The sequence below is a fragment of the Pseudomonas sp. SWI36 genome, from assembly GCF_002948105.1.
Taxonomy (GTDB): domain Bacteria; phylum Pseudomonadota; class Gammaproteobacteria; order Pseudomonadales; family Pseudomonadaceae; genus Aquipseudomonas; species Aquipseudomonas alloputida.
On the sequence record NZ_CP026675.1, the window covers coordinates 620,233 to 675,347 of the forward strand.

Consider the following 55,115-nt stretch of genomic DNA (forward strand, 5'->3'; position numbering starts at 1 on the left):
AAGTGCGCGAATGGCTGCTCAACAGCATTCCGGTCAGCCTGCGCCATGCCATGGGGGCCGGCGTCGGATTGTTTCTCGGGCTGATCGGCCTGAAGACTGCAGGCATCATCGTCGACAGCCCCGCCACCCTGATCAAGCTGGGCTCGCTGCATGAGCCGGGGCCGCTGCTGGCGGCCGTGTGCTTCCTGCTGATCGCCATCCTCAGCTACAAGCGGGTATTCGGCGCGATCCTGATCAGCATCATTGGCGTCACCCTGGCCGGCTGGGGCCTGGGCCTGGTCAAATTTGGCGGGGTGATGTCGATGCCGCCGAGCCTGGCGCCCACCTGGATGGCCATGGACGTGGCTGGCGTGTTCAACGTCAGCATGATCAGCGTGGTGCTGGCGTTCCTCTTCGTGCACATGTTCGACACTGCCGGCACCCTGATGGGCGTCGCGCAACGGGCCAACCTGGTGGCGCCGGACGGGCGGATCGAGAACCTGTCGAAGGCGTTGAAGGCTGACAGTGCCTCGAGTGTGTTCGGCGCGGTGGTCGGTGTACCGCCGGTGACCAGCTATGTGGAGAGTGCTGCGGGGGTTGCCGCAGGTGGCCGAACTGGCCTGACGGCTGTGGTGGTAGGCCTGCTGTTCATCGCCGCGATGTTCTTCGCGCCGCTGGCCGGGATGATTCCGGCCTATGCGACAGCAGGTGCACTGATCTATGTTGCAATGCTGATGATGGGCAGCATGGCGCATATCCATTGGGATGAGGCCACCGACAGCATTCCGGCGATCGTCACGGTGATCATGATGCCGCTGACGTTCTCGGTCGCCGATGGTATTGCCCTGGGCTTCATCAGCTATGTGGCATTGAAGGCGGGTACCGGCAAATACAAGGAAATCTCGGCCAGCCTGTGGGTGCTGTGCGCGATCTTCATTGCCAAGTTCGTGTTCCTCTGACCGAGGGCGCTTCTACCCCGGGGGTGGACAGTTGGATACAGCCAGTCGTAGGAGCGGGTTCACCCGCGAAGAGGCCGGCCCTGCTGGCCAATCTCCACCCGCCGTTCACCGTTGCTGCCGCCACCGTATTCGCGGGTAAACCCGCTCCTACAACGGTGGTGGACAGTTGGACACAGCCCGCCGTAGGAGCGGGTTCACCCGCGAAGAGGCCGGCCCTGCTGGCCAATCTCTATCCGCCGTTTACCGTTTCTGCCGCTACAGTATTCGCGGGTAAACCCGCTCCTACAACGGTGGTGGACAGTTGGATACAGCCCGCTGTAGGAGCGGGTTCACCCGCGAAGAGGCCGGCCCTGCTGGCCAATCCCCACCCGCCGTTCACCGTTGCTGCCGCCACCGTATTCGCGGGTAAACCCGCTCCTACAACGGTGGTGGACAGTTGGATACAGCCCGCCGTAGGAGCGGGTTTACCCGCGAAGAGGCCGGCCCTGCTGGCCAATCTCCACCCGCCGTTCACCGTTGCTGCCGCCACCGTATTCGCGGGTAAACCCGCTCCTACAACGGTGGTGGACAGTTGGATACAGCCCGCCGTAGGAGCGGGTTCACCCGCGAAGAGGCCGGCCCTGCTGGCCAATCCCCACCCGCCGTTCACCGTTGCTGCCGCCACCGTATTCGCGGGTAAACCCGCTCCTACAACGGTGGTGGACAGTTGGATACAGCCCGCTGTAGGAGCGGGTTCACCCGCGAAGAGGCCGGCCCTGCTGGCCAATCCCCACCCGCCGTTCACCGTTGCTGCCGCCACCGTATTCGCGGGTAAACCCGCTCCTACAACGGTGTGAACAGTTGGATACAGCCCGCCGTAGGAGCGGGTTCACCCGCGAAGAGGCCGGCCCTGCTGGCCAATCCCCACCCGCCGTTCACCGTTGCTGCCGCCACCGTATTCGCGGGTAAACCCGCTCCTACCACGGTGGTGGACAGTTGGACACAGCCCGCCGTAGGAGCGGGTTCACCCGCGAAGAGGCCGGCACAGGCCACACAAAAACAGCAGACGAAAAAAAGCCCGCCAGTGTGAGAGCGGGCCAAAGGACCTACGAAGATTCTTCTAGCGACCAACTAGCTTCCACGATAGGTCGAATAGCTGTACGGCGAAATCAGCAGCGGCACGTGGTAGTGCTCCTGTGACTCGTCGATGCCAAAGCGCAGCACGACAACATCCAGAAACGCCTGGGCCGGCAATTGCACGCCACGGGCGCGGTAGTAATCCCCAGCGCTGAACTGCAACTGGTAAACGCCAGTGCGGTAATCGTCCCCCTGCAGCAGCGGCGCGTCGACGCGGCCATCGCTGTTGGTCAGGGCGGTGTTCACCAGCTCCAGTTGCTGGCCTTCGACGCGGTACAGCTCGACCTTGATCGAGCTACCCGGGCAGCCATGCGCGGCATCCAGTACGTGTGTGGTCAAACGTCCCATTGCGTGTCGCCTCTTGTTCAATCTGTGGGCAAAAAATACTCAGCCATCGCACCAGCTTAGCGCCTGCGGCAGGCGGTAATGACGTTATTAAGACATTCCATCCAAGGATTGTACACAATTTTTTGATCCCCTCTGTCACACCCTCCATTTGCAGCCCATAAACGACCCATCGGTCGCAAATACACGCACCATAACGATGCCAACCTCATTAGCTGACCAAACAGGCAGGTTTCTTGCACTGTATTTCCAGGTCGCTGCGAGGCGACAAAAGGGAAGAAATGCGGAAAAACAGGCTTACAAAAGATTTCAGAAGTTGTATACAATCAGCCCATCCGGTGGTGCGACATACCGACGCGGCCCGCCCACCCCCCGCACTAACGCACAAGAAGGAAGACTGCAGTGAGCGCTGATTACCCTCGCGACCTGATCGGTTACGGCAACAACCCTCCTCACCCGCAATGGCCGGGCAACGCCCGCATCGCGCTGTCTTTCGTCCTCAATTACGAGGAAGGTGGCGAACGCAACATCCTGCACGGTGACAAGGAATCCGAAGCCTTCCTGTCCGAGATGGTCGCTGCCCAACCCCTGCAGGGCCAGCGCAACATGAGCATGGAGTCGCTGTATGAATACGGCAGCCGTGCCGGTGTATGGCGCCTGCTGAAGCTGTTCAAGGACAGCGGCGTGCCACTCACCATCTTCGCCGTGGCCATGGCCGCCCAGCGCCACCCCGATGTGATCCGCGCCATGGTCGAAGCCGGCCACGAGATCTGCAGCCATGGCTATCGCTGGATCGACTACCAGAACATGGACGAGGCCCAGGAGCGCGAGCACATGCTCGAAGCCATCCGTATCCTCACCGAACTCACCGGCGAGCGTCCGCTGGGCTGGTACACCGGCCGTACCGGCCCGAACACCCGCCGCCTGGTGATGGAGGAAGGTGGTTTCCTCTATGACAGCGACACCTACGACGATGACCTGCCCTACTGGGAGCCGAACAACCCCACCGGCAAACCGCACCTGGTGATCCCCTACACCCTGGACACCAACGACATGCGCTTCACCCAGGTACAGGGCTTCAACTGCGGCGAGCAGTTCTTCCAGTACCTGAAAGACGCCTTTGATGTGCTGTACGCCGAAGGCGCCGAAGCACCGAAAATGCTTTCCATCGGCCTGCACTGCCGCCTGGTCGGCCGCCCGGCACGCCTGGCTGCACTGAAGCGCTTCGTCGATTACGCAAAAAGTCATGACCAGGTCTGGTTCGCCCGTCGCGTGGATATCGCCCGCCACTGGCACGCCACCCACCCGTACAAGAATGAGAACGCCTGATGACCGCCTTCAATACCCTCAAACCATCCACCCTGGACCGTGACGCCTTCGTCAAGGCCTTCGCCGACATCTACGAGCACTCGCCGTGGGTTGCCGAAAAAGCCTACGACCTGGGCCAACTGGGCGAGCTGGACGAGATCGAGGCGCTGCACCAGCGCATGAGCGACATCCTGCTCAGCGCCAACCACGCCGACCAGCTGGCGCTGATCAACGCTCACCCGGACCTGGCCGGCAAGGCCGCCATCCAGGGCGAGCTGACCGAATCGAGCACCAACGAACAGGCCGGCGCCGGCATTCACCAGTGCACCGCCGAGGAGTTCGCCCGTTTCACCGAGCTGAACGATGCCTATAAAGCCAAGTTTCAGTTCCCGTTCATCATGGCGGTGAAGGGCAGCAACCGGCACCAGATTCTCGCCGCCTTTGAAAAGCGCATCCACAACGATGCCGATGCCGAATTCAAGGAAGCCCTGGCGCAGATCAACCTGATCGCCCTGTTCCGCCTGCTGCAGCTGTAAGCAACAGCCGAACCTTATTCAGAAAACGAACAATAGAAGAGATAACCGCATGCGCACCCTGATGATCGAGCCCTTGACCAAAGAAGCCTTCGCCCAGTTCGGAGACGTGATCGAAACCGACGGCAGCGACCACTTCATGATCAACAACGGCTCGACCATGCGCTTTCACAAGCTCGCCACGGTCGAAACCGCCGAGCCTGAAGACAAGGCGATCATCAGCATCTTCCGCGCCGACGCGCAGGACATGCCGCTGACCGTGCGCATGCTGGAACGCCATCCGCTGGGCAGCCAGGCTTTTATCCCGCTGCTCGGCAACCCCTTTCTGATCGTGGTCGCGCCCGTTGGCGATGCACCTGTATCAGGCTTGGTCCGAGCCTTCCGCAGTAATGGCAGGCAGGGCGTTAATTACCATCGCGGCGTCTGGCACCACCCGGTGCTGACGATCGAAAAGCGGGATGATTTCCTGGTGGTTGATCGCAGTGGTTCTGGCAACAACTGCGATGAGCATTACTTCACCGAGGAACAGATGCTGATCCTCAATCCCCACCAATAAGAAAAGGTCAGTCATCTTCTCGGTGACTGGCAGAGGTACATACTGTGGAAGCACACCTTCACGAATGGCTGAACCTGAGCATTCGCTGGGTTCACATGATCACCGGCGTTGCCTGGATCGGTGCATCGTTCTACTTCGTCTGGCTGGAGAACCACCTGAACCGAAGCAACCCGCGCGATGGGTTGTCGGGTGATCTCTGGGCGATTCACGGCGGTGGTATCTACCACCTGGAGAAATACAAGCTCGCCCCCCCGAAAATGCCCGAGAACCTGCACTGGTTCAAATGGGAAGCCTACTTCACCTGGATGTCCGGTATCGCCCTGCTGTGCGTGGTGTTCTACTGGAACCCGACCCTGTACCTGCTGGCACCTGGCAGCACCCTGAGCGGTGCCGAAGGCGTGGCCATCGGTATCGGTTCGCTGATCGCGGGATGGTTCATCTACGACTTCCTGTGCGACTCGCCCCTGGGCAAGAAGCCAGCGCTGCTCGGTGCTGTGCTGTTCGTGCTGATCATCGCTGCCTGCTGGGGCTTCAGCCTGGTGTTCAGCGGCCGTGGTGCCTACCTGCACACCGGCGCGATCATCGGCACCATCATGGTCGGTAACGTGTTCCGCATCATCATGCCGGCCCAACGCCAGCTGGTGGCGGCGATCGAGAACAACCAGACGCCCGACCCGGTACTGCCGGCCAAGGGCCTGCTGCGCTCGCGTCACAACAACTACTTCACCCTGCCGGTGCTGTTCATCATGATCAGCAACCATTTCCCGAGCACCTACGGTAGCCAGTACAACTGGCTGATCCTGGCCGGTATCGCAGTAGCCGCGGTTCTGATCCGCCACTACTTCAACACCCGCCACGACAGCAACAAGTACGCCTGGACCCTGCCCGTCGGCGCTCTGGCGATGATCTGCCTGGCTTACGTTACCGGCCCGAAACCGATGGCCGTAAGCCCTGAGCAAGCCGCAGCGAAGATCGAGTACCAACCGCTGCCGGCAACTGCGGTAGGCGGCAAGACGGCTGCCGAGCAGCGTGCCGAGGACGCCGCCAAGGCTGCCGAAGCACCCGCCGCACCTGCGCAAGCACCGGCCCAGGCCGCTGCCCAGGCCGGAGGTGGCGAATTCGACAAGATCCACAATGTCATCCAGGAACGCTGCACTGTGTGCCACTCGTCCAAGCCGACCAGCCCACTGTTCAGCACCGCCCCTGCCGGCGTGATGTTCGACACTCCGCAGCAGATCCAGGCCCAGGCCGCGCGCATTCAGGCGCAAGCGGTTGCCAGCCAGATCATGCCGCTGGGCAACATCACCCAGATGACCACCGAAGAGCGCAAGCTCGTCGGCGAATGGATCGCCAAAGGCGCCCAGGTCAACTGACAGCACCTCGCCAGGCAACCCGCCCCCAGGGGAATCACCTTTCCCTGTAGGAGCGGGCTTGCCCGCGAAGAGGCCGATAGCCCCAGCCTCAAGCTCCATGTGTTACGCAACAAGCAAGCATCGAGCGCGCAGGCATGAAGCCTGCCGCTTGGATCCGAGAATAAAAACAAAACTCGAGGTGCTGCATGTCCGAGTCACGCAAGGCGTATATCCCCATTGCGCCGCCGCGCGAACCCTTGCCCCTGTTCCAACTGATCCTGGTTGGCCTGCAACACGTTCTGCTGATGTACGGTGGCGCGATCGCCGTACCGTTGATCATCGGCCAGGCCGCCGGGTTGTCCCGTGAAGAAGTCGCTTTCCTGATCAACGCCGACCTGCTGGTCGCTGGCGTCGCTACCATCATCCAGTCGTTCGGTATCGGCCCGGTGGGCATCCGCATGCCGGTGATGATGGGTGCCAGTTTCGCTGCCGTCGGTAGCATGGTGGCCATGGCCGGCATGCCCGGCGTAGGCCTGCAGGGGATCTTCGGCGCGACCATCGCTGCCGGGTTCTTCGGAATGCTGATCGCGCCGTTCATGTCCAAGGTTGTCCGCTTCTTCCCACCGCTGGTCACCGGTACGGTGATCACCTCGATTGGCCTGTCGCTGTTCCCGGTGGCTGTCAACTGGGCCGGTGGCGGCCATGAAGCAGAAACGTTCGGCTCGCCGATCTACCTGCTGGTGGCCGGCCTGGTACTGGCCGTGATCCTGCTGATCAACCGCTTCATGCGCGGTTTCTGGGTAAACGTGTCGGTACTGGTGGGCATGGGCCTTGGCTACATCCTGGCCGGCTCCATCGGCATGGTCGACCTGTCGGGCCTGAATGAAGCACCGTGGTTGCAGGTGGTCACCCCACTGCACTTCGGCATGCCGACCTTCAGCCTGGCGCCGATCCTGTCCATGTGCCTGGTAGTGGTGATTATCTTCGTCGAGTCCACCGGCATGTTCCTGGCCTTGGGCAAGGTGACTGATCGTGAAGTAACCCCTGGCATGCTGCGTCGCGGCCTGCTGTGCGATGCCGGTGCGTCGTTCATTGCGGGCTTCTTCAACACCTTCACCCACTCCTCGTTCGCCCAGAACATCGGCCTGGTGCAAATGACCGGGGTGCGCTGCCGCTACGTCACCATCGTGGCCGGTGCACTGCTGATCCTGCTCAGCCTGCTGCCCAAGGCGGCCTTCCTGATTGCCTCGATCCCGCCCGCAGTACTGGGCGGCGCGTCCATCGCCATGTTCGGCATGGTCACTGCCACCGGGATCAAGATTCTTCAGGAGGCGGACATCGGCGACCGCCGCAACCAGCTGTTGGTTGCCGTGAGCGTCGGCTTCGGGTTGATCCCCGTGGTGCGTCCGGAGTTCTTTGCCCAGATGCCACAGTGGATGGAGCCCATCACCCACAGCGGTATCGCCATGGCCACGGTCTGTGCCCTGGTGTTGAACGTACTGTTCAACATCCTTGGCGGTGCCGACCGCGCAATGCACAACGACGTCTGTCACCAGCATTGAGCCAAGGGGGGCGGTGCATGGCTGCCCCTCGTTCACCTCTGCAGTAACCGCTACGCCGTCGACCCGCCGGAATGGGTCGCCCGGGGCGCCTGCGCGCCAAAAAAACGCCAACAAAAACAATAAGTCCGGGAATCACAACATGAAGCGCATCACCACGTCCCTGTTGTTGGGCAGCAGCCTGCTGGCCACCCTACCCTCGCACGCAGGCGAATGGCTGCAATGGCACGGCGAAAGCCTGACCTACCTGTACGGCAAGGACTTCAAGGTAAACCCTGATATCCAGCAGACCATCACCTTCGAGCACGCCAACAAATGGAAGTACGGCGACACCTTCATGTTCGTCGACAAGATCTTCTACAACGGCAAGGCCGACCCCGGCAAAGGTGTGACCACCTACTACGGCGAGTTCAGCCCACGCCTGTCATTGGGCAAGATCTTCGACCGCAAGCTTGCCTTCGGTCCGATCAAGGACGTGCTGCTGGCCATGACCTACGAGCGCGGTGAAGGCGACAACGAGGCCTACCTGATCGGCCCAGGCTTCGACTTGAACATCCCCGGCTTCAACTATTTCACCCTCAATTTCTACGTGCGTAACACCGAAGGCAGCCGCCCCGGTGACAACGTCTGGCAGATTACCCCCGGCTGGTCGTACACCCTCCCCGTAGGCCGGTCAGACATTCTGATCGACGGTTACATGGACTGGGTTACCGACAACGACCAGACCCGTCGTGGCACCTATCACGCCAACCTGCACTTCAACCCGCAGGTCAAATACGACCTGGGCAAGGCGCTGAACCTGGGCGCCAAGCAGCTCTACGTCGGCTTTGAATACAGCTACTGGAAAGACAAGTACGGCATTGACAGCCGCGGCAACCTGGACAGCAACCAGAGCGTCGCCAGTGCGCTGATCAAGGTGCACTTCTAGGAAGTTGACCAAACGCACAAGTTTGAATCACCCCGCTCCAGGACGGAGCACTTGAGGCGCGGCGCGCAAGCCAGTAATCTGCGCGCCCCCTCGATCAGGGCAGAACGGATTCTGCCTGCGTTTACTGACCGCTCAGTCAATGAATTCGGGCGGTTGGCCAACGTGTTGCCAGCCTGAAATACCCTTTTCATCCGTTCAGAACGAAGTCGAGCAGGAAGGTTTTGCCAACCCGGAAAAGTTGGCCCAACCCTTGCCAAACAGCTGTGGCCTATCGAAAAAAGCTGACTCAAAAGACAAAAAAAGCGCCGACACCGAGCGCTGACAACAGATCAATCAAGGGAGCGACACTCGCAATGCGTACTATCAAGAGCCTGATCCTCGCCGGCGGCCTGCTGGCCTGCGGCACCACCTTCGGCGGCGACCTGCTGCAATGGCAGAACAACAGCCTGACCTACCTATGGGGCAAGAACTTCAAGGTCAACCCGGCGATTCAGCAAACCGTCACCTTCGAGCACGCCGATGGCTGGAAGTACGGCGACAACTTCATTTTCGTCGACAAGATCTTCTACCAGGGCCAGAAAGACGCCGGCAACGGCCCGAACACCTACTACGGTGAGATCAGCCCACGCCTGTCGTTCGGCAAGATTTTCGACCAGAAGATCGAGTTTGGCCCGGTCAAGGACGTGCTGCTGGCGATGACCTACGAGTTTGGCGAGGGTGACACCGAGTCTTACCTGATCGGCCCGGGCTTCGACCTGGCCATCCCGGGCTTCGACTACTTCCAGCTGAACTTCTACAACCGCACCACCGACGGCAGCCGCGCCGGCGACAACGTGTGGCAGATCACCCCGGTGTGGTCGTACACCATTCCGGTCGGAGATTCCGACGTGCTGATCGACGGCTTCATGGACTGGGTGGTGGACAACGACGAGAACCGCCGCGGCACCTACCAGGCCAACCTGCACTTCAACCCGCAGATCAAGTACGACCTGGGCAAGGCATTGCACCTGGGTGAGAAACAGCTGTACGTGGGTGTGGAGTATGACTACTGGAAGAACAAGTACGGCATCAAGGACAGCGATGCCTTCACTACCGACCAGAACACCATGAGCTTCCTGGTCAAGGTTCACTTCTGAACTGAGTTAGCGGGGCCGCTTTGCGGCCCATTCGCGGGTAAACCCGCTCCTACAGGGGCCGCGCCGGGTGCAAGGCAAACGCGGTACCTGGGGGGCGGGTTCACGCGCGAACCGGGGCAAAGCCCCGGCCAGGCGCCTCAATTGGCAGGTCTGAGCGCCCGCCACAACTTCCCCGCAGCACTGACCACCGCCAGCACCATGGCACCGGCCACAACCCCGACCCCAGCGTTGAGCAACGCCCCGGTAAGCGCCCCGCCACGCCCTTCGCTGAACGCCTCGATGGCATGATGCAGCGGCTCGATGCCATGCACCAGGATCCCACCGCCGACCCAGTCCAAAGGCATGTGGACGTGGACACAATTTAATCCTTAAAAATCAACGACTTAGTTAAAGGCATGTTTGTCCATATGGACAGATGAAAAGTGGACATTCCGAGCACAGAAGCGCGGCATCCGCGCAATTTTCCGCCCGCATTGGCCCCCTTCATTAGGACGAAATTCACCTCCAGGGAGGGCTTGAGTGTCAGGGAGTCCGCCAATACTTTTCGTTAGCGTGCACATCTAATCACTGTAGAAGCCAAACATCCCAGCGCAGACTTGACTAGCCTGCTGACAGTTTTCGAACCCAGGTGAAACCGCTGACCGCGACTGCTGTTATAAAGCCGGTCAAGGCCCCTACCACACCAAACAATCCGACTTTGACAACCGCTCCCCAACCACCACTTTCTGAGACCACTACTTCGACGGCATGCTCAAGCGGAAGTATGCCCTCAGCAACGAATGTCCCGCCGACCAAGAACATTGCAATCGTTCCGATCCAGGATAGGGCTTTCATCAGAAAGGGTGCCGCCGACACCAACACCTGGCCGAACTTTCTGACCGCCCTGCCCCATACCCCCTGAGCCTTTGACTTAACGAGAGCGAACCCAGCGTCATCGAGACGAACAATGCCAGCTACCAGACCATAGACTCCAACAGTCATCGCCAGCGCAATCACAACTAGCGTCAAGATCTGTTGATATAACGGGGCTTCAGCCACGACGTTCAGAGTGATTACGATGATCTCTGCGCTCAAAATAAAGTCGGTCTTAATAGCACCCTTGATCTTGCGCTTTTCATATTCAGCAAGCTCTTCGGGGCTTTTAGGGATTGCTTTCTTTCCATGATCTTCCGAACCATGCCTTTCGCGAGAAAATTTGTCTTTGATCGCCTCGTAGCCTTCGTAGCATAGGTATATGCCGCCCGCCATGAGGAGCCACTTCACTGCTGCTGGCAGCACAGCGCTTAGAATCAGAGCGCAAGGCACTAAGATCGCCTTATTTTTTAGCGACCCTTTAAATACCGCCCAAACCACAGGAAGTTCGCGATCTGCTTTCATTCCAGTAACTTGCTCAGCATTTACTGCTAAGTCATCACTCAGTACGCTGGCGGACTTTTTAGCTGCCACCTTACTCATCAAAGAGATGTCATCTAGCAGTGCCGCGATATCATCCAACAAAGCAAAAAAGCTGCTGCCAGCCATACTATTTTATCCTTAATAAATTACGACGAACTCATTATCCTGAGGCACCTTATTCCCAAGCGTGGCCACAGGCTTTGCACCATAGGTGACAAGATGTCATAGAGACCCGCAGTTAGCAAAACAGTTCTGCCACCTCCTTGAGCTCACGAGTTCTATCGCTGCGTGTCGCACCATCAGCTCTGCGACCGAAACCCTAGCTGAGCGGATGATCAGGTGGTAGCCTGCGCGCAGCATGCCTATGACGGACGCATCCATGTTTTTAAAATTAATAGCTGGCTGGCTTTTCCCTGACAAAAGATCCCAACGAGAGAAGGATCAGGAGCGAGAGTTCATTGAAGCAGTCAATAGCCTCAAGACCTTGTCGGTGAACGAACACGGCGGAATGTCCATCGACCCTGAGGAAGTTCGCGACGTCGTCATCGCCGCTCGCGAAAACTATAGGCATCTACTCAACACTCCGCACCGAGAGAACAGCACTCCCCCAGAGGTTGAAAAAGATAACATTAGTGCTCTGCAGCAAAGCCATACCCATAACCATTCAGATAGCTATGACTTCATCCAACAGTTTACTTGGCGCCGCCTACCAAGCGGCTCATCAGTGCAGTATGTATGCCTACAATCACTCACTACCGGAAAATATGCCGTGGCATGCGCCCACCTTTTCAGTGGTGATTTCGAGAATCTGCCACCCTGGCTGAGTGTCAACGTAGGTAAGTACGTTGCCAGCGTACTGAAGGATTCTAATCTTCAATGGCATGGAAGCATTAAGGATGCGATCGATGCTTGGGACAGTGACCTATGACGTAGTTCTGTGGGCATTTAATAACCGCATTTCGGTATCCCACTCGTTTAGAAACTTGTTCCAGTCCTCTGCGTAGAACCCCTCTACAAAACGTGTAGACCCAATGCTTGCTTGTATAAAACGTTCTCGCCAAGGCTCTGGAATTTCATACTCCCGAACGATTTCTTTTCCGGAAGAGTGATGGCTGATGGGAACGCGGCAGCGCACCTCTTCCAAAGTCAGCGGAGTGGCCTGCTCGTAGTCGCCTCTTTCCTCGATAGAAAGGTTATCGAGGATCGCCAGTAAAGTAACTGCCTCAGGACTGCCAAGCTCAAGGGAGGCCAGTCTCCAAAGCGCCTTGCGCCTTGATATTTCTCGATAGCGTAGTTTTTCTTGATCCATCTTACTGACCTCCGGACTCCTGGCAAAACGATAGCTCGGGTCATTGCGTGCCGCTTACGCGGACGGCTGTCATAAACCAAGCCCCGCGTCGCGGGTCTCGGCCCTGCGGGTTTCCATCCTCACGCCTGGCGCGCTCCGCTTGCAAGAAAATTTGTGGCGACCATTATTCAAAGCTCGGCGCTAGAAAACACCTTGGTAACTGCGAGGCCCATCACTGAGTAGCGCAATGACTCAGAGCCTTACCGAACTTAAAGGTATGCCATTGGCATACCCTTTATATGTGCTGGACAACCTCCGCTTTCATCATGCTAGGATTATCCCATCGGTCAGCCTGGATCGAGCGGTCGGCACGCATAGGTAATTCACAGGTCAATCACCTGCATTGCGCAGTTCATCTGACATAAGTCATTGCGGACAGCCGACACCGTTTCGAACCATGGAGGATGACCATGCAAATTTCCCTGTTTGCTGCTGATTTTGAGTCTGGAAAAGGTATTTTACGCTTAGCCAGATGCCTACAACGCGACTGGCCAGGCCAGAAAAAACTCAAGCTGTCCGCTGCCCAACACTTGATGAGCCAGTGCCTTGGCTACGTAGACCTTCATGACGCCCGCAAGAGCATCGATAAAGATGAGCTTCAATTTGCATCACTAGAGGAAGTCAAAGCGCAAAGCCTTCGCGTCATTAATGCTATGCTCAACAACACATGCCCCGGTCAGAATATCGACTATGCGGCACTGAATGATCAGATCGAAAAATGGCCCTTTAAGCATCTTGCAATTTACAAGATACTTGACGCACCACCTCTCGCCGAAGTAAGCAAAAAAACCATTCAAAGTAAGGCTCTTGAGCTCACGGCCCTATATATGAATCACTACGACAGTGTTATATCTCGAGTCCAGAAAGGATTAGGACATATCCCAGTTGAGACAACAAAGTATTACATGAAGCACGCTATTGGGCATTGCCGGAACGACCTTAGCCCTGATCGAGTCGAAATCCCTATCGAAATCGGTGAGTGTCTGACCTGTGGGCATAGCACCATCAGCACACCTAAGAAGCCGTAGCATTTCAGGCAAGTATGCGCGCTCCGCTCAGCCTCGAGGCAACCCGCCCGCCGAGCAGCAGCGCGCCCAAATGATCAGGGGCAAACGGCCTCTTCCCTTCTGTTGCAGGGAGTGAACATGACCATAGAGGATGTGAAGCAGCTCCTGCCCCTTGTCATCACCGCAGTAGAGCGTGCTGGGATTCTGTTAGCGCAGGAATATGTCCGACCGGACGGTCGACGCGGCTCAGGGAGCAAAGCAGATGTCGATGCCGAAATAGAACAGGTGCTGCGCTCGGAGCTTTTGAACATCCTACTTTGCGACTTTTGGGGCGAGGAAACTGGCCATGTGCTCTCCGGTCATCGCTTTTGCTGGGTCGTCGATCCCAATGATGGAACCAGTGATTTCCTGAGAGGGCTGAAGGGATCAGCGCTGTCGGTTGGCTTACTAGAGGCGAATGTGCCGGTACTCGGAGTAGTGCACGCTCCAGTCACTCCGAAGGGAATATTGGATTGCATCGCTTGGGCGAGGGGTATGGATCATTTGCTGCGAAATGGATTACCTGTGCGCGTGGATCTTTCCAATCAACAGCTTTCCAAATCGAGCCGGGTGATGGTCAGTTCCTCAGCCGGCAGAAAACCTCAAACCAATGCAGCCTTATGTGCTCCTGGTGGTTTTCATCCGATGCCCTCCATTGCCTACAGACTGGCCAGAGTGGCAGCTGGGGACGGGGTCTGCGGAGTATCGCTTTATCCCGTTTCAGCTCACGACGTCGTAGCCGGTCATGCGCTGCTGATTGGTGCCAATGGTGTGCTCGTTGATGAGCATGGGGCTCAGATCAGCTACATGGACGAAGCAGAAATGCATCGAGTATCTAACCGGTGTTTTGGTGGAGCGCCTAGTGCTTGCGCTGAGCTTGCGGAGAGAGATTGGGAGAGAGTCTTCGCGGATGATTCTGGCTGATCATCAATTCCATTTCGTGGCGTGTCCCGGGGGAGCGGCTGTCGTAAACCGAGCCCCTTCAGGTCTCGGCCCGCTGAGCTTCCATCCTCACGCCTTCGCCATCCTGGCTGCGCGCTCCGCTTGCTTCTTGCCCGACATTACGGCCCCCGATAAGAATTGTCCTTCGTGCGAGCTTTGAACATGACCCAAAACATAATGTCCGTGCCCGTGCTTGATATCGAACAATTCAGGGCTCGGTATCCACGACTATTTTCTGATCCTGGTGTGGATGACATCTACTGCAGCCCCGGATGGCGCGAGATCCTCTATGCCCTGTGCCACACGCTCCAAGCCCATCTGAATCGGCATCCAGAGGTGCCGCAGGTCGTGGTGGCCCAGGTGAAATCGAAGTTAGGTGAGCTGCATTTTTTCTACGACGGTGGCGACGCTTACTGCCAAGGTGCCGTGGCTGTAGCTGAGGAGCTGTCACTGAAGACGTGCGAGCAGTGTGGCGCGCCGGGGCAGCAAGTGAGCGGACGCTGGGTTCACACGCTCTGCCCACGACATGCTGGCAGCGGAAATCCAGGAGCTGCGTAGATGGTGACCGTCATCCCGATGAGCCAAGCCCGCAGGCGCCTGAGGCGAATCGTTGCACTTGTTGCCAAAGGCCACGTGTTTGTTGTGACCAAGAACGGCAAACCATTAGCGACGATAGAGGCGCCTGAGGAGTCAGAACAGCAAGCGGTGAAATCGGGACACTCGGACAGCTCGAAGCACCATGAGTAGGCATTTCCATGGTAGGAGTACATTTGTACTCCGCGCTAGGAACTCATACCTAGCAGGGCGGCGCACAGGAATACCTGCGAGCGAGTAGCACATTCAGCTCTTCGACTCCGCTTCGAATGAACGAAGGCTTCTGGGAAGGATGAACATGCAGATCAAAAAACCACAGCACCTCCAGGCACTCCGCGAGCTGCTGGCAGGCACCCGATATCTCCTTTGCGTAGATCTCGAAGCCACGTGCGACGAGTACCCTACAGGCCTGACCGATGAGCTAAAGCCGGAACACAAGCTTGCTGTAAGTCGTCACGAGATGGAGACAATCGAAGTCGGAGCTGTGGTTCTAGATCTGCATCGGGATTGCAAGATCGTCAGCGAGTACACCAGCTTCGTGCGCCCAGTGCTGAATCCGATTCTTACCGACTTTTGCAAGAGACTGACCACGATTGATCAAGCCGACGTCGACGGCGCAGATTCATACGACAAGGTTCGCCAGAAGCTGGAGGACTACCTGAGTCCGTTTAAGACCGAAGGGCTGATTTGGTGCTCCTGGGGTGATTACGATGCCAAGCAGTTGGCAATGGATGCAGTACGGAATCGCTGCGAACCGATGCTGGCCGACCTTAGCCACACCAATGCTAAGAAATGGCACTGGAAAATACTAAGCTGCCGTGCATTGGCTCTCCGGCCTGCAGTTGAGGGCTGGGGCATTGAATGGTCTGGTCAGTACCATAGAGGGATCGACGACGCTCGAAACTTAGGGGCGCTAATGGGTGAGATCCTGCGTGCACAAGGTAAAATACCCGAGTCTTCCAGGCCGGCTCAGGAGCGTCTGTAGCGTATGCCTCATCTGCTGAAACTGCCTCAAAATCGGGCAGGCCGAGACTTCGTCGTTGGTGATATCCATTTCAAAACACGAGAGCTCCATAGAGGTCTCAAGGCGCTCGGCTTCGACCAATCCGTCGACCGGCTGATAGCAGTTGGAGATCTCATCGACCGTGGCCCAGGCATGCGCGACGGACTGAAGCTATTGGGCGAACCGTGGTTCTTCACGGTGAAGGGTAATCACGAGCAGATGCTCATCGACGCCTATCGAGCTAACCCACACCTCCCCTATTCCGCTCATGGAGCGCGCTGGTGGCTCACGATTGATGACGAGTCCAAGCCCATAATCATCGACAAGCTGGATAGCCTGCCCATGGCTATCGAGGTGGAGACAGCTCAGGGAGTGGTCGGTGTAGTACATGCGGATGTGCCGGTGGGATTGGCCTGGAGTGATTTCACCCAGAGTCTCGATAACCCCCAGCTTCAGGATGTCGCTTTGTGGGGTCGTGAGCGGATCAAGAAGCATCATCGAGGTGGCGTGCCAGGCGCATGGCGTGTCTGTGTCGGGCACACATGGATTCCGAATGCCCTACGTCTGGGCAATGTCCTTGCCTTGGACGTAACCGGCGGTGGTGAGGGTTCTTTGGCAATCTATTCGGTGCAGGCAGACACCATCTATGTCGATGGCGAGCCGGCCAATCTCGACCAGGCTGCTCGCCTCGGTGAACAGCTAAACGAACTCGAGCAGTCCCTGGCCTCACTCAAAACCTTGGTGCATGCGAACAAGCTTATTGAGTCGCAGATAGCCAGCCGCGAAGCCGAAGGCAAGGTGAAGCTGATCAGTTCAGCCTGGCTGAACATGGCTGACGAGATCTCAGCTACTCAGCAGTTGATGAATGCGCTACATGGACTCAGCCTTCTATCCAACGAGTACCGCTCTGCCAAGCTAGAGGAGCTGCAGGCCCGATACGCTGGCACACCCACAGGCGAGCTGCTCCGTCGTCTGTTTGGCACCGAGAACTAGCTGATTTCGTCGCCGGGTTAAATCCGCAAAAAAATCCGAGAAAATCGGACGTGCTTCCCTCTGAAGCCCGGGAATCGCAAAGGCTGTGAGACTTTAGAAAATCCGCAAAAAGGTGACCCTTGCCCTGAGTTTCGCCCCACTGCCCACCGAACCTCACACACCTGCACCGGCTAATGACCTTTCTCAGCGGGGCCACCCAATGCCTGAAGCTGGTAATCAGTAACCGCTTGAAACCGGTGCTCAGCCATCAGCCTGAGACGCTCCAGCTCTGGCCCTGATATCCCTTCCGATTGTGCTTGGTGGTATCGCTTCAGAGCTTCAACCGCATCCGAGTACATGGGATGATCCGGAGGAAGCAATTTGCTCAGGTCTCTGTCCACTGCCCCACCTCAAGCTCAATGATCGATACGGTGCTCTAATTGCCCAGATGCAAGGAAGCAGGCTAATGATAGAACCCCATGACAAGGACGATAGGTGATGAAACGTGTAAGGCTGATTCGGCACGGCCAGAGTGCTGCAAACGCAGGCCAGGCCAGTCGAGATCATGCAAGCATTCCACTCACCCCTTTGGGTCTGGAACAAGCTCGGATGATCGCCGGATCATTTTCCGTGGCACCCGACCTGATCGTCGCATCTCCCTTCGCACGAGCGCAGGCCACCGCTCAGGCAACTGCCGCGACCTTCCCCGGGACACCGTTTGAGACATGGGCTATCGAAGAGTTTACGTACCTTGCACCCGAGCGCTGTGTCGATACGACTGTGGCCCAGAGGAAGGGCTGGGTCGATGCATACTGGCTGAAGTCCGATCCCGCCTATCGCGACGGCGCCGGCGCGGAGTCATTCCACGATTTCGTTGCTCGAGCACAAGCATTTTTGGATCGGCTTGAGCAGCATCCAGCCGGTGATATCGCCGTGTTTGCCCATGGGCAATATTTGAACGCAGTCGCGTGGCTGTTGGAGAGGAAGCCTCGGATTCTGGATGGCCAGGCGATGGCTGATTGGCGTGCCTACGAGATCGAAAACCACATCCAGAATGCTGGAGGCTTCTCTATATCACGATGCACTGGCGATGCAGTATGGGCGCTCGGCACACGCGATCACTGAAGCACTAGGTTGGCTTTCATTTCGCTCACGTTGGAATTGGCAGACTGGAGTCGATGACGACGACTTGACGCTTTTCGGCACCCTGGTCATCAGGCTCCCCATGGAACCAGCTCAATGACTCATAGCCCATGATCCGCCCTTCGCGCACGACGTCTGGGTAACACGCAACGGCGTCTTCCAACGCTGAGCAGTCAGATCGTGGAATCAGAACTGGTAGGTCAGGATCGTACTTTCGAAGCTCTTCGATCAACTCGCCCACGTTCACATTCTTGTCCTCGAATAGCGGCCCCGGGAAGGCCAATGGCGACGTCAATCAAGGTATACGCAAGGAAGTCCACTTTATCCAGCCGTGGTAGGCTTGATGCTCACTACGTAGCCTCCTACCGAGATAGCCAATCCGCCGAGACTGAAGCATGACGCTCAAAGCCTCCTTCGCCAGCGTGCTTCGTGCACTGCGTAGCAAGCGCAACATCACCCAGAGAGATTTCGCTGACACTACCAGCCGTACCTACCTTTCCAAGCTGGAGCTAGGTAAGTCGAGCATTACCCTGGACAAACTCGAGCAGGTGAGTGAGCGCCTTGGACTTAGCCCATTGACACTCATGACTCTCACATTGAGTGAAGATACCGGTGAGCCGGCAAACGACTTGATCTCGAAGCTGAGCGCAGAGCTTGCAGACCTGCATCGAGATGGAGGTCTAACAGGCCTGAAACTTACGGTGAATGTCGCACGGGAAGCCGCTACTCCAGCGGCTCACCGGAGGCCCCGAGCCTCCAGAGGAGCTGTATTGCCAACATCGTTGCAAACCGAGTTGGCATTCATAGACTGAGCAGCGGCTTCGTCGGCTTCTACAGGATGCTGCTCAGCATCTCTTCCAGGCTCTCGCCCTGGCCGCTCTCAAAGTGGCCGGCCTCACCGAACAGCACCTGGATGTTGGCCAGGGCGAAAAACTCGGCAGCAGCGAAGTCAGATGCAGTGCTTGTTGGAAGCACCAAGATGAGCTTGGTGTTGGCATCACCGAAGCGATGCTTGTAGTACGCAAGCTGACCAAATGCGGTGTAAAGCTGGGCCGACATCGAGGCGCTGGTCTTGACCTCAAAAATCACCTTGGCCTTGTCAGTAGCTTTCTCCACTAGCGCCAAATCGACCTGATGCTTACCAACCTTGAGCTCCGGATGCCCCTCAACAAGCTCATCGAGCTTACGATGGAGAGCGTTGCAAAGCGGGCCATGAAGATACTGGTACTCGCAGGTGTCCTGGCTTCGGGTATAGGACTTAGTGCCTTCAAATTCTTCCTGACCCCGCCACTTAGCACCCGATTCATCTTCGTCGTCAAGGGCTTCACCTGAGCCCTCGGCACCATCCCCTAGTTCCGCTTTTCTCTGTTCTTTGAGTCGTTTTACCTTGAACAGGAACTCGGCGATGTCATTCGCGATGCTGGTTGAGTTCGTTGAAGACACAGCAATCACATCTGCCGTCTTACCGTCGTCGTCTACCTCCATTAGCCAGTCGTGAAAGTGCTCAAAAGCGTACTGGCGAGGTACCCGGCCACGGAACGCTGTGAAGGTGCCCCGATGACAGATGAGGGTTTCACCCTGTGGAGCAGCTACCAACAACCCCGAAACACCACGGTTGAGGCCGTCAGGAATGTTGATCTCAGCATCTGGTGACAGCGTGCCGCCGTCGTAACCCAGCTTGAACAGGTGTGCTTGTCGACCATGCCAAGGCGGAGGCACAGCAAATAGCATCTCCCCCAGATCGGTCTCCAAGGCATAAGTGCGGCACGGTGCTTTATCTCCACTCGGAAATGCCCACTCTTCTATCCCACGTGACTCAGCCTGATCGATCAGAGACTTTTGAAGAGAGCGGATGCCTTTACGAAGCCGGGCGTTCGCTGTAATGACCTGCACCACCTTACACCTCATTGATTACCTAAGAAGCCGCCGAGATATTCAGAAGACTGAATGTGTAGTGGTCAACTGATACCGGACACTGCGTTAAGTTTTTCCTCGGCAACCGCAGGCGGTAACCCGTCATTGAACTGATGCGGCCGTTTCCAGTTGTACCGCTGCATCAGGAATCTACCGATATCCTGCCGGGCAAGCGATGCGCTCATGTAGCCCACCGACGGTATCCATTCTGTTTTCAAGCTACGAAACAAGCGCTCCATCGGGGCGTTGTCATGACAATTACCCCGTCGACTCATGCTCTGCTTGAATCGATAGCGCCACAAACGCTGACGGAAGCTGCGGCTACCGTATTGGCTGCCCTGATCGCTGTGGAATAAAACATTCTGCGGGCGGCCCCGCTGCTCATAGGCCGTGTCCAGCGCTTTGATCACCAGGTCGGCATCAGGCTTGGAGGAGAAAGCCCAACCCACCACTCGGCGTGCATACAGGTCGATCACTGCCGCCAGGTAGTGCCAGCGACCTTGGGCCCAGACGTACGTAATATCGCCGCACCAGACTTCGTTCGGCGCTGAAACGTTGAACTCCCGATCCAGCACATTGGGGATGTCGGGACGTTCCACCGTCGCCTTTTTATAGGCATGTGAGCCGGGCTGCTTACTGATCAATTTCAGCTCACCCATCAGCTTGCGTACCTTGAACCGCCCGATGTTTATGCCGTCCTCACGCATCATGAACATGATGCTCCGACTGCCAGCTGCGCTACGGCTCTGGGTGAATAGCTCATTTACCCGAGCACGCAAAACGAGCCGTTCAACATCCGGCGCTCGTCGCTTGCGGCAGTGCGCGTAATAGCAAGACCGGGTAACTTCAAAGACCGAGCACAACAGTTCAACCGGTTCTTCTGAACGGAGTTGATCGATTAACGCGAGCGCTCGTGCTCCTCGGCCATCAAGAGCGCGGTAGCCTTTTTTAGGATCGATTTCTCCCGCTCCAGCCGATTGATCCGCGCTTCCAGCTCCTGGATTTTCTGCTGCTCAGGCGTCAACGCTTTGCTGGTCGGTGTGACGCCGCCACGCTCCTGCTGAAGTTGGGCGACCCACCGCCGCAAGGCTGACTCAACCGGCCCAAGCGAACGAGCGGCCTCAATGTGGCTGTAGCCCTGATCGAGCACCAAGCTGGCGGCTTCGCGCTTGAATTCGGGTGTAAAGGTACGGCGTTGTTTGGTCATCAGACACCTCTCTATGGCGAGCATTTTCGCCTAAATGGGTGTCCGGTTTCATTAGACCACTACAATGGCAGCGAAGCTCGAAATGGTAGCACCTTGACATCTAGACGCCTCCCGGAAGTCACTGGTAGTCTGGAATTACGGTGAAACCTGCATCGTGCGGTCGGCTCGCGAAGGCAATACCACAGGCATCAACACCCTCCCCCCTCTTGCACGCATTTCGACAATTGTCAGCGAGCAGCCGACATCCTGACGATATTGGAGAGATGCCATGCGCGTTCCCGTTTATCCTGAAGATTTGCTCCGCACCGGCGGTTTCAAAAGACTGGCCAAGACTCTGCAAAAAAAGTGGTGCGGTTCGAAGCATCTGACGCTCTCGCTTGCTCAAGAGCTGATGGCACAAGGACTTGGATACCAAGATCTTCATGATCTCCAGAGAAGCTCGAAGGAGTGCCGAGCGGACGACCCATGCCCGCTAATTGCTGATATCCAGCGTAACGTCATTTCGGTTTTGGAGGGTGTAGCCAGAGCGGAACAGAGGGATGTGGTAGGGCAGATTGAGCTGGAGCTTATGCTACGCTCCCTGCCGTTTTCTGCCCTAACAGCGTTGAAGCGCACTCAAAGCGCCTCAGTGCAAACAACTCACCTTGCTGCCGCCCGCTCATGGCTTGCTTCTCACCGAGAGGGAATGCAGAGAGCAGCCGATCTAAACAGCAGGTCAGAAGGCCCTGGCCTCACGCTGGATCAACTTGAATCAATCGTCGATGCCGTCTCAGACTCTGAGAGTTTGAGGGATCAAGCGTTGCTGGGCTGCGTCCTGTCAGGTTTGCGGTTAGCTGAGCTTCAGTCTGCCAAAGTCAATGAGTTGCGCGTGGATAACGGGGTCTTGTTCAACCGTCGCCCCCATAGACGAGCGTTGCACCTCGCTGATGCCACGGCCATTCAACAGTACATTAAATTCTCAGGACTTAAGGGTGACGACTACCTGTTTCCAAATCCTGGCAATCACAGATCACCCATGACCTCCTGGAGCTTCGACAAGACTCTGTCGTCGTGGGCGATCAAGGCAGGCCTAGCGCCCTCCCTCGTAAAAGTCACGCAAATCCGTCACCTAGTAGCAACGTTGATTGAGGCGCAGATTCCCCAAATAGCTGAAAGGTTGGGGACTTCAAGCACCGATTTTGTACGCGTTTTGATGAGCTCGCATTGGAAAGGACTTTTGCCTAACCGTCCATGTAAAAGTATGCGATCTACGTAAGGGCCGAGTAAATCAGACACTCTCAGCCTCAGTCCTTCGGCACACCATGGTATCGAGTACAAATGTACTCCAGCAGAATTGAGTTCTTGGCCTCTCTGCCATGAGGGCCAGTGGCCCCACCGTGAAGTCCAGTTAACCTCAAGCCCAAAGGGCCGGCTCAGTCCACACGGCTAGTGAACAGTAACCAGGTGTATGGAATTTCTGTACGCCACCTGAGACCTGATCAAACCCTCTCAAAATCCGAAAAAAAATCCGAAAAATTCTGAGAAGAAATGGCCTGCACCCCAGGCACAGCAGAGCTTCTAGGGCCTCTTTAAATCGGCGAACGGGCAGAACGCAATGTGAGCCACTCAGACCGTAGCCCCTCCACGGTAGGGTAAAGTATCGGGTCTTCCGGGCTCACAGTGGAGCGTCTGTTGCAAATGCCACACCTACTAAAAATTCCCCGCAACCAGGCTGGCCGCGACTTTGTGGTAGGTGATATTCACTTCAAAACGAGAGAGCTCCACAAGGGGCTTCTGGCGCTCGACTTCGATAAATCTGTAGACCGGCTGATCGCAGTGGGAGATCTCATCGACCGAGGCTCGGGCATGCTCGAAGGGCTCAAGCTTTTGGGCGAACCGTGGTTTTTCACCGTGAAGCGCAACCAACGAGCAGATGCTCATCGACGCTTACCGCGCCAATCCACACCTCCCTTATTCATTATAAGCAACTAGGCCATCCCTGGCAGCTGCCACTGTCAGCACACCAGCTTCTTTCTCACCGTCCGAGTAAAATCAGTGTGTGCCTCGTAGCAAGCCGTACCACCCTCATTCAGCTTTTTGATGTCTTTCTCTACTTTCTCCGGAAAGTTCCACTCGTTTTTGCAATATTCTGGAATACAAGTATAACTATCCACTTGAGCCCCAGGCCCTGCGAGGCTGTTTAGGTCGCGGAGAAATTGAGCACACGTACTCAGCAGTACCAATCGCTTGGCCTCAAGCTCTTCGTCATGAAACTCTCTATCAACATCATAACCATTATGGACAAATCGTTCAATTTCAGCCGTATCCTCATCTCTAAAACTGAATTCAAAGTTATGAAATTTCAAAAATGAAACCGACCGACCAGATGGTGGAAATTCCTTCATCACCATATTGAATAGAGCCTCATCAACCTTGGCATGCTTAGCAAAAATTTTATCTTGCCTTGCGTTTTCCTTTTCACTTAACCAATACGAGGCATAGCGAATTGCTACGTTGTGGATCAGGGCAGCTAAAATCAGCACAACCCCCATCCAATAGTCGGCCTTATCATCGCCAAATTTAGCAAGCGAAAGAACCTGGCCAACATTTAAAATAGCACTCTCCACAAGCCAGTCGAGAAGCAGAGTTTTTAGAGGGGTCGCCGCAAGCAATACAGCACCGCCAGCTCCTGCCACCCACCAAGTCAGCTTATTATTGAAGTCAGGGAAAAGCCACTTTCGGCCCAGAGCCACAAAAAAGCCCTTGACCTCTTGTCCTGTAAACATAACACATCCTTCGCATTAATTGAAAACGCTGCGTTAAATACGCAAACCAGTACGATACTCACTAGCTTTCAGTCAAATAAACCCTTGCGAGCCACGGACTGAATTTACTTGCGAGCGATATATATTACTAGCTCTTGCTGACTTGCTGACTTGCTGACTTGCTGACTTGCTGACTTGCTATTCGACCGAAGTCTAGAGGCATTCATTACATTGATTGGGCTATCGCCAGGACGCTAAACCCAACACAAAGGATTTTACAGAACTTAAAGCACATTATCATCAATTTTCACCACCTGAGGCATTCAAATGAAGCGAGGACGGCTAATCCACGCTGGATAAGCCACTCGAGACCACGCAAGCATAGCTTTGCCCCCTGCAGGAGCTGAGCAAGGGCAGTTCAAAGTCATTTTTCGAGGCCATTAATCGTCACATCACCTCATGGTCGGACACAGGCCATAGCACTCGCGCCCCTTAGAGCCTTCCCTCTTCCTACTTTCGAAAGCATTCGGGGAAGACACATTGCGATGGGCTAAGCTGTAATCCTTTAGGATTTAGGTCTCAGCATGGAATGTCACGTTCGCCCCGCTACGAGCAGCGATGCAGCAGCCATTAGCCGTGTAGTTCTAGCCGCCTTGCGTGAGTCAAATTCACAGGACTACTCGCCCGATGTGATCGCTCAGGTTGAGCAAAGCTTTTGTCCTGAAGCCATCACCACACAACTTGCCAAGCGGAGGGTTTTCGTAGCCTTGCTGGGCGAAAACATTATCGGCACTGCCGGTCTCGACGGGGACGTGGTCAGAGGTGTTTTCGTTGACCCGGCTCACCAGAAAGGCGGTATCGGCAGACATTTGATGAGTGTCATTCATGCAACCGCTACCCGCGCAGGATTTGGAACTCTACGTGTGCCATCGTCGATTACAGCTGAAGAGTTTTATGCCTCGTTGGGGTATCAGAAAATCCGCGACGAGTTTCATGGGGCTGAGCGCACCATCGTTAGGGAAAACGGCTCTGGGGTTAGTCCAGACCATATATCCACCTATGCGGCAACAAATCAGTGATCTATCTCGTCCAGTGTGTCAGTAACCCCATGGCGAGCTCTGTCCACAGCCTTCCATGACTGTCCCTATGCAATGCGCCCGCCCTATCTCTAGGGGCGGGCACATTCCGCATTAGGTGTCCGCCGATGCCTTTTCCTCTGCATCGCTAACGCCTGCCGGTACCGCTGGATCAATCGGCGCCGGGGCCTTTGAGGCAGGTGCGTCAGGGTAGAAAGCCTCGAACTTGTCATATGGGAAAAGTGATCGAATCTTGTACACCGCATTGGTGAGGAACTGCGTCCTCTCTACATCGGCGTAGTCACCGCTGTACCTGCCAGAGAAGAAGTTGACTTCCCAGTGTCCGCTCTTGGGCTTGATTTCTCCCGCAATCCGGGCTGCCTGCATACCAGTCATGCTGGGATGGCCTAGCTCCTCAGGCGCCGGAATATCTTCAGCGAGGAAGAGCACACCATCTTTCCCAATGGCCCAGATAAGCTTGCTCTTAGAGTCAGGGTCGTTGGCAGCCGCATCAGCTACTCTTTGGTAGGCCTCATGAACCTCAACCAAACGGATCTGCTGAGGATCCCAGAACTTTTTCGCGGTCGGGTTGGTACCCTTCCCGTTACGCGCAACCTCGTTTTCCTTAATGTGGTTGGGCGCACGCAACGTGCCATACATGCTGTTGAGATGACTTTCGTAGTCATCTCGGCGCTGCTTGACGGCTCTGGTGAATGCTGGAAAGAAGTGCTGGTCATCCAGACCGGCGACTTGGCTCTCCTGGCCAATGAATCCGGCCAACATCGCATCGGCAAAAATCGGGTCAAGAATGTAAATGCCCGAAACCGCGTTGCCCAATGGGATATCGGTGGCATCCAAAAACACACGGAAGGCCGGTTCTGAATTCCAGTAGACGTCAATTTGCCACTGCAGGCGCGCCAGGTTGCCAGTCAGGAAACTGAGTTTCTCCTTCCGCCAGCGAATCATCCGCTCTTCATCGAGGGTGTAGGTACCTAGGACGTCACCGATATTTCGATTTGTGCGGTGCTGGCGAACATCGTCCCGGGCTCGAGCAATCGACGCTAGCTTTACCTCGTAACCAACTGCAGGAACGTCGATGCCGAGCATAGGGCAGATTTCATCCTCCAAGTATCCAACAACTTGGTCACGGATCCGCTCTGCTGTGCCGTGAGCGAATTTGAAATCGATGCGGGTTTTTCTATCTGCCGGAATGATAGAGATGTCTGGAACGATGATCTCATGTGGCTTTACCCATGTGGTTGCATCAGCCTCACGGATGGACATCGCTAGCCCCCAGCGACCTTTTGCGGTGTCAGGAGTAGCGGCTCCGAGACAGTCTTCAACCATGACGATTTCTGCCCGTGCGTAGGGGCCAAGGCGGTCATCATGGACGTATACCCACTTCGCACCATCTCGGAAGTCGTAACCCAGAGCAGTGATTGCATGCCCTGCTTTGACATGCTCTCCAGACTCATTGGGCTCAACGCCGTATACGGTACCCGTCAAAATGACAGGCAGGTCGCTATCGATATGAGCAATGAGGTAGTCCCGGAAGGACTCCTGATTTGATTGCTCAAGGTTAGTGTTGTGATAGCGCAGCCCCTCAACATCCAGCGTTCGCTGAATTTGCTTGTTGGTCAGCTCTTTATTTGGGAAGCCGTTACTCGAGCCATCCACAAAATTCAAAGCAGCAGTGGTGATCTCGCTGCAGGACTTGATGTCCTTGACCCCTCGGCCTGGCAAGCTATGCAGCGCTGTCCAAATGGCAGTGGTGGCACAAGCAGCTACCACCTTGTCCTGCTCCTGGAAGGCAATCGAATTGATCGTAAGCTTGATGCCGAAGAGGTTCACATCGTAGGGCTTATCGATTTTTTTCTTGCCATCACCTCGGTCACCGCTCACACGCAGGCAGGTTTTACCCACGAATGTCCGAGTGAGCGGCTTGATCACCATGAAGCCGAGGTAGTGAGACTGCAGTTGCTCTACAGTCTTCACCGCGTTCTCATCGTCGTCATCGGCCAGCACCACACCTGCATCACCAGCAAGCAAGGCATCAAGCCGCTTATGAGTCAGATCGCAGTTGAAGAAGTGAAGCCGAGCGCATTTGTAGCCGTCGTTGCCGAAACGCCCCAGATAAAAGCGGGAGTAGTCCTCAAGGAAATCTCGGTCGATGTACTCATGCTCGAGTAGAATGCTCCCTACCGTCTTCCTGTCCTTCGGAATCTCGGGCATGAAGGATTTCAGGTAGTTGTAGATGTACGTGATCTGAGGTTTGTCGAAAATGTCAGCATGATCGTAGCCATAAGGCTCATGAATCAAAGCTGCCAGCGTCGCTTCCTCGAAGCTGGTGATGAGATATGGAGTCATTATGATCGCGCAAAAAAAAGCAGCCCATCAGGCTGCTTTCGTATAAAGAGATTTGTTAGAGGCTGCAGGTCTTGGCCAGCAGTGTCGCGGTGACTTCTTGCTTAGCGAATTCACGTGCCAGACGATTGTTGGTGTCGGCCATGCGATCACGAGCCGCCTTAAGGCTGGCTTCATGAGAACCCTTCCGGTTACGGGCCTCTTCGATCATACGCTCCAGAGTCATAGCTCCATCCTCTAAGAATATTGGTTCCACGGTGCATCAACGAATCCAAATGCGCGACCACTGACTCCACTGGACAGCAACGTGGTACCGACGCGCTTGCGGCGGCGGCGCGGATTATCGAATCCGGTCGCCAAGCTCCACAAGCAGTACCTATCGTTAGCCGACAAGCGGCATCACGACTGTAGTTCAGACCGAGCAAAAGCTCCAAGGTTCACGAACAAACAGCCTCAGGATCTGCCAAACGGTAGCGCCGTCACAGCTCTGCTCTTCCCAAGCAAGGCTGGACGCATCTCTCCCGGCTAGGAGGCGCTGAAACGCCAAAACCTCCATCACAGAGGTGCCCTAGCTAGGCAAGAATCATTGGATAAATCGAGTATGGCACAAGGCAATCATACACTTAAAGTGTAATTTGCCATTATTTTCGCACCATTATGGTGCAGAAAATGATGACACTCTGCCTGCGCGAGCTACGAGCCAGCGTGGAGGCGACCCAGCTGGAGGGAGAGAAAAGAGTGGGGAGTTTTGTTAAAGGGCCCCTCCTCCAGTACGGGCCCGTTCTTTTATAGATACGTCTCTGGTCGTCGCCAGGGATCAGAACCCGAGCCATTTTTTGAGCTTGCCGATAAAAGACGTTACCTCGGCCTGCTCCCGGGCCTGCGGTGTCGGCTCACGAACCACTTGCTGCTCCGACCTGCTCGCCTGCACTCGTGCTTTTGCTTCGGCATCACGCTTGCGCCCGGCATTGATCGCCGCCTGGGACATGTCGCCGGCCCACTCAATGCGGCCAGATCGCACCCAGTAATGAGAGCGGCACTTGAACGACCAGTTGCCGATAGACGGCTTGAGCGAGACCGTTTCCCCATCGAATGACATCTGCCAATCGGTTGGTGAGAACGGGGTGATCACTTTGTTGCCGCAACCACAGGCACACAGGTGCGCTGCGGTTGCGAACTCCATTGCCAAGTACAGCTCACCGGGCTCCAGCTTCTGCGGGAAGCTCTCAACGAACTGAGGTGTGAGACTCTTGATGGTCATGGGCGCTCCTCACTGTTGCCCATCTCGTTGAGGTTGGTCGAGTAGGTGAAGTGGTCGGCCTGGACTTGGTCGACGTAGAACCCACAGAGCCGTTTCCAGGTACCAACCGCGAGTACCGCGTTGAGTGCATTCAGGTCAGCGATCTGAATGTTCGAGCGATAGGCATCCTCTGCAGAGTTTTCTGTGAGCGGCATGGTGCGATTCGCGTGCTCATGATGCCCAGGTGTGAGCGTCGTTACACGGCACATCCCCCAGACCTGTTGCGTATCGCCCACCAGGTGCACACCCATGCCGACGTCAAGAAGCGAGGTTCGCGTACCTCGAAGTGCTTTCACCACCAAATCCCGTACAGCAGCGTTATCAACGCTGAGGAACACGTAGTCGAAAGCTGCCAGCTCAGCGACATTCTCAGCAGTGATCATGCACGGATGGGCCATGATGTTGCGGTGCATCTCCCCATACTTCTCCTTGAGGTACTCGACCTTCTTCATTCCCCGCTGGAGGTCGGTGAAGGAAACGGCACCCGGGTAGCGAAACGCATTGTGCTGCTGGAGCACGTCACCATCGTAGAGATGGATCTCAGCCACCGGCGTCTTAGCAACTTGATCCAGGATGTAAGCTCCGGTACCACCCAATCCAACCACCGCTACCTTCAGCCCCTTGAACCTCCCGGTGGGCGCTCCGATACCAGCGCGTGCCGACGCCGTGTCGGTGTAAGCGAAAACCGTATCCTCCACATCGGATCGGAACGGTGCGAACGTCTTGGCGGTGACGTCCTGATCTATCGCCTGAGCTTGGCCACTCAGAATCGATACGTAGATCGAGACCTTCTCGTAGTAGTCGGCATAGTTGCCCGCCTTGGGCTTGGCCGAGAAATAGTGGTTCACGACCAAATCCGACAACAACTGATTGGTACCGCTGCTATTGATGATTTGCTCGAGGGGACGCCCTTGCGAATCGCAAGGGCAGTCACCAATGAAATGTGCCGTATGGTCGCTCGGGCTGACCGCTACATCAGCGGTCAGATTGAGCGCCATGACCAACACGCCTTTGCACACCTGGCGCTGAGCGTTCACGTAAGGCACATCTCGAACCAAGAGATAACCTTCTTTGGTCTCAAGGTTGTACCCCTCGTTACGCAGGCGCAGGAGGTGAGGACTACGACTTATCAGTTGGTGTGACATTGAAGTGCATCCCCTTCTTGATACGGACGTGTTGGCCATCGACCAGGTTGGTCATGGAGTTACCTTCGTGACCTTTCGCAAACGTAACGGTGAACTGGGCGTTCGGATCCGGCACGGCTTCCGGGTAGGCCAGCCGTACCACTTCCCAGTAGGTGAGGTTGCGCGAGTGGACGAACATCGGTTGCGTGTTCACGAACACCTTGATGTTGATTTCCACGGCAGCGAAATGCTCGACACCAGGGCGTGCCAGGTCAAACAGGTCGCGGTCTTCGATCAGCTCATCGTCATCACCTGGGATTACCAAGAAGATGTCGTATTTCTGAGCATCCACGCCGGCCAGTTTCTTAAGCGTGCGACCAGAGATGCGTTGAGCCCCCCAGTCCTGAGCCCGCCCATCGATGAAGAAACGGAAGGTGCGGTCGCTTTTGAACGCCAGGAACTTCTCGATGCCGGCCTGACGCAGGTCGGTCGTCTCACTGGGGCTGAGCAGCTCCAGGTGCCCATTGGTGAGCACTTGGAACAACAGGTACTCGTCGACTGGGCGGAGCTCAGCAGCCTCCAGCACTTGCTGCCCGGTTGGAACAGGGTCAGCGATCACCAGTGGCCGGTACTCCAGAGCATCGTTGCCGAGCTGAATTTTGTACGGGCCGTGCTCACGCACCTCGCGGCCCGCCAAGACGGCGGCAGCCACGTCCTCAACCTCAAAATCGTTCAACTGACTCATGGGTGAATCCTCGTATGTGAACCAAATGAGCTGTTGCCTACGCAGACAACACCACCGTCTTTAAAAAACGACCCTAGGGTCGTTGTCCAGCCAGACAACAGTGGACTTCAAAAAAAAGCCGCTTATCATGGATCATGAATCGCGAGCTGTTGCCTGGCTAGGCAACAGACTACTCCCGCCCGTTTGGGCAATGCAAGAGGTTGGAGAAAAAAATGGATTTGGCCGGGTTCATCGCTACCATGCGTGAACGGAAAGAGCTGAGCTTTCGTGACCTGGAGAGACGTGCAGGCGACTTGGATCACGCATACATTTGGAGACTGGAGAAGGGAGATCGAGCGGCACCCTCTGAGGAAGTCGTCGACCGCCTGAGTCATGCGCTTGAGCTGGATGAGCGCGAAGTGGAGGTGTTCAAGCTGCTGGCCAAGTCGGTCACGGTTGAGGACTCCCTATACCGCCTGATGGTCTCTCGAGTGGACATCCCGTGGCTGGACTTTGAAGACGTGGCAACTATGAGCTTCCGAGGTGAGCGTCCCAACACCGAGGATGCCTGGCTCAAGCGGATCCAACTCATCCAGCAAATGTAACGACGAGGGCTTTCATGGACGAAAACGTTGTCATCTCACGAGCTAGAAAACTGCTGAAAGACGCCGGCATCAACACAGCACCCGTTGATGTCGAGGCACTTGCGCTCCACTTGGGCTTCAAGGTTTCACGTGTGGAGCTTGAGGAAGGTGAAGCAGGTAACACTTTCGAAAGGCGTGGACAGAAGCACATCTGCGTCAACGAAAAGGACAGCCCGGTTCGACAGCGTTTCACGATCCTTCATGAAATCGCACACCATGTCCTTGAGCTCCCATCCAAGCACGGCGATAAGGTGCCTGGTGATGAGCTAGAGCGCTTTACCGGGCGTCATCCGGAAGAGGTTTCGTGTGACCTCTTCGCTTCCGAGTGCTTGGTTCCCTGGGCAATGATTCAGCCATTTACTGAGGAGCGAGACTTTTCCTTGGAGAGCCTTGCTGACCTGGCTGATTACTTCCAGGCCTCTCGTTCCTGCATTGCATCCAAATTTGCACAGGCCTCTGAAGGCCATCTGGCTTTCGTTGTCGCTGAAGATGGCGTGGTCAAATACTCGATTGGCTCGAAGGCCTTGCGAGATGCCCGGGTGTGGATCACTAAGGGGATCCCGCTCCCTCAAAACTCTGCAGCAGCCAAGGCGCACAAGACCGGAATCAGCGGCCTTCATGAGGCAGATATCGAGGGGACTGATTGGAGCACAAGTGATGATGCTCGGCGATTCGCCTGCTACGAACAAGCTACCTACCACGCTCCCACAAGACAGACCCAGTCAATCCTGAATTTCGAAGAGCTCGATCCTCGACCTGTGTCGAACAGCTATCGTGCGAGAAATGATGACGATGATCTTTTGGAAGAACTTGATGGCCGGCCAGGTTGGTCAAAGTATCGGTAGCGTCGTTAAGCCAGTGGCGAGCTTGACGTGACTTATAGCTGAGTCACACCTCGAAACTCGCTCAGTCTGCAGTAATCTGAAAGTGATGCAACAGCTCTAGAGTAGTGAGAACCGTTGGAGATTTAAGAGCTAGGCCGCCCACGCTTCGAACCAGTTGGCACAAAAAAAGGCCAGCAATCACTCGAGAAAGCTAAAGTCAATCAAACTATCAATTGAAGAGTCATTTTCTGGGTGTACGGTCTTGAACAAGGCATACCCTAAAATCTTCGGACTACCCGGAACTACTGAAGTTGAAGAAATTATTGATGCGATAGCATTCATATGCGAGCCAGAGGTAACAACATCATCCAGTATGATCACATAGTTAACTTTAACGCCTTTGTAGCATGATCCATGCTCAACCCCTAAAGTAGGAAATTGATCATCCATATGCCGCCGCCCTTGAGTGCTATGTGAGGACTGCTTGGGTACGATTCGGCGGAAAACATCGAAATTAACGACATCAATATTATCAGATTCGTCTGAAACCCAACCACTCCACCATTCCGAGATCAATGCCACTGGGTTACTGAGATTGCACTCCTGCGGCACAGAAGGTGGCACAGGCACTAAAAGGACAGTACCATGAACACCGAGCTGATTAAGCCACCTAACAAAGTCCCGCTTATATATTCCAGCAAGACTCTTTAACGACCGCGTCGTATCATAGAACCCACCACTACCGTAGTGCTTCATCTTAAAGCTATGTTGATGGTGCGAAACCTCATAATTCTTTGCATGCTTTACTATTTGCCTCAGATCAAGGGACGAATATTTATCTCGACTGTCCCTGTAATTTTCAAAATAAGGCACATATTCACGAGCGTATCCAACAGACTCATCACCCAGCAGCTTTACAGTTAAAAAATCAGGATCAAAAAGATTATAGCCCTGATAAAAATCGTGAAAAACAAAACCAAGCTTATTGTGCAAGAAATCATCTATATGATTCTTCAACTGCTGAAAATTCGATGCCGTCCTTGAAGGCTGTGATCGCTCAACTTGTGCTACTGGGTAGCGGGTACCCCACGCCGCAAATACTGAAGGCGCCCTGATCTGGTGAGCAAAATAAATATCTTTAGGGCTATCACCAACAACAAGAAAATTCATCTCTGAAACGCCCACCCCAAGCACATCTGCCAAGCTATTTTTGAGCGAATCGAAATCAACTAATGGTTTTTTTTGATTCCCAAAAACCAATCGCGAATCAATTTTATAACCACAGCACTCCAACACTTTAATACAATAATTCTTCGGAGAGTCTGAGACAACCGCGATACTAAAATCCTTATCAGCTGCGGCATTGAAGCTTTCAATCAACTCCTTGCCGTAACCAGACACTTCAAGTGGCGAGCGACTCAAGAAATTTAAAACTTCTTCCCTACCTTTAACACTCGTCAAATATGGTTGGCAACTTAGCGTGTTTGCCAGGGTAAAATCCAAATCAAATAGAATCACCTGCATCGAAATTCTCCCTAATCACCTTTATCCTATCCTTGTTCTTTACAACCCATGTATAGGATGACTCTCGAATGTTATTTTCCAGGACATACACAGGTTTATTCTGCTCTAGACAGATTCGAATCGCGTGTTGGGTGCCGCTCTTATCACTTGCCCTAGCGACGACAATTCCTCCGGAGGACAAGGCAACCGTTGTTCTATTTCTATTTGCAAAGTACGAGCCGAACGAGCCGATACCGATTGGATATTCAGTAACAACAAGGTGACGGGCTGCAATTTCATCTTGCAGGGCAGCATTACTCTTTGGATAGTGCATATTCAACGGCGTACCCAGAACTGCAATTGTTCGACCGCCATTTTGGATAGCAGTCTCATGCCCTAACGTGTCTGAACCTTCAGCCAATCCACTAACCACAACCTCAAAGCCAGATCTGGCTAGACGACGAACGACCCGTCGCCCATGGTCACGGTGAGTTTCATCGAATAGCTCTCTGGTGCCCACAAAACCAATAGTTTTTTCTGCAGAGGCCAGTGCAAGATCGCCTTGGAAATACAGAACTGGTGGAGTACCTGGATAATCTAGTAAGACTTTTGGATAGCGTTCATCCAAGCAAGTTACGACATCGTAAGCTGCTGTGAACTTCTTGATTTTTTCAAAAACCTTAAGGCCAACGTCCTCCTCCACCGGAATCATTGTGAAGTGATCGTTATATATATTCTCAAGCGATCCGGCCTGCAACAATGACTTTCTGAGATCATCATTGGCTTTGGCACTTCCAATGCCTATTTTTTTCGACAACACCAGTACCGCATGCATCCACGCGAGACGTTGATGATCGTGGGTCAATTGATCCAAAAGCACAGGTGGAATCCTCTCCAATGCAGGCTGAATGACTATTCCCTTGCCTCCGCAAAAAGCGGAGCGCCTGCCTTCGATAGTGGCAAATTACCATTGCGCTTGCGGCAAGGGAAGCATGAAAGGTAGGCACGCTACCCTAGCGAGCACAGAATGCAATGTCCTCATGACAACAGCCTCTCTTCTAGCTGTCGCTCAGGTCGGTACCTTGTTTGTTAGGGAATGGTCACATCCCAAGCTGGGTGGAGAGCCGAGCCGCCCGCATGGTCTGGGTAAGCTTAGTGGCAGGCATCTTCTCCAGCAGGCCACCAACCAGGTGCTGGGCGTGCCGGCTGTACAGCGTCACGCGGTTTGAGGAGTCCTCTCTGAAAGGCACGACACCGTCCACTTCCACCTGGGCAATTTTCAGTAAATTAATCACCTCAGGGCCTACATCATGCTCATCCAGATATTCGACCGTTGGCCTTGCGGCAGGCCCTGCCCCTTGCCACAGTTCGACGACGACCTGGTACAGCTCAGATTGCCCGAAATGATCCAGAGCCGCTTTCCAGAGAAGGGCCTCTTGTGAAATGTCGATGCGGTTGCCACTCATGCGAAAGGAGTCACTGTCTTGAAGCTCTACCTTGATTGCGAATTCACTCAGCTGTCGTCGGCAGCCAAACTGATCTCGCTTGCCTTGGTCGCTGAAAACGGTAAGGAATTCTACGTGGAATTGTTGGACACGTGGAGCACTGAAGACTGTAGCGATTTCGTGATCGATATTGTGCTCCCACAGCTCTGGCATGGGAGCTATGCGATGCCCGTTGTGGCTGCACGTGACGCGCTCCTGGCCTTCCTCGAAGGCTTCATGGAGACACTAGAGATTGTGACCGACGCACCACAGTACGATTGGGAGCTGTTTTGCGAGCTGGCTTATGTAAACGGACGCTGGCCGAGCAACGTGATCAACAGGCCTACAGATGCAACTACCCTGGACGCTTGCAACGATGGAGCACCGTTGCCTCACCATGCGCTCTTGGACGCTCGAATCATCGCCAGCATGTTTGTCTCTCCTAAGTGATCATCTAACGCTTTGCCGGCCAGGCGTTACAGATCAATCGCCTCGGCACTGACCACCGCTTTCAGGTGGTCGGGCATGTTGTTAGCAATGTTGAAATCGACCGCAACCCCGAGCAGTTCCGACAGCTCGGCTTCAAGATCTGCGATATCGAACAATGAGATCTTTCCAACCAAAGCATCTGGAATGGTTGCAAGAAGATCCAGATCACTCCCCTCACGATCCTCATCTCTGGCTGTCGATCCAAAGAGCTTTGGTGAGACGAAACCGTAAGTTTCGACGACTCGCCTGACCTGATCCCGCTTGCCCTTAAGAGCAACTGACGGCTTCATTGAAGAGTCCCACTGCTTTTATGCGTGCCCATCACCTGTCAACCCCCAGACAAATACCCACAAAAAAAACAGGATTATTTACATGCCTGTTTGGCACCAAAAGCGAGCCGGGGCCTTGCGGCCCCAAAGAACGATCATGCAAGCAGGGATTCCAGCCGCGCCATTCCTCTATGTGAACTGCTCAAATTTTAGTCAATCTAGCAGCAGAAAACGGTAGGGCCACGACAAAAGCGGTGGATGCTCAGGCCAGTTTCTCGCGGGAGAGCCTTGGAAGCTGGGACACAACAGCTTTTCTTTTGATTTCAAATATATAGAGCTCCGTTTTTGAAAAACGCATTCAATAGTAGCCTTTTGATTACGTCCCATATTTGTAAATTATGACGCATTAATGACACTCCATGAGGTTTTCAGATCTCTTGAGTGGGCTTTCCGCGCTATACTGTTCATCCATACAGTGCGCAATGATACGAGCCGCTAGCCCCCTCCGATGGCTGCCCATAGGGATAGGAATTCATTATGATGGCCACCGAATTCGGCTCTCTCGGTCAGAAATGCGCCAGTTAGGAACGCAAACGAGGAGCTAGGAAGGGATATGGCAGAAACACAAATCGAGTGGACGGACTCTACTTGGAACCCAGTAGCCGGCTGCTCCATCATCAGCGCTGGGTGCAAAAACTGCTATGCCATGGAGATGGCGCGTCGCCTCGAAGCCATGGGTACCCCCAAGTACGTTGGGCTCACCCGCAAGAAGAACAAACGCATCGTCTGGAACGGCTCAATCGTCGAAGACCACGATTCCCTGGCAATCCCGTATCGCTGGAAGAAGCCTAGGAAAGTCTTCGTCAACTCCATGAGCGACCTTTTCCACGAGAAGGTAAGCGAAGAGTTCATCATTGCGGTCTGGAAGGTGATGCGTGAGACACCACACCACAACTACCAGATCCTGACGAAGCGACCTGAGCGGATGAAGCAGATCCTGAATGAGGTCATCACTGAGGTGCTGCCGAACGTCTGGCTGGGCACCTCTGTCGAGGATGCGGATGCGGCTGAACGTGTCCAGTTCTTGAAAGAGACCCCGGCGCAGATCCGCTTCATCTCCTTTGAACCCCTCATTGGCCCTGTAGGCCCGATCGACCTATCACTCATCGATTGGGCCATTGTCGGCGGCGAGAGCGGCAACAAGGCTCGACCTATCAAAGAAGGCTGGATCGACGAGATCTATAGCCAGTGCCTGGAGAGCGGCACTGCGTTTTTCTTTAAGCAGTGGGGAACATGGGGTAAAGACAATGTTCGCCGCTCGAAAAAAGCCAACGGTAGAGAATATCGTGGCAAGACCTGGGACGAAATGCCTGTCAAGTTGGTAGGCATGGCCCTGTAGATCTACCGTAGCCAGATAAGGACGTTTCATGGTCGGAAAGAGCTATGCTTGGGAGCAAGGTGCCACCCTACTCGAGCATTCAAGGAAAAAGCATCAGATTCTTCGCGAGTATTTCTACCAATACGTCCTGACACGCTGCAAACCCATGGTAAGGAGGTTTCGCCTTGCTATCGTCGACGGGTTTAGCGGTGCTGGCCGCTATGAGTGTGGATCTGCCGGATCACCTATAATTTTCGTAGAGGAGCTGAGTCGAGCCATCCTCGACATTAACCTTTACAGGATGAGTGAGAACCTGCCGCTTCTTGAGATAGAGTGCTGCCTCATCCTAAACGATGCCGACAAGAACGTAATAGAGATATTAAAAGGTCATCTCAACCCTATTCTTCTTGAGCACACTATTTCTAATCGTTTCCTAACGATAAAGCCATATTATTTCAGCAATTTCTTTGAGGCCATTTACCCCGAGATCAAGGCCCAAATAAATTCTGAAAAATACACAAATATTATATTCAACTTAGACCAGTGCGGACACAGCCACGTCCAAGTAGATACTCTGGCAGACATGATGGCTATCAATGACTCTGTTGAGGTCTTTTATACATTCATGATTTCGTCTTTGACGGCCTTTTTGAAACAGCACGACCCTCAAACCCTGGCCTCACAGCTCGCTTATTTGAAATTAAGCGTTCAGGATTTCGAAGCTCTTGAAAAGCTGCAGTCCAAAAACTCATGGCTGGGCGTAGCCGAACGACTGGTCTTCGAAAACTTCAAAAAGTGCGCTAGGTTTGTTAGCCCATTTTCGATAAACAATCCAAATGGTTGGCGCTATTGGTTGCTGCACCTGGCAAATAAACACAGAGCCCGCCAAGTATACAACGACGTACTTCACCAGAACAGTGAGACCCAGGCTCACTTCGGTAGAGCTGGCTTGAATATGCTGGCCTACGACCCTAGTGAGGAGCAAAACCAAAACCTATATCTCTTCAATGAGTCGGCAAGAGACCAGGCAAAGGAGGAGCTTACAGACGACATCCCAAAATTTCTCTGCGACACAGGCCGCCCAGTCCTGGTACAGGAGTTTTTCGAAAAAATCTATAATCATACTCCTGCCCACAGCGATGATATCAACAAGGCTATCCTAGGAAGCAGCGAGCTTGATGTAATCACACTGAATGGTGGAAAAAGGCGAAACCAAATCACTGCCAAGGACTTTATCGAGTTCAGAAAGCAGCGTAGCTTTTTCTTCCAGTGAGACACTGCAGCGAGTGAGCCAGCTTATTAAATTGGCTCACGTACTCCAACCATTAACTATGGCCATCTATCGAAAACCCAATCACCCAGCATCATTGAAAATTAAATCACGCGAATATGGGCTAAACCTGAACACCTTGTATTCTCTAGGGTTATTTTCAGGAACATACACCTTCATCTTTGGCTCATAGCTATAACTTGGATAAAATCCGAATACCGAGACTTTCTTAGAGACTACCCAGCCCCAGAGATATCTCAGAAACCCCTCACTCTCACGAAGCTCTCTAGCTAGTTTCTGGCCATAATCAAGCTTAACCCAATCCCGCAACTGATTGGTATTTTCGGCTGAAACAGCACGATATCTTAACTCCCAGTCTTCACTGGCGCTACTTTCGCTGGACATAGAAGCTTTGACATCTAAGCCAGATGGAATCGACAGATAGCTCCGACCGGCTCTAGCCACAGACACAGAAAACGCGCCATCCACAAAGTTAATATGATCCTTTGGAGGCATGTATAAAATCCTGTGATTTGCGTATACAAACTCATCACTGGCATTGACATCCAGAGTTACATCCTTAGCGCTAATCGAGCCCGTAGATCTAAAGATATCATTCGGAATTTTCTGGCGCTCTGAACCTTTAGGATACCTAAGCGACAGAGCAACTCTCTTGACTACTTTTTCTGACTCATTTTGAACAGCCAGCTCAACAGGAACTATAAGCCGCTCACCATTAGCAAGACTAGGACTCGCATAGAAGAAGTAAACTGGTTCACCTCGTTGAAGCGGCACCGAATGGAGGTACAAAGTAACGCCCTTACTAGACCATCGCCCCTCCAAATAATCACCGCCAACCTGGTAGATTAAGGGGGTTGCCCCTGCCCCAAGAATCACAGTCACCAGTGTCGTGATCCAGTGACTTTTAGCGTAACTAAACAGCGATGAAACCTTTGCCCACATAACAACCTCAAAAAAAGAGGCTGCCACTTTCTACAGTGATAGCCTCTTCAATCTAATTAAATCTTAAATCGGTGACACCAGCACTAATTAGTGGCTGAGCCATCCTTCAACCACGTCAGCACCGTACTGAGCTTTCCACTCCTTCAGCAGCTTGTGGTTGCCGCCTTTGGTTTCAATGATTTCACCGTTGTGTGGGTTCTTGTACTGCTTCACCTGTCGCGCACGACGCGGGGCCTTTTCAGCTGCTGTAGGGGCGGCGGCATGACGGTTCGCTTGAGGATCCAGGATGTTGATGATGTCGCGCAGGCTGTAGCCGTATTTGCTCAGCAGCTCACGCAATTTGGTCTCAAACGCAATCTCTGCTTGCAGCTCGGATGAGCCTTTCATGGCCTCGAGCTCGGCCAGTTGTGCGGCCAATGTTTGCTCGAGCTTACGGAATTCTGCAAGACGGGACATAGATGCTTCCTCAAATACCGGATGAAATTAGTCAGTTACTGTAAACCATTTTCAGCTTGCCCTACTTAAATTTTGAGTATGCATCGCCATTCCTGTTCCATTTCTATGCAGTGACGTTCGAACACACACCCCTGAATCAGCAATGCGAATAGCTGAGCCTGCCGGCCCCATGAGAGAGCTGCTTCGCTATCGGTGATCATGGATCACTTTTTCGCTGACATCAGCGCTTGAACCAAGACCGAGAATTGCCAGTCAATCAGTAACGGGAGATTGCAACAGGCGGGATACAGCTAATGGTTTCATTTGATCTGCAAAGGATGCTCATTGGCGAATTCCCGCTGACCTTTCTCTTAGAGGTCGCCCTTCGTGTTTCAGCGGCGTTTCTAGCCGTGTTCTTCTTTTTGAAATTCAGTGGTCGCCGTGGAATCAGGCAGCTCTCCCGATTCGAGCTCGTGGTGATCCTCACCTTGGGCTCAGCCGCAGGCGATGTGACGTTTTACGAAGATGTACCTCTCCTCCCGGTCGCATTGGTTTTCCTCACGCTTTTGCTGCTCTATCGCGGAACCATCTACATGATGAGGCGCAGCAGAACCTGCGAGGCCTGGATCGATGGGTTGCCCATCACGGTCGTAAAGGACGGGATGTACGAGATCCATTCGCTGCGGAATTTGAACATCTCGTCCAACGAGCTCTTCATGGAACTGCGCCAACAAGGCGTGGAGCATCTCGGCCAGGTTCGGCTCGGCCTATTGGAAACCGATGGCGATATCAGCCTGTATTTCTATGGGCCAGATGACACCCGGCCAGGGCTGTCGGTGCTCCCGGTCGAACATCGTCCAGAATACCTGGCACCGCCGAACGCGGGCTTACATTGTTGCGTCAGCTGCGGCTTCCCTACCTTCCATGAACCTCAAGACTCAGTCGTGTGTGAACGCTGCGGACATAACGTCTGGTCACCTGCATTGGATACCGTGCGCAACCGCTAGACCAAATCCACTTAATAGCGCGGGGGTTGGACAGGCACCGTCTTCACTGACGGGTTTATTCACGTCCTTTTCACATGCGATGTGGGAACGTTAGTTATCCCTACGTGTGATAGAAGCTCCCTTGCCCGCCCCCAGCGGGCTTTCTTTTGCCCGCAAATTGCTCCGTCTAGCCCCTGCCCCGAGCTACTGCTCACCTCAATGGATAGTCCCAGCCCGCCGTACATGGGCACCTTTCAGAGCCTCGTACTTCCACACCAGTGGCTAATCCAATTCAGTGTGGGACAGACTGTCGGGTTACTGAATGCGCCGCAAGTGTGCGCAGAGATCGGAACGCCACGGCTTGGCCTGAGCAACAAAAATCATGCTGAATGTCACAAATTAATCATTGACGATGTACTATTTTCATTTTAATCTCTGCCTACACCTTCCAAGCAGGCGGAGCACACGATGAGCACCTATTGGCGTAACCAGTTCGAAAAAAACTTTGTCTCACCTGAAGAGAAGCTCGATCTGGACGAGATTCTCCAGGAATCGCACGACGTCTATTGGGGTTCGCTGGGTGCCTCACTGATCAAATTTCATGGCCAAATCGACCCCACCAGCCTGGCGACTCTCGATCAGATTTACCAAGGTGAGATTCCTGTTCAGGCGGCAGCTCGAGACTGCTACGACTACGCGATCAATGGTCGGCTGAAACTCGCCACGAATGGTGCACAGCAAGACCGAATGAACGACAGCTGGGGACGTTTGGCCACGCTTGTGCTGTCTGCTAGACCCGACATCGAAGTCTTCTCGCCAAGCGTTCGCGGCCGTGAAATGACTTTACCCAGGGGGCTCGAAAAAATTCTGTTCCACGCTCTGATTCGAGCACGCCTAGACCTCGATACCCACCCGGCATTTAAAGATGACGACGCGCTACCCATGTTCTTGTCGGGGGAAGATCAAAGCGGATTTCTGACCCTCAAGGAAATTGCAGTGTTGGGGCAAATGACCGAGCGAGCAGTACGCAATGCGGCTCAACCCACCGCAGCTGACCAGCTTCAAACACGTAAAGAACAGAATCAGACGGTGGTCGACTCGAACGAGGCGTTGCGCTGGCTGAAAGGACGCCGGGGCTTCATCGCCACCCGCGCTGACTAACACGCTGCCAATTACCATAGGACACGATCATGAGCCTCGAACAATTCAGCACCCTGCTCTCCGCCACTTCCTACGACTTTACCAACAACCTGCCGGAGGAGCTGTTGCTAACATCTGAGGGCAACCTGCATACATTCTATGCACCCTTCGACCACATCAATACCGGCGCCCGTATCGTGCTATGCGGCATCACCCCAGGGCTGCAACAAGCCAGCCGCGCCCTAGATGAGGCGTGCAAACAACTTCGCCAGGGCGCCTCCATCGAGCAGGCCAGGGAAGCTGCCAAAGCAACCGCCAGCTTTGCTGGGCCTATGCGAAACAACCTGGTCAACATGCTTGATCACGTAGGTGTTCACACGCTGCTTGGCATCGACAGCTGCGCTCGACTCTTCGATACGCACCGTCATCTGGTGCACTACACCTCGGCGTTACGCTATCCAGTTTTTGTAGACGGTCAGAACTACAGCGGCAGCCCAGCCATGCTCAGTCGCTCCAGCTTGCGGCGCCAGGTTGAAACCCACTTGGCGGAAGAGATCAGAGTCTTGGGCCCGCAATGTTTGTACGTACCGCTCGGGCCGAAGGTGGCGGAGGTCTTCCAGCATTTGCAGGCCAAAGGCCTGCTGAAAGCCGAACAAATTCTTGATGGGCTTCCCCACCCATCTGGCGCTAACGCAGAGCGCATCAGCTATTTCCTCGGCAGAAAATCCCGAGATGAGCTGTCGACTCAAACCAATCCGACAGTGTTGGACAGCGCCAAATCCAAGATATTGGACAAGCTGGCAAAGCTCCCGAGGCTGGAGCGTTTTTAATAGCAAGGTGGGGGTTCACGTGCTTTAGATCTTAGTCACCGCCTGGGGTGGGGCGGTAATTCCCCCCTCTCTCTTGCTGGGCTTTTCCAGCTTACTGCTAAGCAGTACAGCGGCTCCGGTCTTCAGTAGCCGCTTTTTTCTGTGCTCGTTTTGCGCTGTATCAATCGAGCAAGCGCGTGATGATTTATCCCTACGTGTGATAGAAGCGCCCTTGCCCGCCTAGCAGCGGGTTTTCTTTTGCCCGTAAGTCGTCATCGACTCGAGCCACTCGTCCGTTTGTCTACCCGCTTCCTTGGCCGTGGCTGTCCTCTAAGGACACCAGCCAGAGCCTTTCTCATGCGACAGCTATTCCAAACGATAACCCTTCCCCTCGCCTGCACTCTGCTGTGGGCTTGCTCCGCTACCGAAACGAAGTCTCCTGTGGAGACACCAGGCAGGCCCGAGTCTGCTAAAACCCAGTTGCTGGAGGCCGGCGCTGCGACGCTGCAATCCAAGCCGCCCATCGACGCTATCAACGCCTACCTGGATGGCTTTCATTTTTATAACGGACATCCGGGCGTGCAGATGGAAGCTCACCATTACTGCTCCATCCTGAATGAGGATGTCATCCAGTGTGTGATCTTCGACGGCAATACCAAGGGCGCGAAGATCATGGGCGTCGAATACATCATCGACGAGAAGCTTTTTGCCGGATTACCACCCAAGGAGAAGGCAATGTGGCATAGCCATGGCTATGAGGTCTCCTCTGGGCAGCTGATTGCACCAGGCATTCCAGCACCTGCTGAGCATGCTCTTATGGAGCGACTGGCGCATACTTATGGGAAGACATGGCACACCTGGCACACCGATCAGGATAAAGCGCTGCCTGTAGGTGTGCCGCAGTTGATGATGGGTTTTACCGCAGATGGGCAGGCTGACACGGCGATGGTCGAACAGCGCAATCGGCGCCTGGGTGTGGATGCTGTGAAAACCAAAGCTGAACGGGCTGACATTCGTATTCCTGATGCTGATCCCCAGGCTGATGGCTGGCAGCACGGTAACGTCATTCAAATCACCGATCCAACCGGTGCCCATGTACATCGCTCTTCAACAGCTACACCACCCACTACAAATAGCCGATCCAGCCATTAGCCCCTGCATCAGCTTTGTGTGGATGGGGCCTCGGGCGTGCCCCCTTTCGGGGAAGCGGCTGTCGTGTACCGCGCCCTGGCGATGCCAGGGTCACGGCCCTACCGGGCTTCCATCCTCACGCCTCCGCCCATCCATGGGCTACGCGCTCCGCTTGCTAGTTGCCGTCACTCAAACGCCCGGCCTAGTCCTTGTCTCAAAGTGAACGATCAGCACACCGCGACACTCCATGTACCGCATCGTGTTTAGTGATCAGCACGGCGAGGGAAGGATCCTGATCAACATCCATGGAGAGGAAAACTGTGAGCGTCACCTTGAGATGTCTCAAATGCGGTGGGCAAGACCTTGTACGACCACAGCGGTTAAACAAGAAGGCCATCCTCACGTGCCGAGGATGTGCCGCCATTGCCAATTACGGTGATCTGATGGAGGCAGAAAGTAGAAGGCTCATCGCCGACATCCGGCAGCGCCTATCTCTCTTGAAAGCCGGATAGCCGCGCTCCGATTGCGAACAGCGTGCCAAGCTATGTCGCAACCTTTATTACACGATACGTTGCGCTTCACGATCTTTCGCGCAGCCGGTCAGCTAATACCAAAGTAAAGGGAGCGTCCCGAATTCGCCAAGCATCTCAACAGAACACACAGGCTCTCTGTGTGAACACACGAGGTGCGAGATCATGGCGAACGATCAAGACAAGACAGGTCAGCAAGGCGGCACCGCACAAAACAATCCTGGTAATTTTGCCAACGACCATGAGAAGGCTTCGGAGGCCGGTCATAAAGGCGGCCAAGCCTCGGGCGGCAATTTTGCCAATGATCCTCAGCGGGCCTCGGAAGCCGGCCAAAAAGGCGGTCAAATGTCCGGGGGAAGATCTGAGGATCAACAAACAGGGCAAGGTAGCGGCAGTGAGCTTCAGGAAGATGATCCTCAGCGTGCCGGTGGCGCAACCCAACGTGGTGGCCAGGGAGGACATACCACCGGCAGTAAAGCTGACCGGGAGCAAAGCATGGATGAAGGGTCGCAAGCTATTCAGGATGAAGACAGCGGGATGACGGAAGAAAACCGCTGAGCAACTATCCAGGGCTATGGATAGCCCTGGTTCTTCACCCGACCGGATGTTAGATGGAGCAGTTTGCGTTGAGCAGTTGGCCGTCAGCATCCCGCTCAACGACCAACCTTGAAATACGTAGTGTCTAGGCCACCTGCTTCGCTGCTGGCCGTTGATCTGTAGCCAGACGTCTGGCTCTACCAACACCCCAAGCCAGAGCTCGAGTCATAGATTCGCCGGGGCGGGAATCGAAGGCTTCTTCATGCAATGCCATTCCACAGCCAGCGTACACACCGATGAACATTTGCGTCTGACCGGTGCGCGAGAGCCTGACCTGAACATCAATCGTGGTGCCGTCGTCCAGCGTCTCGTCATGAGTCCGATGATGAAGCACTGGATCCGCCCAATCCCAAAAAACCTCACCTCGAATACGCATGCGCCCTCCTACGACTTTAGTCTTATACGGAAATCTGACCATAGCAAAGCAAGGAGGCAGTTCAATGACTCAGGCGGTAGCACCGCGAATTATCAGACAATCGGCGCAATTTTCGATACAAGAAAATTTCCTTGTACAAGTTTACAGCTGTGGTCAGGCGGTCAGAGCAGGCAACTGGGTTGCCAAGAGGCCGGCTGCAGCGGAATTCAGCAAGTCAGGCGTGAGCTTTTCACGAAGCACCCATTTACACGCGACTATTTCATGGTCGGCCACAGGCTTCTCAGTTTCGTGGAATCGGGTGATGAAGATGTGATGCACGACTGAACCCACCCTGATCGAGCACAAAGAAAGTAGGCCATGCCCTTCAATGGATGTCTCCTCACGTAGCTCTCTTGCTGCAGCACTATGAGGGGTCTCACCAGGCTCAATCGAACCACCCGGAAAATTCCATTTGCCGCCTTTTTTCCGAACAAGCAGTACCTTGCCGCTTCGCAGACAGATTATCGTTGCCCTGGATTTACTTCTGCATTTTCGTTTGTCCCGCATGCACACACTCGAATCGTCAATCTATACCCACCATCTCGCGACTCAGAGCATGGGCTTCTTCCCTGAAGACGTTTCCATGGGGCGACTCGTTCAATCTCATCGACGCATTAGCCCTCGGTTCACCTCTGGTGCGCAGAGCTTGGATAGGTAAGCTCTTCTTCGATGGTGCCGTCGGCCTTGTTGATTTTCACCGAGGCGGTTTTGCCCCGGGAGAACTAAGACAGTACCGTAGTGCTAACAATTTGCAATAACGATAAGATTGATACACAAGTCAATATCATTCGAGAAGGGAAATTAGAGTAGGTATTCGATTCACCAAACCCTCGAAAAATCAACACATCAATTTCCTTGCGTGCAGTCATGAACCTAGCTATTACTTACGTCTCCAAAGGAGGGGGATGGCAAAATGCAACCAAGATTCGTTATCGTTCCAGCGGTTCCTATAGAAAACGAATCATTCCAGGTTGGAAATCGGTTTTACGCTGCTACAAGCTCGGGAGGTTTTGATATCTACGACAATCAGGAAAAAATTAGAATAAAACGGAATTTCTCTAGTAAATCGCTAGCCCTGGCAGCGTGCGAGAAGATGATCTCAGAATCGCGAAACCCGTCCGAGCAATTTCCAGTAATGCGGACGGAATAGATTGCAAGAGGAGATTGCCTTCATGACTCCGCCCACAGACAAGACCTACATTTATTATGGCGCCATCTCAATCGCAGCTGCCTTTGTATTCATTTGCATGGCCTATGAATTTTCGGAGGCGCAGCTAATATGGACAATCATACGTCACTACTAGAGTGTCTCCTTATTCTCACTGGATCACTGATAGGCGTGGGCTTGGCGGCAGCTTTACTCCATTGGATCGTCTAGCACACTAAGCATGAGCCGTTTTTGGCTCACCAATCTCATCCGGCAGCACCGGAGGCTCCACATGCCCACCAAGCGGCTTATCGCCGAGCAGGCGAATCAATACAGCGACGATGAGAGTGTAAAACTTATAAGAGAATTTTGGAATTCAGGAAAATCCCTCAATGAGTTCTGCATAATCAAAGGCCACCCTTCCTTTCAGGTGATGATGAAATTGATAAGTATCTCAGCAGCCCCCTGTGAGCGCTCTGATAGTTCCAGCTGGTGGGACATCGCAGACATTGATGGTCAATATAATGACGAGCAACTCAGCAGAATTGCCAGCAGCCTCGCACAACTGCACGCCCAATTAAGATCAATCAAGCAAGAGATCGAATCACTTATGAATGGGCTGCACTATTAACAACCTGACAAGTAACGCCAAATCATTTTCGCAGGAGCACGAACTACTTAGCTCATCAAGATAAATTGCTAGGACTAAGCGACCTGGTCACACCATTCTAATTGGCCTCCGCGCATCATGCATATGATGGCTCGACTACCTGCGGCACTACGACTCTGTGTAAATAGCTCGTTAACCCGAACGCGCAGTGCCATCGCGCAACGTCCGGAGATCGCCGTTTATGGCAATGCGCGTAGTAACACGAGCGAGTGACTTCAAACATCGAGCAGAGTAATTCGACAGCCTCCTCGCGGCGGAGCTGATCAATCAACGCGAGCGCTCGTGTTCCCTCGGCCATCAAGAGCGCAGTAGCCTTTTTTAAAATCGATTTCTCCCGCTCCAGCCGGTTGATCCGAGCTTACAACTCTTGGATCTTCTGCTGCTCGGGGGTCAGCGCCTTGCTCGCTGGCGTAGCACCGCCACGCTCTAACTGGAATTGATTCACCCAGTGGCGCAGCCTGTGCTGCCGCGAACAGGTCACCGATGATCTCGCCCCGCTGGCTCAGGTCAAGCAGCAACACCTCCGCCTTGCTGTCCGAAAGGCCTCTCTGACTTCCGCACTGGGAATCACGTACCAAATGCCCGGGTGCTACGCTTAGTCAGCCTTAACGAATAAGATACGCAATTGGGACGGAGAACAGCCTGCATGCGGTTATCGACATTCATCATTCAGCACATGGACACCATCCTCCAGGCTTGGGAGGACTTTGCTCGTACCGTTGAATTACATCGCGAAGCGCTCAGTGACAAAGGCTTAAGAAGTCATGCCGCCTTCATCCTTCAGGCCGTGGCTCGCGATATGGATACGCCGCAAAGCTTGCAGCAAGAGATCGACAAATCTCAGGGCTTAGGCCCATCTGTTGTGGGAGAAAGCGCTGCTGAGACACATGCTGCACTTCGCTTTCTGGATGGATTCACCCTCGATCAGATGGTGTCCGAATATAGAGCCCTCAGATCCAGCGTGCTCAGACTTTGGCTTTCACAGGGAGCATCACCCGATCAAGCGGATCGAGTATCCGAAATCATCCGTTTCAACGAAGCTATCGATCAGGCGCTCGTCGAGTCCATCGCTTCCTATGGCAAGGCTGTCGATACCACGCGCAAAATGGTGCTGGGGGTACTGGGTCACGATCTTCGATCACCGCTAACGGCAATTAAGATGGGAGCGGCGTTGCTTACCAAAGCGAAGCAGTGGGGAGAGCGTGAACAGAGCTTGGCGGTGCAGATCGACACCAGTGCCGACCGCGCCAATCAGTTGGTGAACGATCTGCTGGATCTCGCCAGATGCAACCTGGGCCTGGGCATCACGGTGCAACGTCAGGATATCGATCTGACGTCGTTGTGTGCCAGGGTGGTACAAGAGGTCTGCTTCGCCCATCCACAGATTAACGTCGTTTTTGAACGTACCGATGCACTGCCGGCGAGCGTCGATCCGCTACGCATGAGCCAGGTGATATCTAATCTGATGGTAAATGCCATACGACACGGGGATGTTGAGCGGCCAATCCGAGTAGGTGCAACCTGCGTTGAGAACATGGCCGTAATTGAGGTACATAACTGGGGAAAACCAATCTCTGCCGAGCAGATCACTTACCTATTTGATCCTGAAGCACGCTTAACACGCGCAAGTCGTGCTGACGGTGAGCAGAGCCAAGGTTTAGGGCTAGGTTTGTTCATAGCCAAGGAAATCACAGCCAGCCATGCCGGCACCATTCATGTTGTATCTAGTCCTGAGCAAGGCACGACTTTTAGGGTGAGTTTTCCGAGACAGCCAACGACATAAGCCCTTCCACTTTAACAAGCGCAAGCTTGCTCTTTGACTTTGGAGAGAAACCTTAAGGTTAGCTGGGTCGAAAGCCGTCGCTTGCCTGCGCTGCCGGGAGACTGGCGCAGAAAATCTATTTTGGTGACTAACGAAAAAAAGCCCGCGCTTTGGGCACGGGCCGCTCAGAGAGCAAGACCCGCCCTGATCAGTTATCCAATTCGTCTTTGATAATCTTGCCGTCATGCGGATCAACCTGGAATTCGTATTGCTTGCCATCAGCCTTGATACCCTCGCCTTCCCAGTGACCATCGTCGGCTTCGATCTTGGTAATCTGGGTGTAGCCTGCGCCTTTCAAGGTGGCCTCAGCCTGATCCTTGTTCACCTTCCAATCAGCACCGGGCGTATCAGCCCATGCCGAAGTAGCCCCCATAGCACCAACTAATGCCAGGCCAGTGAACACTCGAGTCATCGCTTTCATCGCTAACATCCTTTTCCATGACAGTTAACGATCTGACCCGAACGCTGATCTTGACGTTCAGTTTGTGTTGAAAGCCGACACTGATTCCGGGCGCCCATCATGGTGAACGAGCTCCTTCAGATCTCGTGAAAGCAAAGCAGCGGCTGTGGGCTTCAGCATGCTTGAGCTCAAGTCCTCCCAACAAATCCACTTACAGGCGACGATGCCTCTGCCAAGCGCGACGCAGCGACCGTCTGGTACGTCAGTCGTAAAAATGTGGTGGAGAACGTTGCCTACCTCGACGGTGCCCACAGGGTTCAAGCCTGAGCAATGAAGCGCCAGAGCCTTCCAAAGCTCGCGGGCAGCGGCAACGATTGGCGCCTCACCGGTCGCAAGCACGCCGCTTGGAAACTTCCATTTAGAACCCTTCCTGCGGACAAGCAGAATCTTGTCATTTCGTGAGCAGATGATCGTGGCCTTGGCTCTGAGCGGGTGATGCTTGGTGACGCTCATGAGGGATCGCACCTAGAGTATGGGCGACATCCTGAACGCTGGGGTGGGCTTCCATATGCTGATGACCTCTACGCTCGAAAAGTAGTTCAGGGGCGCAATGGAGCACAGCCCACCGCTGGCAGGATGCTGCAGCGTAGGTCATGAGGCCTCTGGCCTGCCTGTCAACCTATGCAATTCCCCAGGGCCACTATAAAGTGCCCGCTTTTCTAATGTGGTAGCGCTAATGCTGAAACCCATACTTCTAGTCGAAGACAGTAGCTTCGACCTGGAGTTGATACTCGTTTCACTGGAGCGCAGTAAACTTGCGAATGAGGTCGTAGTAGCACGAGATGGTGAGGAGGCCTTGGATTATCTTCTGCGGCGGAACGCCTTTGCCTCTCGCCCTGAAGGCAACCCTGCAGTGGTGCTCCTTGACCTTAAATTGCCCAAGGTGAACGGCCTGGAAGTCCTGGAGGTCATACGATCAATCGATGAGCTACGCACCATTCCCGTTGCGATGTTGACGGGTTCAAAGATGGAATGCGATGTCGAGAAAGCATATTGGGTTAGGGGTGAATGCTTACGTCGTCAAGCCGCTCGAGTTTAAGCAGTTCGTATCATCGGTTTCAGGCCTGAGCAGTTTATGGGCGCACCTAAACGAGCCTCCCCCCGGCTCAATACGAGTCGGGATCAGTTGACCCAATAACGACAACGGGAAGGAGACAATATAATGACTGATCCGATAGCCCGGCTGGACGCTGAGATTGCTTTTCTGGATCAGGTTGCTGCCGAACTGGAGCGCCAGGTTGGGCCCAGCCCTGTCACTCGCACTTTGGTCATTGCCTGGCTGACTGAGTGGGTGAAGAGGTCGGGCGGATCGAAACCCGATTTGCTTCACCTGCCTCCGGCCCTCAAGGCGGCTTATGCCGCCTGGACTCATCAAGCCGTGGACGAGTGACGAACCAGCCAGCCACGGGAATTCGCTTAATTTGTCTGTTGGTGAGGTTGGTGACGCTCGGTTGCAAGACGTCTTGCTCCCCAATGCCAGGGGGCGCGCTTTTTTCTCTTCCGGGCGAAGGTCAACGGCCTCCTCATGAAAAGCTGTGCCGGTGTCTGGGACACCTTTCGACACATGAAGTGAACTCCGCTTCAACATGACGGCCCTCCGTCAAAGGGAGGACAACTGATGAATCAGTCGAGAGAGCTTCATTCCACCGTCATCTGCCTGCAGGCAGGAAAGGTATTGCTTGTACGCAAGGAGGCACCTCAGTGGTCACTCCCTGGCGGCAAAATCGATCCTGGCGAAACGCAGCTTGAAGCAGCACGTCGTGAGCTACAGGAAGAAACGTGCCTAGAACTGACTGACGCTCAGGTTTTGGGGCATCACGTGCTCCAAGCGGAAGAGCACTGGCTGTACCGAATGGCCGTTCCGGCCAGCGTGATGCCTCGACCTTCGCACGAGATAGTGGAGTGTCGCTGGTTCTCAATCGAGGAGATCACCAAAACCTCAGTCAAGCCAACAAACGTAGAACTGCTAAGACGAGAAGGAATAATCACCGCTGACGAATAGCGTGAATCAGCCAAGGAGCTTGATTGTTCGATGGGCAGCAGCACTGATGAGTATCGATCAGAAAACTTGCCCGTCCCAAGAAAAGTATCGGTACGAGGAGAAATTTTCTGGCTTTATCTGGGCTTCGCCAACTCCCCCATCGTACTGGATGGCGGTCGCTTAATGGCTTTCCTTTCTGGCTCATTGGCAATGCTTTTGGCCCGTCCAATCCCCCCAAGCCAGCGCACGATTCATCGATTCGCCCGGCATGGCAGCAAATGCCTCTTCGTGAAGGGGCATTCCACTCGCGGCATAAACCCCGAGAAAAACCTGGGTGGCTCCGGTTCGTGACAACCTCGTCTGGACTTCTATAGCGGTTCCGTCGTCCAGCGTTTCATCATAACTGCGGTGGGCAAGCGCGGGGGCAGCCCACTTCCAGAAGACATCACCACGTATTCGCATGCCAGCCCCCTTTAGCTTTAAAGCGGAACGGTTGGAGCCCCCGAGCTTGGGATTCTCTCAGCTAGCCCTTGCGAACAGCCGATTATGATGGATGGCCACCGATTCGTCCCAGCAGCTCCATTTGGATCGCTCTGATATCGATGTGATCCGATTGGTTCAGCCAACTTTCGGATAGGCAGCGAATCAGTACCGCCTGCCTTGTTGGTCTGAACTTTGCTGTCCGCCATGGCTTCCCCTGCATACCGATCACGAAATTACGCGGCTGCAGGAGCTGACATTCATGAGAGCACTGACCTACCACGGAGCACACGACGTCAGGGTCGATAACGTCCCTGACCCGATCATCGAGCAAGAAGACGACATTATCCTCAGGGTCACCGCCACAGCCATTTGCGGCTCTGACCTGCACCTTTACCGAGGCAAAATTCCAGAAACCGAAGCGGGCGATATCTTCGGCCATGAGTTCATGGGCATCGTCGAAGACACCGGGAATGCAGTCACCAATCTCCAGATCGGCGACCGCGTGGTGATTCCCTTTGTGATTGCGTGCGGCAGCTGCTTCTTCTGTCAGCACGATCTGTTTGCTGCCTGCGAAACCACCAACACAGGTCGTGGCTCGATCATCAACAAAAAGGGCATTCCACCGGGCGCCGCTTTGTTCGGATACAGCCATCTCTATGGCGGTATCCCTGGCGGCCAAGCGGACTACGTCAGGGTGCCCAAGGGCAACGTCGGCCCGTTCAAAGTGCCCACCACGCTGGCCGACGACAAGGTGCTGTTCCTCTCGGACATTCTGCCAACCGCCTGGCAGGCGGTCATCAATGCCGAGATTGGCCAGGGCTCATCGCTGGCGATTTATGGTGCCGGGCCTGTGGGCTTGCTGAGCGCCGCCTGTGCGCGAATGCTCGGCGCTCAGACCATCTTCATGGTCGACGACAACGATTATCGCCTGGCCTACGCACAAGAGGCCTATGGGGTCATACCGATCAATTTCGAGCAAGACGACGATCCCGCCGACAGCATAATCCGCCAGACGCCAGGCATGCGCGGCGTCGATGCGGTGATCGATGCGGTCGGTTTCGAGGCCAAAGGCAGCACCGCCGAAACGGTAATGACGGCGCTGAAGATCGAAGGCAGCAGTGGCAAGGCGCTGCGCCAGAGCATTGCTGCGGTGCGACGCGGTGGGATTGTCAGCGTTCCAGGTGTGTACGCCGGCTTCATCCACGCCTTCATGTTCGGCGATGCCTTCGACAAGGGGCTCACCTTCAAAATGGGCCAGACCCATGTGCAGAAATACTTGCCTGAACTTCTTGAACACATCGAAGCAGGTCGCCTGCAACCAGAGCTGATCGTCACCCACCGCCTGGCCCTCGAAGAAGCGGCCATGGGCTACAAGATGTTCGATCAGAAGCAGGACAACTGCCGCAAGGTCATCCTCGTGCCAGGCGCGGCAGCAGGCACCTTGGGCCCTGACTACGTGTAAGGAGGCAAGCACATGAACGGTCTCGCCAGCTACTTCTGGATTGCCGTGGCGGCAATCCTCTTGCTCATCGATCTATGGGCCATCGTCAGCGTATTCAGAAGCGACAAGTCAGATGCAGTGAAAGCGGCCTGGGCCCTGCTGATCGTCGCGCTACCGCTGGTTGGCCTGGGTATCTGGGGCGTTGCTGGCCCGCGCGGTATCAAGCGAGGTACCGGGCCCACTTCCGACGAGCACAGCAAAGGCTGACATCTCCGAGCTCCACTTACAGGGGTTTCAACATGATCGATCAAGCGACAGGCATGAAATCAGGCGAACGCTATCGCGTGGAAAACGTGGAGCGCGCTCATCAGTTTCCAGGCTTCTTTCAAGACGGGAAGTATTATCTCGGCCCTGAACTTCTCACCGCCGTGGGCTGGCTCGAAGGTACGCGCTTCATCTACGACAGCCTGGATGCCGAAGGTGAGCCCGTATTTCCAAACCGGGAGGCAGGCACGGTGGAAGGGCTGACGTTGACCCTGATCGATGGCACCTCTCTTGAGCTCTCGCGGATCGAGGCCAGCGAAACCGTTGCCCCCCTTGACCTCAGCGCCTCGGGTGCGCAACGAGAAGCGCCTGTCCGTGGCGCTCCGCTCAAAGGGCCTCTGCGCGGCAAGGTCGTGGTCATCACCGGCGCATCCAGCGGCATAGGCCGAGCCGCCGCGCATGCCTTTGCGTGCAAAGGTGCTCGCCTGGTACTCGCCGCACGCGATGAAGAGGCGTTGTTCGACGTGCTGGATGAATGCACCGATTGCGGTACGGATGCCATAGCGATCACGACCGACGTTACCCACAGCGACCAAGTTCAAGCGCTTGCCGTTCAGGCCGCAGACTTTGGACATGGACGGATCGATATCTGGGTCAACAATGCCGGGGTCGGCGCGGTCGGCAATTTCGAAGAAACGCCGTTGGAGGCGCACGAGCAGGTCATCCAGACTGACCTGATCGGTTACCTGCGAGGTGCCTACGTCGCCCTTCCCTTCTTCAAGGCACAGGGCAGCGGCATTCTGATCAACACGCTGTCGCTGGGCAGCTGGGTGGCCCAGCCCTACGCCGCCGCTTATTCGGCGAGCAAATTCGGCTTACGTGGACTGACCGAGGCATTGCGAGGCGAGCTGACTGAATATCCCAACATCCATGTCTGCGATATCTATCCAGCAGTCATGGACACACCTGGCTTCCGAGACGGTGGCAACTACACCGGACATACGCTGACACCGCCAGGCCCCGTATACGATCCCGAGATGGTGGCAAAGGCTATGGTGGCCTGCGCAATCTCGCCTCGTGCTCACACCACGGTTGGCGCTGCGGCGCGCCTCGCGCATTTGGCCAGCTACCTGATACCAGGCCTGCCTCTGTTGTCAGGAAGGCTGACGCGCTGGGGGATAAATCGCAGCCCCATAGCCGAAGCATCATCAGGCAACCTCTTTGATCCTCCAAGTGGCCGGAGGGGTATCGACGGAGGCTGGAGAAAGCCGAAAGACAAAACGCCGCTGCTGATCGGCGCAGCGGCGCTGGGA

Annotated in this window: 57 protein-coding genes and 5 pseudogenes (2 of these 62 only partly in view); 38 read left to right on the forward strand and 24 right to left on the reverse strand. The window is 54.8% G+C overall.

Features of this window, described 5'->3' with window-relative positions; all coding sequences use genetic code 11:
* Window positions 1–938: the 3' portion of an NCS2 family permease gene (locus C4Q27_RS02935; RefSeq protein ID WP_013973528.1), read on the forward strand. It extends 412 nt beyond the left edge of the window; 938 of the gene's 1,350 nt are visible here — the last part of the coding sequence; its start codon lies off the left edge, out of view; it ends in the stop codon at window positions 936–938.
* Between the two features lie 1,110 nt (window positions 939–2,048).
* On the opposite strand, the gene uraH is transcribed toward C4Q27_RS02935, so the two are convergent.
* Window positions 2,049–2,402 carry a hydroxyisourate hydrolase gene (uraH, locus tag C4Q27_RS02955; protein WP_003254328.1) on the reverse strand — a complete coding sequence of 118 codons (354 nt, stop codon included), beginning with the start codon at window positions 2,400–2,402 and terminating at the stop codon, window positions 2,049–2,051.
* Window positions 2,403–2,801: 399 nt separating this feature from the next.
* On the opposite strand from uraH, the gene puuE reads away from it, so the two are divergent.
* From puuE to C4Q27_RS02990, 7 genes are all read left to right on the forward strand, one after another.
* On the forward strand, window positions 2,802–3,728 hold the full coding sequence (gene puuE / locus C4Q27_RS02960) for an allantoinase PuuE (protein WP_020193280.1): 927 nt from the start codon (window positions 2,802–2,804) through the stop codon (window positions 3,726–3,728).
* Window positions 3,728–4,243, forward strand: coding sequence for a 2-oxo-4-hydroxy-4-carboxy-5-ureidoimidazoline decarboxylase (gene uraD / locus C4Q27_RS02965; RefSeq protein ID WP_010955031.1), 516 nt, complete (start codon window positions 3,728–3,730; stop codon window positions 4,241–4,243). Before puuE ends, uraD begins: the two co-directional genes overlap by 1 nt.
* Before the next feature lie 49 nt (window positions 4,244–4,292).
* Window positions 4,293–4,796 (forward strand): ureidoglycolate lyase, encoded by a 504-nt coding sequence (locus C4Q27_RS02970; protein WP_003254333.1) that lies wholly within the window; start codon window positions 4,293–4,295, stop codon window positions 4,794–4,796.
* A gap of 44 nt (window positions 4,797–4,840) precedes the next feature.
* The gene (locus tag C4Q27_RS02975; protein WP_104886430.1) at window positions 4,841–6,169 is read left to right on the forward strand and encodes a urate hydroxylase PuuD; all 1,329 of its coding nucleotides are present in this window, start codon (window positions 4,841–4,843) and stop codon (window positions 6,167–6,169) included.
* 185 nt (window positions 6,170–6,354) lie between these two features.
* Window positions 6,355–7,710 (forward strand): nucleobase:cation symporter-2 family protein, encoded by a 1,356-nt coding sequence (locus tag C4Q27_RS02980; protein WP_010955033.1) that lies wholly within the window; start codon window positions 6,355–6,357, stop codon window positions 7,708–7,710.
* Between the two features lie 139 nt (window positions 7,711–7,849).
* Window positions 7,850–8,635: an outer membrane protein OmpK gene (locus tag C4Q27_RS02985; protein ID WP_003254337.1), complete on the forward strand. Its 786-nt coding sequence runs from the start codon at window positions 7,850–7,852 to the stop codon at window positions 8,633–8,635.
* Window positions 8,636–8,988: 353 nt separating this feature from the next.
* Entirely contained in the window at window positions 8,989–9,771 is a 783-nt protein-coding gene (locus C4Q27_RS02990; RefSeq protein WP_003254339.1) for an outer membrane protein OmpK, read from the forward strand.
* Window positions 9,772–9,908: 137 nt separating this feature from the next.
* Here C4Q27_RS02990 and C4Q27_RS02995 read toward each other — a convergent pair.
* Together C4Q27_RS02995 and C4Q27_RS03000 are read right to left on the reverse strand one after the other, a co-directional pair.
* Window positions 9,909–10,100, reverse strand: a pseudogene (locus C4Q27_RS02995) (DUF808 domain-containing protein); the annotation flags it as partial.
* A gap of 271 nt (window positions 10,101–10,371) precedes the next feature.
* Entirely contained in the window at window positions 10,372–11,292 is a 921-nt protein-coding gene (locus C4Q27_RS03000) for a DUF808 domain-containing protein (RefSeq protein WP_104886431.1), read from the reverse strand.
* A 238-nt stretch (window positions 11,293–11,530) separates the two neighbouring features.
* On the opposite strand from C4Q27_RS03000, the gene C4Q27_RS03005 reads away from it, so the two are divergent.
* Window positions 11,531–12,094, forward strand: coding sequence for a hypothetical protein (locus tag C4Q27_RS03005; protein WP_256599972.1), 564 nt, complete (start codon window positions 11,531–11,533; stop codon window positions 12,092–12,094).
* On the opposite strand, the gene C4Q27_RS03010 is transcribed toward C4Q27_RS03005, so the two are convergent.
* The gene (locus C4Q27_RS03010) at window positions 12,089–12,475 is read right to left on the reverse strand and encodes a hypothetical protein (protein ID WP_104886432.1); all 387 of its coding nucleotides are present in this window, start codon (window positions 12,473–12,475) and stop codon (window positions 12,089–12,091) included. The genes C4Q27_RS03005 and C4Q27_RS03010 overlap by 6 nt on opposite strands.
* 449 nt (window positions 12,476–12,924) lie before the next feature.
* Here C4Q27_RS03010 and C4Q27_RS03015 point away from each other — a divergent pair, with 449 nt between their 5' ends.
* The 7 genes from C4Q27_RS03015 to C4Q27_RS03060 all read left to right on the forward strand — a co-directional run bounded on the left by C4Q27_RS03015 (window position 12,925) and on the right by C4Q27_RS03060 (window position 19,026).
* Window positions 12,925–13,542 carry a hypothetical protein gene (locus C4Q27_RS03015; protein ID WP_104886433.1) on the forward strand — a complete coding sequence of 206 codons (618 nt, stop codon included), beginning with the start codon at window positions 12,925–12,927 and terminating at the stop codon, window positions 13,540–13,542.
* Window positions 13,543–13,659: 117 nt separating this feature from the next.
* Window positions 13,660–14,484 carry an inositol monophosphatase family protein gene (locus tag C4Q27_RS03020; RefSeq protein ID WP_104886434.1) on the forward strand — a complete coding sequence of 275 codons (825 nt, stop codon included), beginning with the start codon at window positions 13,660–13,662 and terminating at the stop codon, window positions 14,482–14,484.
* Between the two features lie 594 nt (window positions 14,485–15,078).
* Window positions 15,079–15,249, forward strand: coding sequence for a type II toxin-antitoxin system Phd/YefM family antitoxin (locus C4Q27_RS03030; RefSeq protein WP_256600093.1), 171 nt, complete (start codon window positions 15,079–15,081; stop codon window positions 15,247–15,249).
* Window positions 15,250–15,394: 145 nt separating this feature from the next.
* Window positions 15,395–16,081: a 3'-5' exonuclease gene (locus C4Q27_RS03035; protein ID WP_104886437.1), complete on the forward strand. Its 687-nt coding sequence runs from the start codon at window positions 15,395–15,397 to the stop codon at window positions 16,079–16,081.
* A gap of 3 nt (window positions 16,082–16,084) precedes the next feature.
* Window positions 16,085–17,092 (forward strand): metallophosphoesterase, encoded by a 1,008-nt coding sequence (locus C4Q27_RS03040; protein ID WP_104886438.1) that lies wholly within the window; start codon window positions 16,085–16,087, stop codon window positions 17,090–17,092.
* A 477-nt stretch (window positions 17,093–17,569) separates the two neighbouring features.
* Window positions 17,570–18,196, forward strand: a complete 627-nt coding sequence (locus C4Q27_RS03050) for a histidine phosphatase family protein (RefSeq protein WP_104886440.1) — start codon at window positions 17,570–17,572, stop codon at window positions 18,194–18,196.
* A gap of 413 nt (window positions 18,197–18,609) precedes the next feature.
* Window positions 18,610–19,026, forward strand: coding sequence for a helix-turn-helix domain-containing protein (locus C4Q27_RS03060; RefSeq protein ID WP_104886442.1), 417 nt, complete (start codon window positions 18,610–18,612; stop codon window positions 19,024–19,026).
* A gap of 19 nt (window positions 19,027–19,045) precedes the next feature.
* Here C4Q27_RS03060 and C4Q27_RS03065 read toward each other — a convergent pair whose 3' ends face one another.
* Both C4Q27_RS03065 and C4Q27_RS03070 read right to left on the reverse strand, forming a co-directional pair.
* Entirely contained in the window at window positions 19,046–20,110 is a 1,065-nt protein-coding gene (locus tag C4Q27_RS03065) for a hypothetical protein (protein ID WP_256599974.1), read from the reverse strand.
* A gap of 62 nt (window positions 20,111–20,172) precedes the next feature.
* Window positions 20,173–21,335 (reverse strand): IS3 family transposase gene (locus C4Q27_RS03070; protein ID WP_104886443.1). Its coding sequence is split into 2 segments (ribosomal slippage): window positions 20,173–21,080 and window positions 21,080–21,335, totalling 1,164 coding nucleotides; the frame shifts between segments, so codons are not numbered across the junction.
* 268 nt (window positions 21,336–21,603) lie between these two features.
* Here C4Q27_RS03070 and C4Q27_RS03080 point away from each other — a divergent pair.
* On the forward strand, window positions 21,604–22,590 hold the full coding sequence (locus tag C4Q27_RS03080) for a tyrosine-type recombinase/integrase (protein WP_104886445.1): 987 nt from the start codon (window positions 21,604–21,606) through the stop codon (window positions 22,588–22,590).
* A gap of 416 nt (window positions 22,591–23,006) precedes the next feature.
* The gene (locus C4Q27_RS03085; RefSeq protein WP_256599976.1) at window positions 23,007–23,306 is read left to right on the forward strand and encodes a hypothetical protein; all 300 of its coding nucleotides are present in this window, start codon (window positions 23,007–23,009) and stop codon (window positions 23,304–23,306) included.
* A gap of 23 nt (window positions 23,307–23,329) precedes the next feature.
* Here C4Q27_RS03085 and C4Q27_RS03090 read toward each other — a convergent pair whose 3' ends face one another.
* Complete coding sequence (locus C4Q27_RS03090; RefSeq protein WP_104886446.1) at window positions 23,330–24,100, reverse strand: hypothetical protein; 771 nt, start codon at window positions 24,098–24,100, stop codon at window positions 23,330–23,332.
* Window positions 24,101–24,663: 563 nt separating this feature from the next.
* Here C4Q27_RS03090 and C4Q27_RS03095 point away from each other — a divergent pair.
* The gene (locus C4Q27_RS03095; protein ID WP_104886447.1) at window positions 24,664–25,158 is read left to right on the forward strand and encodes a GNAT family N-acetyltransferase; all 495 of its coding nucleotides are present in this window, start codon (window positions 24,664–24,666) and stop codon (window positions 25,156–25,158) included.
* Window positions 25,159–25,269: 111 nt separating this feature from the next.
* Here C4Q27_RS03095 and C4Q27_RS03100 read toward each other — a convergent pair whose 3' ends face one another.
* The 5 genes from C4Q27_RS03100 to C4Q27_RS03115 form a co-directional block, all read right to left on the reverse strand.
* Window positions 25,270–27,522 carry a hypothetical protein gene (locus C4Q27_RS03100; RefSeq protein WP_256599978.1) on the reverse strand — a complete coding sequence of 751 codons (2,253 nt, stop codon included), beginning with the start codon at window positions 27,520–27,522 and terminating at the stop codon, window positions 25,270–25,272.
* 55 nt (window positions 27,523–27,577) lie between these two features.
* A complete protein-coding gene (locus C4Q27_RS29380; RefSeq protein ID WP_170831807.1) occupies window positions 27,578–27,745 on the reverse strand; it encodes a hypothetical protein in 168 nt (55 codons plus the stop codon).
* A gap of 591 nt (window positions 27,746–28,336) precedes the next feature.
* Window positions 28,337–28,780 carry a DUF6527 family protein gene (locus C4Q27_RS03105; protein WP_104886448.1) on the reverse strand — a complete coding sequence of 148 codons (444 nt, stop codon included), beginning with the start codon at window positions 28,778–28,780 and terminating at the stop codon, window positions 28,337–28,339.
* Complete coding sequence (locus C4Q27_RS03110) at window positions 28,777–29,964, reverse strand: ThiF family adenylyltransferase (RefSeq protein ID WP_104886449.1); 1,188 nt, start codon at window positions 29,962–29,964, stop codon at window positions 28,777–28,779. The genes C4Q27_RS03105 and C4Q27_RS03110 overlap by 4 nt, the downstream gene beginning before the upstream one ends.
* On the reverse strand, window positions 29,939–30,688 hold the full coding sequence (locus tag C4Q27_RS03115; RefSeq protein WP_104886450.1) for a multiubiquitin domain-containing protein: 750 nt from the start codon (window positions 30,686–30,688) through the stop codon (window positions 29,939–29,941). Before C4Q27_RS03115 ends, C4Q27_RS03110 begins: the two co-directional genes overlap by 26 nt.
* A 212-nt stretch (window positions 30,689–30,900) precedes the next feature.
* Here C4Q27_RS03115 and C4Q27_RS03120 point away from each other — a divergent pair, with 212 nt between their 5' ends.
* Both C4Q27_RS03120 and C4Q27_RS03125 read left to right on the forward strand, forming a co-directional pair.
* Window positions 30,901–31,272 carry a helix-turn-helix transcriptional regulator gene (locus C4Q27_RS03120; protein ID WP_104886451.1) on the forward strand — a complete coding sequence of 124 codons (372 nt, stop codon included), beginning with the start codon at window positions 30,901–30,903 and terminating at the stop codon, window positions 31,270–31,272.
* A 14-nt stretch (window positions 31,273–31,286) separates the two neighbouring features.
* Window positions 31,287–32,156, forward strand: coding sequence for an ImmA/IrrE family metallo-endopeptidase (locus C4Q27_RS03125; protein WP_104886452.1), 870 nt, complete (start codon window positions 31,287–31,289; stop codon window positions 32,154–32,156).
* A 177-nt stretch (window positions 32,157–32,333) separates the two neighbouring features.
* On the opposite strand, the gene C4Q27_RS29240 is transcribed toward C4Q27_RS03125, so the two are convergent.
* From C4Q27_RS29240 to C4Q27_RS03135, 3 genes are all read right to left on the reverse strand, one after another.
* Window positions 32,334–33,659 (reverse strand): hypothetical protein, encoded by a 1,326-nt coding sequence (locus C4Q27_RS29240; protein WP_158666117.1) that lies wholly within the window; start codon window positions 33,657–33,659, stop codon window positions 32,334–32,336.
* On the reverse strand, window positions 33,640–34,518 hold the full coding sequence (locus tag C4Q27_RS03130) for a DNA-processing protein DprA (RefSeq protein WP_104886453.1): 879 nt from the start codon (window positions 34,516–34,518) through the stop codon (window positions 33,640–33,642). Before C4Q27_RS03130 ends, C4Q27_RS29240 begins: the two co-directional genes overlap by 20 nt.
* 220 nt (window positions 34,519–34,738) lie before the next feature.
* The gene (locus tag C4Q27_RS03135; RefSeq protein ID WP_104886454.1) at window positions 34,739–35,104 is read right to left on the reverse strand and encodes a hypothetical protein; all 366 of its coding nucleotides are present in this window, start codon (window positions 35,102–35,104) and stop codon (window positions 34,739–34,741) included.
* A gap of 18 nt (window positions 35,105–35,122) precedes the next feature.
* Between C4Q27_RS03135 and C4Q27_RS03140 the strand changes: the two genes are divergently transcribed.
* The gene (locus tag C4Q27_RS03140) at window positions 35,123–35,572 is read left to right on the forward strand and encodes a 3'-5' exoribonuclease (RefSeq protein WP_104886455.1); all 450 of its coding nucleotides are present in this window, start codon (window positions 35,123–35,125) and stop codon (window positions 35,570–35,572) included.
* A 26-nt stretch (window positions 35,573–35,598) separates the two neighbouring features.
* On the opposite strand, the gene C4Q27_RS03145 is transcribed toward C4Q27_RS03140, so the two are convergent.
* Window positions 35,599–35,901: a nucleotidyltransferase family protein gene (locus C4Q27_RS03145; protein ID WP_104886456.1), complete on the reverse strand. Its 303-nt coding sequence runs from the start codon at window positions 35,899–35,901 to the stop codon at window positions 35,599–35,601.
* 592 nt (window positions 35,902–36,493) lie between these two features.
* On the opposite strand from C4Q27_RS03145, the gene C4Q27_RS03150 reads away from it, so the two are divergent.
* Window positions 36,494–37,279, forward strand: coding sequence for a phage Gp37/Gp68 family protein (locus C4Q27_RS03150; RefSeq protein WP_104886457.1), 786 nt, complete (start codon window positions 36,494–36,496; stop codon window positions 37,277–37,279).
* 28 nt (window positions 37,280–37,307) lie between these two features.
* Window positions 37,308–38,531 carry a three-Cys-motif partner protein TcmP gene (locus C4Q27_RS03155; protein ID WP_104886458.1) on the forward strand — a complete coding sequence of 408 codons (1,224 nt, stop codon included), beginning with the start codon at window positions 37,308–37,310 and terminating at the stop codon, window positions 38,529–38,531.
* An 81-nt stretch (window positions 38,532–38,612) separates the two neighbouring features.
* Here C4Q27_RS03155 and C4Q27_RS29245 read toward each other — a convergent pair whose 3' ends face one another.
* The gene (locus C4Q27_RS29245; RefSeq protein ID WP_158666118.1) at window positions 38,613–39,431 is read right to left on the reverse strand and encodes a hypothetical protein; all 819 of its coding nucleotides are present in this window, start codon (window positions 39,429–39,431) and stop codon (window positions 38,613–38,615) included.
* 147 nt (window positions 39,432–39,578) lie between these two features.
* Window positions 39,579–39,947 (reverse strand): histone-like nucleoid-structuring protein, MvaT/MvaU family, encoded by a 369-nt coding sequence (locus C4Q27_RS03160; RefSeq protein ID WP_104886459.1) that lies wholly within the window; start codon window positions 39,945–39,947, stop codon window positions 39,579–39,581.
* 293 nt (window positions 39,948–40,240) lie between these two features.
* Here C4Q27_RS03160 and C4Q27_RS03165 point away from each other — a divergent pair, with 293 nt between their 5' ends.
* The 5 genes and pseudogenes from C4Q27_RS03165 to C4Q27_RS29650 all read left to right on the forward strand — a co-directional run.
* Window positions 40,241–40,933, forward strand: coding sequence for a DUF421 domain-containing protein (locus C4Q27_RS03165; RefSeq protein WP_104886460.1), 693 nt, complete (start codon window positions 40,241–40,243; stop codon window positions 40,931–40,933).
* Window positions 40,934–41,380: 447 nt separating this feature from the next.
* Window positions 41,381–42,073, forward strand: a complete 693-nt coding sequence (locus C4Q27_RS03170; protein WP_104886461.1) for a hypothetical protein — start codon at window positions 41,381–41,383, stop codon at window positions 42,071–42,073.
* Window positions 42,074–42,102: 29 nt separating this feature from the next.
* Window positions 42,103–42,882 (forward strand): hypothetical protein, encoded by a 780-nt coding sequence (locus C4Q27_RS03175; RefSeq protein WP_104886462.1) that lies wholly within the window; start codon window positions 42,103–42,105, stop codon window positions 42,880–42,882.
* Between the two features lie 336 nt (window positions 42,883–43,218).
* Window positions 43,219–44,013, forward strand: a complete 795-nt coding sequence (locus tag C4Q27_RS03180; RefSeq protein ID WP_104886463.1) for an OBAP family protein — start codon at window positions 43,219–43,221, stop codon at window positions 44,011–44,013.
* Between the two features lie 674 nt (window positions 44,014–44,687).
* A pseudogene (locus C4Q27_RS29650) lies at window positions 44,688–44,879 on the forward strand (general stress protein); the annotation flags it as partial.
* 325 nt (window positions 44,880–45,204) lie between these two features.
* On the opposite strand, the gene C4Q27_RS03195 reads toward C4Q27_RS29650, so the two are convergent.
* The gene (locus C4Q27_RS03195; protein WP_104886466.1) at window positions 45,205–45,495 is read right to left on the reverse strand and encodes a hypothetical protein; all 291 of its coding nucleotides are present in this window, start codon (window positions 45,493–45,495) and stop codon (window positions 45,205–45,207) included.
* Between the two features lie 153 nt (window positions 45,496–45,648).
* Window positions 45,649–46,041: an NUDIX domain-containing protein gene (locus C4Q27_RS03200; RefSeq protein ID WP_104886467.1), complete on the reverse strand. Its 393-nt coding sequence runs from the start codon at window positions 46,039–46,041 to the stop codon at window positions 45,649–45,651.
* A 406-nt stretch (window positions 46,042–46,447) separates the two neighbouring features.
* Here C4Q27_RS03200 and C4Q27_RS29660 point away from each other — a divergent pair, with 406 nt between their 5' ends.
* Together C4Q27_RS29660 and C4Q27_RS03210 are read left to right on the forward strand one after the other, a co-directional pair.
* Window positions 46,448–46,684, forward strand: coding sequence for a hypothetical protein (locus C4Q27_RS29660; RefSeq protein ID WP_104886468.1), 237 nt, complete (start codon window positions 46,448–46,450; stop codon window positions 46,682–46,684).
* Between the two features lie 289 nt (window positions 46,685–46,973).
* A complete protein-coding gene (locus tag C4Q27_RS03210) occupies window positions 46,974–47,312 on the forward strand; it encodes a hypothetical protein (protein WP_104886469.1) in 339 nt (112 codons plus the stop codon).
* Between the two features lie 113 nt (window positions 47,313–47,425).
* Here C4Q27_RS03210 and C4Q27_RS03215 read toward each other — a convergent pair.
* Window positions 47,426–47,808: pseudogene (locus C4Q27_RS03215) on the reverse strand (IS3 family transposase); the annotation flags it as partial.
* Between the two features lie 219 nt (window positions 47,809–48,027).
* Here C4Q27_RS03215 and C4Q27_RS03225 point away from each other — a divergent pair.
* Window positions 48,028–49,134: a sensor histidine kinase KdpD gene (locus C4Q27_RS03225; RefSeq protein WP_256599991.1), complete on the forward strand. Its 1,107-nt coding sequence runs from the start codon at window positions 48,028–48,030 to the stop codon at window positions 49,132–49,134.
* Between the two features lie 187 nt (window positions 49,135–49,321).
* Here the strand turns inward: C4Q27_RS03225 and C4Q27_RS03230 are convergent, their stop codons facing one another.
* Window positions 49,322–49,594, reverse strand: coding sequence for a PepSY domain-containing protein (locus C4Q27_RS03230; RefSeq protein ID WP_054902847.1), 273 nt, complete (start codon window positions 49,592–49,594; stop codon window positions 49,322–49,324).
* Window positions 49,595–49,651: 57 nt separating this feature from the next.
* Window positions 49,652–50,086, reverse strand: coding sequence for an NUDIX domain-containing protein (locus C4Q27_RS03235; protein WP_104886471.1), 435 nt, complete (start codon window positions 50,084–50,086; stop codon window positions 49,652–49,654).
* A gap of 223 nt (window positions 50,087–50,309) precedes the next feature.
* Between C4Q27_RS03235 and C4Q27_RS03240 the strand changes: the two are divergent.
* From C4Q27_RS03240 to C4Q27_RS03250, 3 genes and pseudogenes are all read left to right on the forward strand, one after another.
* Window positions 50,310–50,763 (forward strand): annotated as a pseudogene (locus C4Q27_RS03240) (response regulator).
* Between the two features lie 32 nt (window positions 50,764–50,795).
* Window positions 50,796–51,023 (forward strand): hypothetical protein, encoded by a 228-nt coding sequence (locus tag C4Q27_RS03245; RefSeq protein ID WP_104886472.1) that lies wholly within the window; start codon window positions 50,796–50,798, stop codon window positions 51,021–51,023.
* Window positions 51,024–51,251: 228 nt separating this feature from the next.
* Entirely contained in the window at window positions 51,252–51,635 is a 384-nt protein-coding gene (locus tag C4Q27_RS03250; protein WP_104886473.1) for an NUDIX domain-containing protein, read from the forward strand.
* Window positions 51,636–51,748: 113 nt separating this feature from the next.
* Here C4Q27_RS03250 and C4Q27_RS29665 read toward each other — a convergent pair.
* Window positions 51,749–52,076: pseudogene (locus tag C4Q27_RS29665) on the reverse strand (hypothetical protein).
* Between the two features lie 280 nt (window positions 52,077–52,356).
* Between C4Q27_RS29665 and C4Q27_RS03260 the strand changes: the two are divergent.
* The 3 genes in view from C4Q27_RS03260 to C4Q27_RS03270 are tightly spaced (at most 32 nt apart) and all read left to right on the forward strand, a layout consistent with a single transcriptional unit that may run on beyond the window.
* Complete coding sequence (locus C4Q27_RS03260; protein ID WP_104886474.1) at window positions 52,357–53,559, forward strand: zinc-dependent alcohol dehydrogenase; 1,203 nt, start codon at window positions 52,357–52,359, stop codon at window positions 53,557–53,559.
* A gap of 12 nt (window positions 53,560–53,571) precedes the next feature.
* A complete protein-coding gene (locus tag C4Q27_RS03265; RefSeq protein ID WP_014859183.1) occupies window positions 53,572–53,805 on the forward strand; it encodes a PLD nuclease N-terminal domain-containing protein in 234 nt (77 codons plus the stop codon).
* 32 nt (window positions 53,806–53,837) lie between these two features.
* Window positions 53,838–55,115: the 5' portion of an SDR family oxidoreductase gene (locus tag C4Q27_RS03270; RefSeq protein ID WP_104886475.1), read on the forward strand. The gene runs 48 nt beyond the window's last position; 1,278 of the gene's 1,326 nt are visible here — the first part of the coding sequence; the start codon lies at window positions 53,838–53,840; its stop codon lies beyond the right edge, outside the window.

Bases quoted from the DNA above. Each gene is read 5' to 3' on its own strand.
- C4Q27_RS03155 (WP_104886458.1), top strand. From the start codon at position 37,308: ATGGTCGGAAAGAGCTATGCTTGGGAGCAAGGTGCCACCCTACTCGAG.
- C4Q27_RS03135 (WP_104886454.1), bottom strand. From the start codon at position 35,104: ATGAGTGGCAACCGCATCGACATTTCACAAGAGGCCCTTCTCTGGAAA.
- C4Q27_RS02990 (WP_003254339.1), top strand. From the start codon at position 8,989: ATGCGTACTATCAAGAGCCTGATCCTCGCCGGCGGCCTGCTGGCCTGC.
- uraH (WP_003254328.1), bottom strand. From the start codon at position 2,402: ATGGGACGTTTGACCACACACGTACTGGATGCCGCGCATGGCTGCCCG.
- C4Q27_RS03150 (WP_104886457.1), top strand. From the start codon at position 36,494: ATGGCAGAAACACAAATCGAGTGGACGGACTCTACTTGGAACCCAGTA.
- C4Q27_RS03010 (WP_104886432.1), bottom strand. From the start codon at position 12,475: ATGGATCAAGAAAAACTACGCTATCGAGAAATATCAAGGCGCAAGGCG.
- C4Q27_RS03195 (WP_104886466.1), bottom strand. From the start codon at position 45,495: ATGCGTATTCGAGGTGAGGTTTTTTGGGATTGGGCGGATCCAGTGCTT.
- C4Q27_RS03175 (WP_104886462.1), top strand. From the start codon at position 42,103: ATGAGCCTCGAACAATTCAGCACCCTGCTCTCCGCCACTTCCTACGAC.
- C4Q27_RS03165 (WP_104886460.1), top strand. From the start codon at position 40,241: ATGGTTTCATTTGATCTGCAAAGGATGCTCATTGGCGAATTCCCGCTG.
- C4Q27_RS03245 (WP_104886472.1), top strand. From the start codon at position 50,796: ATGACTGATCCGATAGCCCGGCTGGACGCTGAGATTGCTTTTCTGGAT.
- C4Q27_RS29240 (WP_158666117.1), bottom strand. From the start codon at position 33,659: ATGCAGGTGATTCTATTTGATTTGGATTTTACCCTGGCAAACACGCTA.
- C4Q27_RS03110 (WP_104886449.1), bottom strand. From the start codon at position 29,964: ATGTCACACCAACTGATAAGTCGTAGTCCTCACCTCCTGCGCCTGCGT.
- C4Q27_RS03200 (WP_104886467.1), bottom strand. From the start codon at position 46,041: ATGCGGGACAAACGAAAATGCAGAAGTAAATCCAGGGCAACGATAATC.
- C4Q27_RS29380 (WP_170831807.1), bottom strand. From the start codon at position 27,745: ATGACTCTGGAGCGTATGATCGAAGAGGCCCGTAACCGGAAGGGTTCT.
- C4Q27_RS03235 (WP_104886471.1), bottom strand. From the start codon at position 50,086: ATGAGCGTCACCAAGCATCACCCGCTCAGAGCCAAGGCCACGATCATC.
- C4Q27_RS03170 (WP_104886461.1), top strand. From the start codon at position 41,381: ATGAGCACCTATTGGCGTAACCAGTTCGAAAAAAACTTTGTCTCACCT.
- C4Q27_RS03160 (WP_104886459.1), bottom strand. From the start codon at position 39,947: ATGTCCCGTCTTGCAGAATTCCGTAAGCTCGAGCAAACATTGGCCGCA.
- C4Q27_RS02980 (WP_010955033.1), top strand. From the start codon at position 6,355: ATGTCCGAGTCACGCAAGGCGTATATCCCCATTGCGCCGCCGCGCGAA.
- C4Q27_RS03115 (WP_104886450.1), bottom strand. From the start codon at position 30,688: ATGAGTCAGTTGAACGATTTTGAGGTTGAGGACGTGGCTGCCGCCGTC.
- C4Q27_RS03035 (WP_104886437.1), top strand. From the start codon at position 15,395: ATGCAGATCAAAAAACCACAGCACCTCCAGGCACTCCGCGAGCTGCTG.
- C4Q27_RS03020 (WP_104886434.1), top strand. From the start codon at position 13,660: ATGACCATAGAGGATGTGAAGCAGCTCCTGCCCCTTGTCATCACCGCA.
- C4Q27_RS03000 (WP_104886431.1), bottom strand. From the start codon at position 11,292: ATGGCTGGCAGCAGCTTTTTTGCTTTGTTGGATGATATCGCGGCACTG.
- C4Q27_RS03060 (WP_104886442.1), top strand. From the start codon at position 18,610: ATGACGCTCAAAGCCTCCTTCGCCAGCGTGCTTCGTGCACTGCGTAGC.
- C4Q27_RS03265 (WP_014859183.1), top strand. From the start codon at position 53,572: ATGAACGGTCTCGCCAGCTACTTCTGGATTGCCGTGGCGGCAATCCTC.
- C4Q27_RS03210 (WP_104886469.1), top strand. From the start codon at position 46,974: ATGCCCACCAAGCGGCTTATCGCCGAGCAGGCGAATCAATACAGCGAC.
- C4Q27_RS02970 (WP_003254333.1), top strand. From the start codon at position 4,293: ATGCGCACCCTGATGATCGAGCCCTTGACCAAAGAAGCCTTCGCCCAG.
- C4Q27_RS03105 (WP_104886448.1), bottom strand. From the start codon at position 28,780: ATGACCATCAAGAGTCTCACACCTCAGTTCGTTGAGAGCTTCCCGCAG.
- C4Q27_RS02985 (WP_003254337.1), top strand. From the start codon at position 7,850: ATGAAGCGCATCACCACGTCCCTGTTGTTGGGCAGCAGCCTGCTGGCC.
- C4Q27_RS03095 (WP_104886447.1), top strand. From the start codon at position 24,664: ATGGAATGTCACGTTCGCCCCGCTACGAGCAGCGATGCAGCAGCCATT.
- C4Q27_RS03050 (WP_104886440.1), top strand. From the start codon at position 17,570: ATGAAACGTGTAAGGCTGATTCGGCACGGCCAGAGTGCTGCAAACGCA.
- C4Q27_RS03260 (WP_104886474.1), top strand. From the start codon at position 52,357: ATGAGAGCACTGACCTACCACGGAGCACACGACGTCAGGGTCGATAAC.
- C4Q27_RS03230 (WP_054902847.1), bottom strand. From the start codon at position 49,594: ATGAAAGCGATGACTCGAGTGTTCACTGGCCTGGCATTAGTTGGTGCT.
- C4Q27_RS03250 (WP_104886473.1), top strand. From the start codon at position 51,252: ATGAATCAGTCGAGAGAGCTTCATTCCACCGTCATCTGCCTGCAGGCA.
- C4Q27_RS03080 (WP_104886445.1), top strand. From the start codon at position 21,604: ATGCGCGTTCCCGTTTATCCTGAAGATTTGCTCCGCACCGGCGGTTTC.
- C4Q27_RS03180 (WP_104886463.1), top strand. From the start codon at position 43,219: ATGCGACAGCTATTCCAAACGATAACCCTTCCCCTCGCCTGCACTCTG.
- uraD (WP_010955031.1), top strand. From the start codon at position 3,728: ATGACCGCCTTCAATACCCTCAAACCATCCACCCTGGACCGTGACGCC.
- C4Q27_RS03120 (WP_104886451.1), top strand. From the start codon at position 30,901: ATGGATTTGGCCGGGTTCATCGCTACCATGCGTGAACGGAAAGAGCTG.
- C4Q27_RS03030 (WP_256600093.1), top strand. From the start codon at position 15,079: ATGAGCCAAGCCCGCAGGCGCCTGAGGCGAATCGTTGCACTTGTTGCC.
- C4Q27_RS03100 (WP_256599978.1), bottom strand. From the start codon at position 27,522: ATGACTCCATATCTCATCACCAGCTTCGAGGAAGCGACGCTGGCAGCT.
- C4Q27_RS03145 (WP_104886456.1), bottom strand. From the start codon at position 35,901: ATGAAGCCGTCAGTTGCTCTTAAGGGCAAGCGGGATCAGGTCAGGCGA.
- C4Q27_RS03005 (WP_256599972.1), top strand. From the start codon at position 11,531: ATGACGGACGCATCCATGTTTTTAAAATTAATAGCTGGCTGGCTTTTC.
- C4Q27_RS03090 (WP_104886446.1), bottom strand. From the start codon at position 24,100: ATGTTTACAGGACAAGAGGTCAAGGGCTTTTTTGTGGCTCTGGGCCGA.
- C4Q27_RS03125 (WP_104886452.1), top strand. From the start codon at position 31,287: ATGGACGAAAACGTTGTCATCTCACGAGCTAGAAAACTGCTGAAAGAC.
- C4Q27_RS03225 (WP_256599991.1), top strand. From the start codon at position 48,028: ATGGACACCATCCTCCAGGCTTGGGAGGACTTTGCTCGTACCGTTGAA.
- C4Q27_RS29660 (WP_104886468.1), top strand. From the start codon at position 46,448: ATGCAACCAAGATTCGTTATCGTTCCAGCGGTTCCTATAGAAAACGAA.
- C4Q27_RS03040 (WP_104886438.1), top strand. From the start codon at position 16,085: ATGCCTCATCTGCTGAAACTGCCTCAAAATCGGGCAGGCCGAGACTTC.
- C4Q27_RS03015 (WP_104886433.1), top strand. From the start codon at position 12,925: ATGCAAATTTCCCTGTTTGCTGCTGATTTTGAGTCTGGAAAAGGTATT.